This is a genomic window from Sphaerisporangium perillae, assembly GCF_023276435.1.
Classification (GTDB): Bacteria; Actinomycetota; Actinomycetes; order Streptosporangiales; family Streptosporangiaceae; genus Sphaerisporangium; species Sphaerisporangium perillae.
Window position 1 is genome coordinate 57672 of sequence record NZ_JALLPO010000019.1, and the last position, 56429, is coordinate 114100.

General features: G+C 71.4%; 53 protein-coding genes and 1 tRNA gene (1 of these 54 only partly in view). 25 read left to right on the forward strand and 29 right to left on the reverse strand.

What is annotated here, in order from left to right; all coding sequences use genetic code 11:
• The first annotated feature begins 7 nt into the window (after window positions 1–7).
• The 4 genes from MYF83_RS19655 to MYF83_RS19670 are packed head-to-tail and all read left to right on the forward strand — an operon-like array spanning window position 8 to window position 4554.
• On the forward strand, window positions 8–1219 hold the full coding sequence (locus tag MYF83_RS19655; protein ID WP_248961929.1) for a glycosyltransferase family 4 protein: 1212 nt from the start codon (window positions 8–10) through the stop codon (window positions 1217–1219).
• 28 nt (window positions 1220–1247) lie between these two features.
• Complete coding sequence (locus MYF83_RS19660) at window positions 1248–2792, forward strand: lipopolysaccharide biosynthesis protein (protein WP_248961930.1); 1545 nt, start codon at window positions 1248–1250, stop codon at window positions 2790–2792.
• A complete protein-coding gene (locus tag MYF83_RS19665; protein ID WP_248961931.1) occupies window positions 2789–3460 on the forward strand; it encodes an acetyltransferase in 672 nt (223 codons plus the stop codon). The genes MYF83_RS19660 and MYF83_RS19665 overlap by 4 nt, the downstream gene beginning before the upstream one ends.
• Entirely contained in the window at window positions 3457–4554 is a 1098-nt protein-coding gene (locus MYF83_RS19670; RefSeq protein WP_248961932.1) for a DegT/DnrJ/EryC1/StrS family aminotransferase, read from the forward strand. The genes MYF83_RS19665 and MYF83_RS19670 overlap by 4 nt, the downstream gene beginning before the upstream one ends.
• Window positions 4555–4660: 106 nt before the next feature.
• On the opposite strand, the gene MYF83_RS19675 is transcribed toward MYF83_RS19670, so the two are convergent.
• Entirely contained in the window at window positions 4661–5257 is a 597-nt protein-coding gene (locus tag MYF83_RS19675; RefSeq protein ID WP_308201473.1) for a sigma factor-like helix-turn-helix DNA-binding protein, read from the reverse strand.
• Between the two features lie 9 nt (window positions 5258–5266).
• Here MYF83_RS19675 and MYF83_RS19680 point away from each other — a divergent pair, with 9 nt between their 5' ends.
• Entirely contained in the window at window positions 5267–5422 is a 156-nt protein-coding gene (locus MYF83_RS19680) for a hypothetical protein (protein WP_248961933.1), read from the forward strand.
• A gap of 104 nt (window positions 5423–5526) precedes the next feature.
• On the opposite strand, the gene katG is transcribed toward MYF83_RS19680, so the two are convergent.
• The 4 genes from katG to MYF83_RS19700 all read right to left on the reverse strand — a co-directional run bounded on the left by katG (window position 5527) and on the right by MYF83_RS19700 (window position 9408).
• Window positions 5527–7758 carry a catalase/peroxidase HPI gene (katG, locus tag MYF83_RS19685; protein ID WP_248961934.1) on the reverse strand — a complete coding sequence of 744 codons (2232 nt, stop codon included), beginning with the start codon at window positions 7756–7758 and terminating at the stop codon, window positions 5527–5529.
• Window positions 7759–7789: 31 nt separating this feature from the next.
• Window positions 7790–8227, reverse strand: coding sequence for a Fur family transcriptional regulator (locus tag MYF83_RS19690; RefSeq protein WP_248961935.1), 438 nt, complete (start codon window positions 8225–8227; stop codon window positions 7790–7792).
• A 152-nt stretch (window positions 8228–8379) separates the two neighbouring features.
• The gene (locus tag MYF83_RS19695; RefSeq protein WP_248961936.1) at window positions 8380–8652 is read right to left on the reverse strand and encodes a DUF6295 family protein; all 273 of its coding nucleotides are present in this window, start codon (window positions 8650–8652) and stop codon (window positions 8380–8382) included.
• A 12-nt stretch (window positions 8653–8664) separates the two neighbouring features.
• Window positions 8665–9408, reverse strand: a complete 744-nt coding sequence (locus MYF83_RS19700) for a dienelactone hydrolase family protein (RefSeq protein WP_248961937.1) — start codon at window positions 9406–9408, stop codon at window positions 8665–8667.
• Window positions 9409–9609: 201 nt separating this feature from the next.
• On the opposite strand from MYF83_RS19700, the gene MYF83_RS19705 reads away from it, so the two are divergent.
• Window positions 9610–10425, forward strand: a complete 816-nt coding sequence (locus MYF83_RS19705) for a class I SAM-dependent methyltransferase (protein ID WP_248961938.1) — start codon at window positions 9610–9612, stop codon at window positions 10423–10425.
• 217 nt (window positions 10426–10642) lie between these two features.
• Here the strand turns inward: MYF83_RS19705 and MYF83_RS43835 are convergent, their stop codons facing one another.
• Window positions 10643–12001, reverse strand: coding sequence for an O-antigen ligase family protein (locus MYF83_RS43835; RefSeq protein ID WP_248961939.1), 1359 nt, complete (start codon window positions 11999–12001; stop codon window positions 10643–10645).
• Window positions 11998–13155: a YveK family protein gene (locus tag MYF83_RS19715; protein WP_248961940.1), complete on the reverse strand. Its 1158-nt coding sequence runs from the start codon at window positions 13153–13155 to the stop codon at window positions 11998–12000. The genes MYF83_RS43835 and MYF83_RS19715 overlap by 4 nt, the downstream gene beginning before the upstream one ends.
• 174 nt (window positions 13156–13329) lie before the next feature.
• On the opposite strand from MYF83_RS19715, the gene MYF83_RS19720 reads away from it, so the two are divergent.
• Together MYF83_RS19720 and MYF83_RS19725 are read left to right on the forward strand one after the other, a co-directional pair.
• Window positions 13330–14013 (forward strand): hypothetical protein, encoded by a 684-nt coding sequence (locus tag MYF83_RS19720; RefSeq protein WP_248961941.1) that lies wholly within the window; start codon window positions 13330–13332, stop codon window positions 14011–14013.
• 78 nt (window positions 14014–14091) lie between these two features.
• Window positions 14092–15012 (forward strand): right-handed parallel beta-helix repeat-containing protein, encoded by a 921-nt coding sequence (locus MYF83_RS19725; protein WP_248961942.1) that lies wholly within the window; start codon window positions 14092–14094, stop codon window positions 15010–15012.
• 45 nt (window positions 15013–15057) lie between these two features.
• On the opposite strand, the gene MYF83_RS19730 is transcribed toward MYF83_RS19725, so the two are convergent.
• Entirely contained in the window at window positions 15058–16071 is a 1014-nt protein-coding gene (locus tag MYF83_RS19730; protein WP_248961943.1) for a TolB family protein, read from the reverse strand.
• Entirely contained in the window at window positions 16068–16664 is a 597-nt protein-coding gene (locus MYF83_RS19735; protein WP_248961944.1) for an acyltransferase, read from the reverse strand. Before MYF83_RS19735 ends, MYF83_RS19730 begins: the two co-directional genes overlap by 4 nt.
• A gap of 35 nt (window positions 16665–16699) precedes the next feature.
• Between MYF83_RS19735 and MYF83_RS19740 the strand changes: the two genes are divergently transcribed.
• A complete protein-coding gene (locus tag MYF83_RS19740; RefSeq protein ID WP_248961945.1) occupies window positions 16700–17542 on the forward strand; it encodes a glycosyltransferase in 843 nt (280 codons plus the stop codon).
• 103 nt (window positions 17543–17645) lie between these two features.
• On the opposite strand, the gene MYF83_RS19745 is transcribed toward MYF83_RS19740, so the two are convergent.
• The 8 genes from MYF83_RS19745 to MYF83_RS19780 all read right to left on the reverse strand — a co-directional run bounded on the left by MYF83_RS19745 (window position 17646) and on the right by MYF83_RS19780 (window position 26454).
• Window positions 17646–18404 (reverse strand): WecB/TagA/CpsF family glycosyltransferase, encoded by a 759-nt coding sequence (locus tag MYF83_RS19745; protein WP_248961946.1) that lies wholly within the window; start codon window positions 18402–18404, stop codon window positions 17646–17648.
• Complete coding sequence (locus tag MYF83_RS19750) at window positions 18401–19582, reverse strand: hypothetical protein (protein WP_248961947.1); 1182 nt, start codon at window positions 19580–19582, stop codon at window positions 18401–18403. The genes MYF83_RS19745 and MYF83_RS19750 overlap by 4 nt, the downstream gene beginning before the upstream one ends.
• A gap of 97 nt (window positions 19583–19679) precedes the next feature.
• The gene (locus MYF83_RS19755) at window positions 19680–20624 is read right to left on the reverse strand and encodes a glycosyltransferase family 2 protein (RefSeq protein WP_248961948.1); all 945 of its coding nucleotides are present in this window, start codon (window positions 20622–20624) and stop codon (window positions 19680–19682) included.
• Complete coding sequence (locus tag MYF83_RS19760; protein ID WP_248961949.1) at window positions 20621–22096, reverse strand: MFS transporter; 1476 nt, start codon at window positions 22094–22096, stop codon at window positions 20621–20623. The genes MYF83_RS19755 and MYF83_RS19760 overlap by 4 nt, the downstream gene beginning before the upstream one ends.
• Entirely contained in the window at window positions 22096–22968 is an 873-nt protein-coding gene (rfbD, locus tag MYF83_RS19765; protein ID WP_248961950.1) for a dTDP-4-dehydrorhamnose reductase, read from the reverse strand. The genes MYF83_RS19760 and rfbD overlap by 1 nt, the downstream gene beginning before the upstream one ends.
• Window positions 22965–23927 (reverse strand): dTDP-glucose 4,6-dehydratase, encoded by a 963-nt coding sequence (gene rfbB, locus MYF83_RS19770; RefSeq protein ID WP_248961951.1) that lies wholly within the window; start codon window positions 23925–23927, stop codon window positions 22965–22967. Before rfbB ends, rfbD begins: the two co-directional genes overlap by 4 nt.
• The gene (locus MYF83_RS19775; RefSeq protein WP_248961952.1) at window positions 23924–24991 is read right to left on the reverse strand and encodes a glucose-1-phosphate thymidylyltransferase; all 1068 of its coding nucleotides are present in this window, start codon (window positions 24989–24991) and stop codon (window positions 23924–23926) included. The genes rfbB and MYF83_RS19775 overlap by 4 nt, the downstream gene beginning before the upstream one ends.
• Window positions 24991–26454 (reverse strand): sugar transferase, encoded by a 1464-nt coding sequence (locus tag MYF83_RS19780; RefSeq protein WP_248961953.1) that lies wholly within the window; start codon window positions 26452–26454, stop codon window positions 24991–24993. The genes MYF83_RS19775 and MYF83_RS19780 overlap by 1 nt, the downstream gene beginning before the upstream one ends.
• A 259-nt stretch (window positions 26455–26713) precedes the next feature.
• On the opposite strand from MYF83_RS19780, the gene MYF83_RS19785 reads away from it, so the two are divergent.
• Window positions 26714–27469 (forward strand): crotonase/enoyl-CoA hydratase family protein, encoded by a 756-nt coding sequence (locus tag MYF83_RS19785; RefSeq protein WP_248961954.1) that lies wholly within the window; start codon window positions 26714–26716, stop codon window positions 27467–27469.
• Window positions 27470–27476: 7 nt separating this feature from the next.
• On the opposite strand, the gene MYF83_RS19790 is transcribed toward MYF83_RS19785, so the two are convergent.
• The 3 genes from MYF83_RS19790 to MYF83_RS19800 are packed head-to-tail and all read right to left on the reverse strand — an operon-like array spanning window position 27477 to window position 29417.
• Window positions 27477–27827: a hypothetical protein gene (locus MYF83_RS19790; RefSeq protein WP_248961955.1), complete on the reverse strand. Its 351-nt coding sequence runs from the start codon at window positions 27825–27827 to the stop codon at window positions 27477–27479.
• Window positions 27828–27873: 46 nt separating this feature from the next.
• Window positions 27874–28491 carry a GntR family transcriptional regulator gene (locus MYF83_RS19795; protein WP_248961956.1) on the reverse strand — a complete coding sequence of 206 codons (618 nt, stop codon included), beginning with the start codon at window positions 28489–28491 and terminating at the stop codon, window positions 27874–27876.
• Window positions 28488–29417: a DMT family transporter gene (locus tag MYF83_RS19800; RefSeq protein WP_248961957.1), complete on the reverse strand. Its 930-nt coding sequence runs from the start codon at window positions 29415–29417 to the stop codon at window positions 28488–28490. Before MYF83_RS19800 ends, MYF83_RS19795 begins: the two co-directional genes overlap by 4 nt.
• A gap of 198 nt (window positions 29418–29615) precedes the next feature.
• Between MYF83_RS19800 and MYF83_RS19805 the strand changes: the two genes are divergently transcribed.
• The gene (locus MYF83_RS19805) at window positions 29616–31850 is read left to right on the forward strand and encodes a sensor histidine kinase (RefSeq protein WP_248961958.1); all 2235 of its coding nucleotides are present in this window, start codon (window positions 29616–29618) and stop codon (window positions 31848–31850) included.
• A complete protein-coding gene (locus MYF83_RS19810) occupies window positions 31847–32215 on the forward strand; it encodes a DUF742 domain-containing protein (protein ID WP_248961959.1) in 369 nt (122 codons plus the stop codon). Before MYF83_RS19805 ends, MYF83_RS19810 begins: the two co-directional genes overlap by 4 nt.
• Window positions 32216–32306: 91 nt before the next feature.
• On the opposite strand, the gene MYF83_RS19815 is transcribed toward MYF83_RS19810, so the two are convergent.
• The gene (locus MYF83_RS19815; RefSeq protein WP_248961960.1) at window positions 32307–33167 is read right to left on the reverse strand and encodes a chitosanase; all 861 of its coding nucleotides are present in this window, start codon (window positions 33165–33167) and stop codon (window positions 32307–32309) included.
• A 334-nt stretch (window positions 33168–33501) separates the two neighbouring features.
• On the opposite strand from MYF83_RS19815, the gene MYF83_RS19820 reads away from it, so the two are divergent.
• The 3 genes from MYF83_RS19820 to MYF83_RS19830 are packed head-to-tail and all read left to right on the forward strand — an operon-like array spanning window position 33502 to window position 34350.
• On the forward strand, window positions 33502–33699 hold the full coding sequence (locus MYF83_RS19820; protein ID WP_248961961.1) for a DUF5999 family protein: 198 nt from the start codon (window positions 33502–33504) through the stop codon (window positions 33697–33699).
• Window positions 33696–34187: an ATP-binding protein gene (locus tag MYF83_RS19825; protein WP_248961962.1), complete on the forward strand. Its 492-nt coding sequence runs from the start codon at window positions 33696–33698 to the stop codon at window positions 34185–34187. Before MYF83_RS19820 ends, MYF83_RS19825 begins: the two co-directional genes overlap by 4 nt.
• Window positions 34180–34350 carry a hypothetical protein gene (locus tag MYF83_RS19830; RefSeq protein ID WP_248961963.1) on the forward strand — a complete coding sequence of 57 codons (171 nt, stop codon included), beginning with the start codon at window positions 34180–34182 and terminating at the stop codon, window positions 34348–34350. Before MYF83_RS19825 ends, MYF83_RS19830 begins: the two co-directional genes overlap by 8 nt.
• 50 nt (window positions 34351–34400) lie before the next feature.
• Here MYF83_RS19830 and MYF83_RS19835 read toward each other — a convergent pair whose 3' ends face one another.
• On the reverse strand, window positions 34401–36815 hold the full coding sequence (locus MYF83_RS19835; protein WP_248961964.1) for an ATP-binding protein: 2415 nt from the start codon (window positions 36813–36815) through the stop codon (window positions 34401–34403).
• Window positions 36816–37558: 743 nt separating this feature from the next.
• Here MYF83_RS19835 and MYF83_RS19840 point away from each other — a divergent pair.
• Window positions 37559–38941, forward strand: a complete 1383-nt coding sequence (locus MYF83_RS19840) for an aspartate aminotransferase family protein (RefSeq protein ID WP_248961965.1) — start codon at window positions 37559–37561, stop codon at window positions 38939–38941.
• A gap of 44 nt (window positions 38942–38985) precedes the next feature.
• Window positions 38986–43065, forward strand: coding sequence for a Pls/PosA family non-ribosomal peptide synthetase (locus tag MYF83_RS19845; protein ID WP_248961966.1), 4080 nt, complete (start codon window positions 38986–38988; stop codon window positions 43063–43065).
• A gap of 114 nt (window positions 43066–43179) precedes the next feature.
• On the opposite strand, the gene MYF83_RS19850 is transcribed toward MYF83_RS19845, so the two are convergent.
• A complete protein-coding gene (locus MYF83_RS19850; RefSeq protein ID WP_248961967.1) occupies window positions 43180–44721 on the reverse strand; it encodes an alpha/beta hydrolase family protein in 1542 nt (513 codons plus the stop codon).
• 79 nt (window positions 44722–44800) lie between these two features.
• On the opposite strand from MYF83_RS19850, the gene MYF83_RS19855 reads away from it, so the two are divergent.
• Window positions 44801–45364: an ArsR/SmtB family transcription factor gene (locus MYF83_RS19855; RefSeq protein ID WP_248961968.1), complete on the forward strand. Its 564-nt coding sequence runs from the start codon at window positions 44801–44803 to the stop codon at window positions 45362–45364.
• A gap of 126 nt (window positions 45365–45490) precedes the next feature.
• Here MYF83_RS19855 and MYF83_RS19860 read toward each other — a convergent pair whose 3' ends face one another.
• Window positions 45491–46075 (reverse strand): TetR/AcrR family transcriptional regulator, encoded by a 585-nt coding sequence (locus tag MYF83_RS19860; RefSeq protein WP_248961969.1) that lies wholly within the window; start codon window positions 46073–46075, stop codon window positions 45491–45493.
• Between the two features lie 193 nt (window positions 46076–46268).
• On the opposite strand from MYF83_RS19860, the gene MYF83_RS19865 reads away from it, so the two are divergent.
• Complete coding sequence (locus tag MYF83_RS19865) at window positions 46269–47213, forward strand: SDR family NAD(P)-dependent oxidoreductase (RefSeq protein WP_248961970.1); 945 nt, start codon at window positions 46269–46271, stop codon at window positions 47211–47213.
• Window positions 47214–47421: 208 nt separating this feature from the next.
• On the opposite strand, the gene MYF83_RS19870 is transcribed toward MYF83_RS19865, so the two are convergent.
• Window positions 47422–48006: a Rossmann-fold NAD(P)-binding domain-containing protein gene (locus MYF83_RS19870; protein WP_248961971.1), complete on the reverse strand. Its 585-nt coding sequence runs from the start codon at window positions 48004–48006 to the stop codon at window positions 47422–47424.
• Window positions 48007–48044: 38 nt separating this feature from the next.
• Here MYF83_RS19870 and MYF83_RS19875 point away from each other — a divergent pair.
• Window positions 48045–48137: transfer RNA gene (locus MYF83_RS19875), tRNA-OTHER, on the forward strand.
• Window positions 48115–48612: a hypothetical protein gene (locus MYF83_RS19880; protein WP_248961972.1), complete on the forward strand. Its 498-nt coding sequence runs from the start codon at window positions 48115–48117 to the stop codon at window positions 48610–48612. The genes MYF83_RS19875 and MYF83_RS19880 overlap by 23 nt, the downstream gene beginning before the upstream one ends.
• Before the next feature lie 111 nt (window positions 48613–48723).
• Here MYF83_RS19880 and MYF83_RS19885 read toward each other — a convergent pair whose 3' ends face one another.
• Entirely contained in the window at window positions 48724–51801 is a 3078-nt protein-coding gene (locus MYF83_RS19885; RefSeq protein WP_248961973.1) for an AfsR/SARP family transcriptional regulator, read from the reverse strand.
• Between the two features lie 10 nt (window positions 51802–51811).
• On the opposite strand from MYF83_RS19885, the gene MYF83_RS19890 reads away from it, so the two are divergent.
• Both MYF83_RS19890 and MYF83_RS19895 read left to right on the forward strand, forming a co-directional pair.
• The gene (locus MYF83_RS19890; RefSeq protein ID WP_248961974.1) at window positions 51812–52015 is read left to right on the forward strand and encodes a hypothetical protein; all 204 of its coding nucleotides are present in this window, start codon (window positions 51812–51814) and stop codon (window positions 52013–52015) included.
• Window positions 52016–52035: 20 nt separating this feature from the next.
• Entirely contained in the window at window positions 52036–52413 is a 378-nt protein-coding gene (locus MYF83_RS19895; protein WP_248961975.1) for an NADPH-dependent FMN reductase, read from the forward strand.
• A 126-nt stretch (window positions 52414–52539) separates the two neighbouring features.
• Here the strand turns inward: MYF83_RS19895 and MYF83_RS19900 are convergent, their stop codons facing one another.
• Window positions 52540–53004, reverse strand: a complete 465-nt coding sequence (locus MYF83_RS19900; RefSeq protein WP_248961976.1) for a MarR family winged helix-turn-helix transcriptional regulator — start codon at window positions 53002–53004, stop codon at window positions 52540–52542.
• 285 nt (window positions 53005–53289) lie between these two features.
• Between MYF83_RS19900 and MYF83_RS19905 the strand changes: the two genes are divergently transcribed.
• Window positions 53290–54240, forward strand: coding sequence for an NADP-dependent oxidoreductase (locus tag MYF83_RS19905; RefSeq protein WP_248961977.1), 951 nt, complete (start codon window positions 53290–53292; stop codon window positions 54238–54240).
• Here MYF83_RS19905 and MYF83_RS19910 read toward each other — a convergent pair.
• Together MYF83_RS19910 and MYF83_RS19915 are read right to left on the reverse strand one after the other, a co-directional pair.
• Window positions 54227–55261, reverse strand: coding sequence for a P1 family peptidase (locus tag MYF83_RS19910; protein ID WP_248961978.1), 1035 nt, complete (start codon window positions 55259–55261; stop codon window positions 54227–54229). The genes MYF83_RS19905 and MYF83_RS19910 overlap by 14 nt on opposite strands.
• Window positions 55262–55411: 150 nt before the next feature.
• On the reverse strand, window positions 55412–55963 hold the full coding sequence (locus tag MYF83_RS19915) for a hypothetical protein (protein ID WP_248961979.1): 552 nt from the start codon (window positions 55961–55963) through the stop codon (window positions 55412–55414).
• 372 nt (window positions 55964–56335) lie between these two features.
• On the opposite strand from MYF83_RS19915, the gene MYF83_RS19920 reads away from it, so the two are divergent.
• A protein-coding gene (locus MYF83_RS19920) for a metallophosphoesterase (protein WP_248961980.1) crosses the window boundary here: on the forward strand, window positions 56336–56429 show its start. The gene runs 893 nt beyond the window's last position; the window shows 94 of its 987 coding nt (coding positions 1–94); its start codon is at window positions 56336–56338; its stop codon lies beyond the right edge, outside the window.

Sequence of the window (56429 nt, forward strand, 5' to 3'; positions counted from 1 at the left end):
TCTGACCGTGCGCATCCTGGTGTACCCGCACGCCATGGAGGTCGGCGGCAGCCAGCTCAACGCCGTCGAGCTCGCCGCCGCCGTCCAGCGGCTCGGCCACGAGGTCGGCGTCATCGGCGAGCCCGGCCCGCTGGTCGGCCACGTCACCGGCGCGGGCCTCGAACACCTGCCGCTGGACCCCGGGCGGCGCAGGCCCTCCCCTGCCACGGTGCGCATGCTGCGCGACCTGGCCATCCGGCGCGGCATCGACGTGATCCACGGGTACGAGTGGCCGCCGGGCGTGGAGGCCTTCTACGCGAGCCTGCGCGGCCCGGCCGCCGCCGTCTGCACGATCATGTCGATGTCGGTGGCGCCGTTCCTGCCGTCCTCGCTGCCCCTGGTCGTCGGCACCCGCGAGATCCAGGAGCAGGCCGCTGCCGGACGCCGTCACGTGCACCTCATCGAACCCCCGGTCGACGTGGCCGCGAACGCCCCAGGGCAGCCGGTGGAGGACTTCCGCCGCGAGTACGACCTGCCGGACGGGCCGTTCGACGTCGTCGTAGTCGGACGGCTGGTGGCCGAGCTGAAGCTCGAAGGGCTGCTCACCGCGATCGACGTCATCGGCCGCCTCGCCGGCGACCTGGACGTCCGGCTCATCGTGGTCGGCGACGGGCCCGCCAGGACCGAGGTGGAGGAGCGCGCCGCCGCCGCCAACGCGGCCGCCGGACGCCGCGTGGTCGTGGTGACCGGCCAGCTCCTGGACCCGCGGCCCGCGTACGCGGCGGCGACCGTCTGCCTCGGCATGGGCGGCTCCGCGCTTCGCTCGCTGGCCTTCGCCAAGCCGCTGATCGTGCAGGGCGAGCTGGGCTTCTTCGAGCTGCTGACCCCCGACACCGAGAAGACGTTCCTCAGTCAGGGCTGGTACGGCCTCGGCCAGGGACGGCACGAGGGCGCGGCACGCCTTTCGGCCCTGCTGCGCAGGCTGTACGCCGGGCCCGGCCTCCGGCGCGAGCTGGGCGAGTACGGCAGGCGGCTGGTCGTGGAACGCTTCAGCCTGGAGCGGGCCGCGCGGGTCCAGATGGAGATCTACGAGCAGGCCGTCACCGAACGTCCCGCCCGGCTCGACGCCCTCGGCACCGCGGCCGGCGTGCTGAACTACAAGCTGCGCCGCCGCTACGACCGCCTCCGCGGCACCCATGCCCGCGACGACTTCAACGCCGTGGCAAGGAACCCGAAATGATCCTCACTGAGCATCCCGGGAGTCGCGCGTGAGCGGCGCTGATGGCTCCTCGCTGGGGAGCAAGGCGGGTAAGGCGCTGGGGTGGAGTTTTCTGAGTACGCTGGCCGCGCGGTTCGGCACGTTGGCCATCGGCATCACGCTCGCCCGCGTCCTCGGGCCCACCGAGTTCGGCACCTTCGCGGTCGCGCTCGTCGCGCTGCTGGCCATGCTGAGCATCAACGAGCTGGGCGTCAGCCTCGCCATCGTCCGGTGGCCTGACGACCCGCGCACGATCGTGCCGACCGTGGCGACGATGTCCGCCGGGTTCAGCGTGCTGGTGTGCGGCGGTTTCGTCCTCCTGGCGCCGGCGTTCGCCGAGGCGATGGGGAACCCTGCCGCGACCGGGCCGGTACGGGTGCTGGCGCTCAGCGTCGTGACCAACGGCCTGGTGTCCACCTCCGCCGCCCTGATGCAGCGCGAGTTCATGCAGGGACGCAAGATGATCGCCGACCAGGTGGACAACTGGCTCGGCGCGCTGATCTCCCTCACGCTCGCCCTCCTCGGCTGGGGGGCGATGAGCCTGGCCGTCGGCCGGGTCTGCGGCTCGCTCGCCGGCGGCGTTCTGCTGATGACCTTCGCGCCTCAGCGGCTGCGGTTCGGCTTCGACCCGGAGGTGGCACGCAGGCTGATCAGGTTCGGCCTGCCGCTCGCCGGGGCGTCCCTGCTGGTCTTCGCCGTGGGCTACGCCGACCAGATCGTCGTCGGGCACGTGCTCGGCTCCACCGCCCTGGGCTTCTACGTCCTCGCGGTGAACCTGTCGGGCTGGCCGGTGGCGGTGTTCTCCCAGCCGGTGCGCGCGGTGGCGCCCGCGGCCTTCGCGCGACTCCAGCACGACCGTCCGACGCTCAACCGCTCGTTCGTCACCGTCGCGGCGCTGCTCGTCGGGCTGACGCTGCCCATCTGCCTGCTGCTCAGCGGCGCGGCACCCTCGATCATCCGGTTCGTGTACGGGGACCAGTGGGAGACCGCGGCCATCGCGCTCGCCGGGCTGGGCGTGCTCGCCGGGCTGCGGATCTTCTTCGAGCTCGTCTACGACTACCTCGTCGTCCTCGAACGCTCGCGCGCGGTGCTCGCCGTCCAAGGCCTCTGGCTGGTCGTCCTGGTCCCCGCGATGTGGATCGGCGTCCAGCAGGACGGCCTGCGCGGGGCCGCGATCGCGCTCGTCGCCGTGGCCGGCGTCGTGGTCCTGCCCGCCTACCTGTGGATGCTGGGCCGCTCCGGCGTCCGCCTTCTCGACCTGGCGCGCGACCTGTGGCCGGCCGTGCTCGCCGCCCTCGCCGTCGGCGCCTTCGCCGTGCTGGCGCAGCGGAACATCACCCCCGATCTCGGCGTCCTCGCGGCGGCCGGTACGGTCGCGGTGCTGGTCGTGGGCCTGTACGGCTACCGCAGGCGCCGCGTGCTCGGCGAGCTGAGGCGGACGCCGGCGGGGCCACCGGTCCCCGTACCGGCCGGACAGCCGGACCCGGCACGGCACACCGGCGAGACGTCCACCGGTTCACCGGTCATGGGCCGGGACATCGAGGAGCACGCGTGACCCAACTACTGATCATCGGAGCGGGCGGATTCGCCCGGGAGACCGCGCAACTCGTCCACGCGATCAACGACGTCTCCCCCACCTGGGACCTGCTCGGCCACCTGGACGACGACCCCGCCAAGCACGGCACGCTCGTGGACGGCGTCCCGGTGCTCGGCGGGTCCGGCGAGGCGGTGGAACGCGAGGAGGCCCAGGTCGTGGTCTGCACGGGCAGCCCCCGCGACTACGGCAGCCGGGCGCGGATCGTCGCCCGCCTCGGCCTGCCGTCCGAGCGGTACGCGACGCTGGTCCATCCGAGCGCGAGCGTGTCCCGGTCGTCCTCGATCGGCCCGGGATCGGTCGTGCTGGCCCAGGTGGCGCTGACCGCCGCCGTCACCGTGGGGGCGCACGTGAGCGTGATGCCGCACGTGACGCTCACCCACGACGACGTGATCGGCGACTTCGCCACGCTGGCGGCCGGAGCGCGGCTCGCCGGAGGCGTCCACGTCGAGCCGGGAGCCTACGTCGGCTCCGGCGCCCTGGTCCGCGAGACCCTCACGATCGGCTCCTCCGCCCTCGTCGGCATGGGGTCGGTCGTCACCCGCGACATCCCTCCCCGCGAGGTCTGGGCCGGAGTGCCCGCCCGTTTCATCCGTCCGAGCACCGTTGATGTTGGAGCACTGACTTGATCCCGTTCGTCGATTTGCGCGCCGCCCACGCCGAGGTGGCCGAGGAAGTGCTCCAGGGTTTCGACCGGGTACTTCAGAACACCTCGTTCGTGCAGGGCCCGGACGTCGCGGCGTTCGAGGAGGAGTTCGCGGCCTTCTCCGGCGTGCCGCACTGCGTGGGCGTGGGCAACGGCACCGACGCCATCGAGCTGGCCCTCCGCGCGTGCGGCCTGCCGCCCGGCGCCGGGGCCGTACTACCCGCCAACACCTTCGTCGCCACGGCCGAGGCCGTCGTCCGGGCCGGACTTCGGCCCATCCTGGCCGACTGCGACGACGACCACCTGCTCCTGGACCCGGAGTCCGCGGCCACCGCCACGGGGCCGGACACGGCGGCGATCCTCCCGGTCCACCTGTACGGCCAGCAGGCGCCGATGGCCGCCGTCCACGAGCTGGCCGCGCGGCGCGGCCTTGCCGTGGTCGAGGACGGCGCGCAGTCCCAGGGCTCCGAGCAAGCAGGACGCCCGCCGGTCGGCCTGGCCGCGACGAGCTTCTACCCTGGCAAGAACCTCGGCGCGTACGGCGAGGCCGGAGCGGTGCTGGCCTCCTCTCCCGGGCCGGCCCGCGCGATCCGGCTGCTGACCAGCCACGGCAGCGAGGTGAAGTACCGGCACGAGACGCTCGGCTTCAACTCGCGCCTGGACACCCTGCAGGCGGTCGTGCTGCGGGCCAAGCTCAAGCGCCTGGCCCGCTGGAACGAGCTGCGCCGCGCGGCGGCCGACCGGTACGAGACGCTCCTGTCCGGCGTCGACGGCGTGCGGCTGCCGCGCACCGCGCCCGGCAACGTGCACGTCTGGCACCTGTACGTCATCCGGGTGCCCGAGCGCGACAAGGTGCTGGCCGGGCTCCAGGAGGCCGGAGTGCAGGCGCAGATCCACTACCCGGTCCCGGTGCACCTCCAGCCGGCGTTCCGCCACCTCGGCCACGGCCCCGGCGACTTCCCCGTCGCCGAGAAGGCCGCCGGCGAGATCCTGTCCCTCCCGATGCACCCCCACCTCACTCCCGCCCAGCAGGAAGAGGTCGCGGAGACCCTCGCCAAGGTCCTGGGACAACTCTGACCCGATGCCGGATGGGACCCCTGGTCCCATCCGGCCGGCTTGCCAGGCCCGCCGCGGCCGGTCGCCCCGGCATCACCTGATCAACATGCCCCTGCGCGAAGTCGTGTCAGGCGTCGAGAACGGCGAGATCGAGCCGGCGCAGACGATCCGGGTCGGCGATGATGTCGATTTCGGTGATCTTGTCATCGGTGATCGTGAAGCCGAGTACCAGGAACAGCTTTCCGCGGGGAGCCATCACGAGTCCGACCGCCCCGTTCACCAGCGCCGGCTGGGAGAACCGGACCCGCTCGGAGGCGGCGGACGCGCCCTTGGCCACGGCGTGGACGCCGCGGAGCACGATGGGTGCAGGGGTGGGGCCGGCCGCCCGGTCGGCTCGGAGCACCACGTCCGGATCGAGCACGGCGACCAGCGCGTCGAAGTCCCCGCCACGGGAGGCGGCCAGGAAGGCCTCGACGACTCGACGCTGGCGGGTCAGATCGGCGTCGGGCACCGAGGCGCCCCCTCTGACCCGGCGGCGGGCGCGGCTCGCGAGTTGCCGCGCCGCCGCCGGGGACCGATCGATCATCACCGCGATCTCCTCGAACGGCACGGCGAACATGTCGTGCAGCACGAACGCGAGCCGCTCGGCCGGCGACAGCGCCTCCAGTACCACCAGCAGCGCCAGCCCGACCGAGGCGGCTACCTGCGGGCAAGTCGCAAGCACCGGCTGATCATGTCGGTCAGGACCCCCGGCAAGGCCGCCGCCGCATACCGGGCCGGCGCCAACCTCGCCCCCGAACGGGCCGTCGGCCACCGAACCTGGGAGGACTTCCTGGCGGAGACGGTGAACCAGTGCCCGTCAGGCGGCGTTCCCCCCGTTGTAGCGTGACGCGCCGCGACGTCGCGCTGGAGGCGGACGATATCGAGATCCTTCGGACCGAGGACGTCCAGGCCGGCCGGCGCCGGCCGGCCTGGACGTCATGATCCTCGTGATCAGACGAGGTCGAACCGGTCGAGGTTCATCACCTTGTCCCACGTCGCGACGAAGTCCTTCACGAACTTCTCCTTCGCGTCATCGCTCGCGTAGACCTCCGCGAGCGCGCGCAGCTCGGAGTTCGACCCGAAGACGAGGTCGGCCCGGCTGCCGGTCCACTTGACCTCGCCCGTGGCGGCGTCGCGACCCTCGAACGTGTTCGCGTCCTCGGACGTCGCCTTCCACGTCGTGCCCAGGTCGAGCAGGTTGACGAAGAAGTCGTTGGTCAGAGACCCGGGGGTCGTGGTGAAGGCGCCGAGCGGCGACTGCTGGTAGTTCGCGCCCAGGACGCGGAGGCCACCGACGAGGACCGTCATCTCGGGGGCGCTCAGGGTCAGCAGGTTCGCCCGGTCGATCAGCAGGTACTCGGCCGGCAGCCGGTTGCCCTTCCCGAGGTAGTTGCGGAACCCGTCGGCGGTCGGCTCGAGCGCGGCGAACGACTCCACGTCGGTCTGCCCCTGCGACGCGTCCACGCGGCCCGGCGTGAAGGGGACCTCGACGTCGACGCCGGCGTCCTTGGCTGCGCGCTCGACGGCCGCGCCACCGGCGAGCACGATCAGGTCGGCGAGCGAGACCTGCTTGCCGCCGGTCTGGGCGGCGTTGAAGGCCTGCTGGATCCCCTCCAGGGTGCGCAGCACCGTCGCCAGCTGGTCGGGGTCGTTGACCTCCCACCCGCTCTGCGGCTCGAGGCGGACGCGCGCACCGTTGGCGCCGCCGCGCTTGTCGCTGCCGCGGAAGGACGAGGCCGACGCCCAGGCGGCGGACACGAGCTGGGACACCGACAGGCCCGAGGCGAGGACCTGGCCCTTGAGGGAGGCGACGTCCTCAGCGTCGATGAGCTCGTGCGTCACCGCGGGCAGGGGGTCCTGCCACAGCAGCGTCTCGGCCGGGACCTCCGGGCCGAGGTAGCGCACGACCGGGCCCATGTCGCGGTGGGTCAGCTTGAACCACGCCCGGGCGAAGGCGTCCGCGAACTCGTCGGGGTTCTGGTGGAAGCGCCGCGAGATCTGCTCGTAGACCGGGTCCACCCGGAGCGCGAGGTCGCTCGTCAGCATCGTCGGGGCGTGGCTCTTCGACGGGTCGTGGGCGTCGGGGACGGTGCCCGCCCCGGCGCCGTCCTTCGGCTTCCACTGGTACGCGCCGGCGGGGCTCTTGCTGAGCTCCCACTCGTAGCCGAACAGGATCTCGAAGAAGCTGTTGTCCCACGTCACCGGGGTGTTCGTCCACGCACCCTCGAGACCGCTGGTGATCGTGTCGCCGCCCTTGCCGGTGCCGAAGGTGTTCCTCCAGCCGAGGCCCTGCTCCTCGATCGAGGCGGCCTCGGGGTCGGCGCCGACGTGGTCGGCCGGGCCCGCGCCGTGGGTCTTGCCGAAGGTGTGACCGCCAGCGATCAGGGCGACCGTCTCCTCGTCGTTCATCGCCATCCGGCGGAAGGTCTCACGGATGTCGCGGGCCGAGGCGAGCGGGTCCGGGTTGCCGTTCGGGCCCTCCGGGTTGACGTAGATGAGGCCCATCTGGACCGCGGCGAGGGGGTTCTCGAGCTCCCGGTCGCCGGTGTAGCGCTGGTCGTCGAGCCAGGTGGACTCGGGACCCCAGTAGACGTCCTCGTCGGGCTCCCAGACGTCCGCACGACCGCCGGCGTAGCCGAAGGTCTTGAAGCCCATCGACTCCAGGGCGACGTTGCCGGTGAGGATCATCAGGTCGGCCCACGAGAGCTTCTTGCCGTACTTCTTCTTGACCGGCCACAGCAGGCGGCGAGCCTTGTCGAGGTTCCCGTTGTCCGGCCAGCTGTTGAGGGGGGCGAAGCGCTGCTGGCCTGCCCCGGCGCCGCCGCGGCCGTCGCTGATCCGGTAGGTGCCCGCGCTGTGCCACGCCATCCGGATCATGAACGGGCCGTAGTTGCCGTAGTCGGCCGGCCACCAGTCCTGCGAGGTCGTGAGCACCTCCGCGATGTCCCGCTTCACGGCCGCGAGGTCGAGGGTGTTGAACGCCTCGGCGTAGTCGAACTCCTCGCCGAGGGGGTTGGCCACGGCGGGGTTCTTGGCGAGGATCTTCAGGTTGAGCCGCTCCGACCACCACTGGCGGTTTCCGCCGCCCTGAGTCGGGTGCGGGGCGCGCTCGTGCGCGACCGGGCAGCCACCTCCGCCCTCCGTCTTCGCGTCTGTGACGATTGCATCATGGTTCTCGGACATGGAAGCCTTCCGGACTAGGGAATAACGGTGCTCAGGAACTGCGGGCGGTGGAACAGCCGGGGCACTGGCCCCAGTAGATGACCTCGGCCTCGTCGATCGAGAAGCCGTGGTCGTCGGACGCGGTCAGGCAGGGCGCCTCGCCGACCGCGCAGTCGATGTCGGTGACAAGACCGCACGACCGGCACACGATGTGGTGGTGGTTGTCCCCGACGCGTCCCTCGAACCGGGCCGCGCTGCCGGCCGGTTCGATGCGGCGTACGAGTCCCGCCGCGGTGAGCGCGTGGAGGGCCTCGTACACGGCTTGAAGGGAGATATGGCCTACGCGATCGCGCACCCCGGAGGCGATCGCCTCGACGCCGAGGTGGTCACCGTGCCGGACGGTCTCGAGCAGTGCGACGCGGGCGGCCGTCACCCGCAGGCCTGCCCCGCGCAGCTCCTCGGCGGTGGTCGGAGTCCTGGGTGCGGTCATAGCGCCAAACCTACCGTCATAAACACGAACCGTACAAGATAACGAATAGTCCAAGTCTAGTGCCGCGCCAGGCGACGTCGTGGCGTGACGCGCCGTCGCTGGCCGACCCGGAAGGCAACGAGTTCTGCCTCCAGGAGTCCTGAGAGGCGGGGTCAGCGGCGGGCGGAGGCGAGGCCGGGTGGGGCGGCGGCGAGGGCCTTCTGGATGGCCTCGATCAGGGCGAGCGCCGACTCCTCGGTGAGCTCGACCGCCACCCGCGCGGACGGGCCCTCGGCCGGGTTGGTGAAGTCGATGTTCACCGTGTGCTCGTGGCAGGCATGGTAGGGGTGGTCGACGTAGACGGCGCCATTGCTGAGGGTGAACCAGCCCGAGCCTCCCTTGCCCGCGCCGTCGAGTTCGATCTTCTCGGTGAGGTAGGTGCACATGGGGGTCTCCTGTCAGGCGCCGAGGTGGCGGCCGTAGAAATCGAAGATCTTCTTCCAGCCGTCCACCGCGGCGGCCGGACGGTAGGCGGGACGGTCCACGGAGAAGAACGCGTGCCCGGCACCCGGGTAGGTGTGGAACTCGTGCTCCTTGCCCAGCTTCTCCAGCTCGGCGGAGAGCGTGGCGACCTCGTCCGGCGCGGGGAAGGAGTCCTCCTCGCCGAACAGCCCCAGCAGCGGGCAGGACAGGTCGCCGGCCTTGGAGATCAGCGGTGTGGCCTTGAGCGGGAATTCCGCGGGCGGTTCCTTCGTCACGAAGGCGCCGTAGCAGTCCACCGCCGCGTCGAGCGGGAGCGAGCAGGCGACCAGGAACGCCTGCCGGCCGCCCGAGCAGTACCCGATCACGCCGATCTTGCCGTTGGCGTGGTCGAGGGAGTTGAGATACGCCGCCGCCCCCGCGACGTCGCCTACGAGCTGCTCGTCGGGCACCCCGCCCGCCGCCCGCGCGGCTGCGGCCTGGTCGTCCGGGCTGACGCCGGCGCCCTGGCGCGAGTAGAGGTTCGGGCAGACCGCCGCGTACCCGTGCGCCGCGAATTTGCGGACGATCTCCTTGGTGGCGTTGTCGTATCCCGGCAGGTGGTGGATCACCACCACGCCGCCGCGCGGGGTGTCGCCGAGCGGCCGGGCGAGGTACGCCTCCAGCTCGGCCTGCTCGTGCCCGCTGAGCGTGACCGTACCGGCCCATATCGCGTCGTTCATGCCTATGCCTCCTCATGATTCACGGGACCCGGTTCTCCGTCCGCGCCAGCGCTTGCCCGCGAAAGATCCCGTACGCCGGGAAATAGTACTTACTTCAACTTTCGACCCGGGCCAGCGCCTTTCCACACGCCTGCCCCCACCGTCGACGGCGACGGCTCAGGGCTCACCTGGGAGCGGGGATCCCAGGTCTACATTGGAGGAGTGGGCACCGAGAAGGTCCACCTCACCGGGGACAAGGAGACCCTCCTCGCCACCTTGTACGGACGCGCCGTGCACAGCCGCACGGAGGACCCGGTTCTCCGGGACCCCCTCGCCGAGCGGGCCGTCGAGCGCATCGACTACGACTTCTCCAAACTCAAGATGCGCGCCACCGACGCACTGAGCGTTGCCATCCGCGCGAAGACCTTCGACAACCTCACCGCCGCCCATCTCGCCCGCGATCCGGACACGACGGTCATCCACCTGGCCTGCGGCCTCGACACCCGCGTCTACCGCCTCGACCCGCCCGGGACCGTCCGATGGTTCGACGTCGACTACCCCGACATCATCAACCTCCGCGAACGCCTCTTCCCACCTCGGCCCGGCTACACGATGATCGGCCTGCCGGCCACGGATCCCAGATGGCCGGAATGGGTGCCGCCCGATCGTCCGGTGCTGGTCGTGGCCGAGGGCCTGACGATGTACCTCACCACCGAGGAGGTCCACGCCCTCCTGCGCCGGATCACCGACCGGTTTCCCTCCGGCGAGATCATGTTCGACGCGCTCAGCAGCCTGGCCGTCAAGCTCAGCCGCTTCCAGCCCGCCATCAGGGCCACCGGCGCCACCCTCCGTTGGGGCCTAGACGACCCCGCCGAACCGACCGCCGACAACCCCCGCCTCCATCTGGCCGACGAGCTGTTCTTCTCCGACGTTCCCGAGGTCGAACGCTTCCCGGCCGGCTACCGCGCCGCCCTGGCGGTGATGAACCGCTTCTACTTCCTCCGCAAGGTCGGCCGCATCCTCCACTACCGGTTCTGAGGCCCGGCTCAGGAGACTGATGGCCGAGCCGAGCCGAGCGAGCCGGGCGGCGTACCCGGAGACGTCATGGGTCAGGCCCGCCGTACTCAGGTTGAGTACTCCCACCGCTCGTCGTACACCGCCGGCGACAGGTCGAGGTCCACCCGGGTACCCTCGGGCCCGGGGCAATGAGGCGCCCGACTGACTCCTCTTGCCCTACCGGTCGCGGCGAGTCAGCTCAGGCGTCCGGCACGTACATCTCGCGGGGTGCCTGGGTCTGGAGGCGCCAGAGGGCGCCGCAGCAGCCGAGGATGAGGAACATCACGTTCGTGATCATCGGGAAGCTGAACGCGTCGAAGGTGCCGAAGCCGAAGATGGCGACCGCGGTGGAGGCCGCGAAGCACTGGGCGAGGTGGCGGGTCTCCTCGTCGATCGCGGCGCGCCTGGCCCGCCGGGCCAGCGTCCACCCGGCCAGCAGGAAGACGATCAGCGCGAGCAGGCCGACGAGGCCGGTCTCAAGGGCCGACATGAGGTACTGGTTGTCGATGACGCGGTAGATGCGCGGAAGGTAGGTGGCGAAGCCCTGCCCGAAGAACGGGCGTTGCGTCACCGCCTCGACCACCGCGTCGTAGTCGCCGGTGCGCGTGGTGGAGTTCTCATCCGACCCGATGACGGAGACGAGGTTCAGCACGGTGCCGATGAGGCCGGGGATGACCAGGCGCATCACGATCGCGGCGGCGCCGAAGATGAGCGTCGCCCGCAGCCGCCACTCCGGCGGCCAGGTGGGCAGCAGCACGAGCATGACGACGAACAGGCCGAGGATCGCCGAGCGGGAGACGCTCATCGGCAGCGCGCCGGCGATGAGCACCACCATCAGCCACCGCTTGCGGCGCTGCTCGGGAATGCGGCAGTAGATCGCTCCATGCAGAGCGAGCGGCAGCACGGCGGCCAGGACGACGCCGAGCTCGATGGGGTGGGTGGCGGTGCCGGCCGGGCGGAAGAAGCCCTCGCGCTCGAACAGCACGGCCGAGCCCTTCTCGACGAGGCCGGGGAGGGCGAGGTACTGGGTGACCTCGATGCCGGTGAAGAACTGGATCATCGCGATGAACGCGGGGAACGACGCTCCCATCACGATGCGGTGCCGCAGCGTCTCCAGCCGGTCCATGCTGTTGATGCCGTCCGCGGTGACCAGGGCGATGCCCGCCCAGCCCGCGACCAGCACGAGGCCGAGGTCGGCGGCGTTCACCTCGTCCGCCGACAGCGGGCGGGTGGTGGCCGCGACGTAGCTCGCCAGCACGGCCAGGGCGAAGAAGACGATGACGGGGCGCACCGGCTGCGGACCGCGGATCGGGGTCCAGCGCGGCGACAGCGTGGACAGCAGGTACCAGACCAGCAGCAGCACGGCGACCATCGACGAGGGCGAGCCCGCGCCGCCGAGTGGGCCGACCACGTAGCGGGCCGGCATCACGAACAGGATGATCAGGAAGAACGTGATGATCGTCACCGGGTCGACGCGGGCCTTTGACGGCTTGGCCCGGCGTTCCGGCGGCAGACCGGCGGAGTGGTGGACGGGAGCGGCCTGCGACGTGCTGGTCACCGACCCGGCCTGGTCGGGTCGAACACGACGTACGGCTCATCGTCGGCGTCGCCCGGCGAGGAGCGCGCGTGGGAGCCATGCCGCGCGCCCGGCCCGGACGACGAGCCGCCGTCCGACCGGGACGCCTGGCCCGAGCGTGATCCGTTGCCGGACGTGCCGCCCGCCCCGGAGGCCGAACCCGAGGGCGGGGCGCCACGCGGACGGTCCTTGTCGTCGGACCACACGTACAGGTCGTCCTGCTCCTTGATCACCGGCATCGGGGCGGTGTAGCCCTCCTCAAGGGCCTCCTGCTCCGCCCAGGGGTCACGGGGCTCGGCGGGCGGTGCCTGCCTGCCCGGGGACGGTGTGGAGGTGATCCGGCGGTCGTAGACCCGCGGCTCGGGAGGCTCGATGGGCCTCGGGGTCCGGGCAGGGGGCCTGGTGCGCGGCATGCCGCCGTTGGCGGGACGCGTCGCCGGCCCGCCGGTGGATCGGGGGACGCGCTGCGGGTGCGAGGGCGCCAGCGGGGGCTGGCCCACCCTCGTGGTTCCCTGGTCGGGCTGGGCGAGCCGCCGCCGCTTCTGCGCCAGCGACTCCAGGAACAGCGGCACGCCGATCGTCACCAGCATGCCGCCCGCGAAGATGATCACAAGGAGCCGGATCTTCTTCTCCGGGGTCAGCTCGGCCTTGTCGCTGGAGGTGACCAGCTCGGCCCGGATGGTGGCGTCCGGCAGGATCGCGGACTTCTGCTGCATCTCGGTCAGCCGTTCCTGGCTGAGCGTGGCGAGCGTCTCCATCGTGGCCTGGGCGATCTTGGGATCGGGGCCCGTGGCGCTGATGTCGAGCAGCGGCCCGCGGGAGTCCTGGGCGAGCCCCACGGTGAACTCGGCCGTCTTGCCCTCGTCCTTGAGCGTCTGCAGGGTGCGCTCGTCGCTCATGCCGCGGGAGATGACCTCGGCGGTGATGGTGAGCGAGGCGTCGAACGCCAGCCAGGGGTTGCCTCCGACGGGCTGGGAGCCCTTCCTGGACGACAGGAAGACGACGGTGGCCTTCGACTCGTACTGCCAGGGGATGGCTATCAGCGCTCCGACCGTCGCGACGATGGTCACCGCGAGCAACGCGACGGTCACCGGCCATCGCCGCAGCAGTGCCCGCAGCGAATCAAGCAGGTCCATAATGTCCCTTCACCCCCGCCCGGCCGGCCATCTCTGCCATTCCCACCCCGCCGAGCCGCCGAGATAGGACGCGCGAGACCCTCGGCGCGTTGTCACGCCTTCAAGTGTTTCCTCTGCGTGCTTTCTTTACCAGGCCCGGCCCAAAACTCCGTACTCCTGTGCCACGATGTGACCGTGCGAAGGCGAGTGGTTGTGCGGTGCTGCTGCCTGGCGCTGATCTTCCTGGTCGCCGCCTCCGCGGTGGCCTGGGTCAGATACAGGTCACCTCTTTACCAGAGTTCTCTCACGATCGCGTTCATCACCAAGACCAACCACTTCCAGGGTGAGGTCTACGACCACTTCACCGACAACCACATCTACATGGCCCTGGCCACGGCCCGGTTCTTCGACAACCCGAGCACGCAGGAGCGCCTCCGCGCCATGGGGGGAACCGCCGCCTTCCATTACAAGGTGGCCCATTGGGGCAACGAGGAGCTCCCGGTATACGGCCAGCCGTACGCCACCTTGCAGACCCTGTCGGATGACCCCAAGGAGTCGATCGACACGCTCAACCTGGCACTCCAGCTCCTCACCCAGAAGCTGCAGCGCCTGCAGACCTCGGCGGGCGCCAGCGGGCGGGTGATGATCAAGTGGGAGCCCATCGGCTCGATCATCGGGCCCGATCGGCAGTCGCTCCAGCGGGGCCGCGCCACGGCCGGCATCGCGCTCATCACGATCCTGTCCTCGGTCGTCGCCATGACCGCGACCCGCGACCGGAGCGGCGGCCAGGGGCCCCGGCCCATCCCGCCGCGTGAGGCGACCGCGACACGCCCGGTACGCCGGCGACCGCCTCGCGTCGGGGCGAGCACGAACATATAGATCTGATCGGGAACAGCCGACCACGCTCCGGGCGATCCCGCTGTGGAGCGTTCCGCAGACCTACGACCTGGAGTTTCGGTGCCCTTTTCGCTGCCGCGCCGGTTCACCCTGCTCACCGTCCTGCTCGTGCTCGGCGGCGCGGCCGCCACGGGCTGCGGCAGCGGCGCGGCCGACGACGGGCGCGACCTGACCCCGGGGCAGACGCGCCAGCCGGAGGCCCGCCCCTCCCCCACCAGTGACGGCTTTCCCTCCGCGGCGACCACTGGGCTGCGTCCTGGCGTCGCGCTCAAGAAGGTCGGCGAGGTGACCGTGCTGAAGCCGGGCGCCGTGGTCGAGAACCTCGAGGTGCACGGGAAGCTCAACATCAAGGCCGACAACGTGACGGTGCGCAACGTGCGGGTGATCGGCGAGGGCGACTGGTCGATCATCCAGGCGGAGGGCGCGTCCGGCGCGGTGATCGAGAACTGCGAGATCTCCGGTGACGGGGTGGTCAAGGCCCAGTGGGGCGTCCTGAACCAGGGCGGGGACATCACGGTCCGGCGGGCGAACATCCACACCGTGTCGAACTCCGTCGGCACCGACCACGGGCTGATCGAGGACTCCTACATGCACGACTTCAAGGAGTACCCCGGCGACCACGTGACCGGGCCGCAGATCAACGGATCGCCGCAGAAGGGCCTGTCCCTGACGATCCGCCACAACACGATCCTCAACCAGATCTCGCAGACCTCGGCCATCTCGATCTATCAGGACTTCAGCAGGGCCCACGACGTGCTCATCGAACGTAACCTTCTGGGCGGCGGGGGCTACACGCTCTACGGCGGGCAGGGGAAGTTCGGCACACCGACCGACATTCGCGTCATCGGGAACGTCTTCACCCGGCGCCTGTTCCCCAAGGGCGGCTTCTGGGGGCCGGTGACCTACTTCGACGCCAAGGGCAAGGGCAACCGCTTCGAGGGCAACGTCTGGGAGGGCACCGGCGAACCGGTCAGCGGCTGACACGGACCTCGGCCGTGACGCTCGCACATTCGGCACGGCCGCGTGTCAGGTCGCGGCGGGTGAGTAGGCGTCTTTGAGCAGGAGTGCGGGACGCCCTGACCCGTCGGCGGGCACCGTCCACACGTCCGAGCTGTCGCCCCGCAGCCTGCTGTACATGACGGTGCGGTCGTCCAGCCAGGCCGCCTGGTCGTCCACGTTCGCGGGCTCGGCGAGCGCCGTCTCGCGGCCGGAGCGCAGGTCGAGGGCGTACAGCCGCCAGGGGTCGTTGGCGCCGCCCGTGCGCTTCTTGTAGACCACGCGGGTGCCGTCCGGGGAGAGGGAGGGACATTCGGCGTTCTCGCGGAGCACCCGCATCTTGCGCGCGGCGAAGTCGCCCTGCACCAGATAGGTCCTGCCCTGGCTCGACACTGTGGCGTAGAAGCGGTTGTCGTCGGCCGCGAACGTGACACCCCAATAGTTCAGATCGGTCGCCTTGTAGACGTGCCCGTCCTTGACCAGCGCGAAATCCTCCAGGCTCTTGACGAGCGTGCCGGTACGGGTGTCCAGGATGCCGGCCCGGGTGGAGAAGCCGACGCTCAGGTAGGAGTCGCCCGACACGAAGAACGTCCAGGTCGCCATGCGCCCGCTCGCGGAGACCCGCGCTCTGCTGGGCAGGCCGGCCAGGGCCACCTTGCGCACCTCGTGCAGGTCGCGGTCGAGCACGATGGCCTCGGCCGGGGTCACCAGGGTGGCGTTGACGTGCAGGCACAGCCCCGTCCCCGCCGCGGCGTAGAAGCGCTTGCAGCGAAGCCCCGTGGAGCGCGGCCGGCCCTCCCCGCCCGGCTCCACGGCGAGGACCTCGCCGCTGTCCTGCGCGGGGCCCGCGCGCACCACGAGCAACTCGCCCTCCCCGAGGGCCGTCTCGCGCGGCACGGGACCCGCGCTCGACGCGGCCCGCGGGCTCCCCGCCGGCTCCGAGCGGGCGTTCAGCACGTAGATCGTGCCGACGCCGCCGAACAGCAGGACCGCCACCACCAGGATGGCGACCCGCGCCCGCGCCGGCAGGGCCGAGACGTTCACGCGGGCCCGCTCAGCAGGCCGTCGTGCTCCTCGTACAGCTCGCCGGTCTCCGGGCAGCGCCAGCGGCCGGGAGACTCCTCGCGCAGCGTGACCCCCGCGCGGCCGACCCAGCCGGTGCGGCGGGCCGGGGTGCCCGCCACCAGGGCGAAGTCGGGGACGTCCCTGGTCACCACGGCCCCGGCGGCGACCAGCGCGTGCCTGCCGATCGTGCGCCCGGCCAGGATCACGGCCCGCGCCCCGACGGAGGCGCCCGCCCGGACGACCACACCCTCGGCGGTCCAGTCGCCGTCGCGCTTCAGCACGCCCTCGACGTCGGTCGACCGCGGGTAGACGTCGTTGGTGAGAACGGCGGCCGGGCCGATGAAGACGCCGTCCTCCAGGACCGCCGGCTCGTACACGAGCGAGTAGTTCTGCAGCTTGACCCGGTCGCCGACGCGGACGCCCGGCCCGACGTACGCGCCTCGCCCGAGGATGCACCCCTCGCCCAGCGCGGCCTGCTCGCGCACCTGGGCCAGATGCCAGATCACGGTCCCCGCGCCGATCTTGGCGCTGGGATCGACGTCGGCGGTGGGCGCTATTCGCGGTTCGGTCATCAAAGGCTCCCATTGGGGGTGGATACTTCGGAACTATGCCAAGCGCGAGCGTCATCATCCCGGCTCACAACGAAGCCCGGGTCATCGGCCGGCTCCTGTCTCGTCTGCTGGCCGACGCGGCACCGGAGGAGTTCGACGTGGTCGTCGTGGCCAACGGCTGCGACGACGACACCGCCGCCGTGGCGGAGACGTTCGGCGTCCGCGTGGTCGAGACGCCGGTGCCGTCCAAGCGGGAGGCGCTGCGCCTCGGCGACGAGGCCGCGAGGAGCCATCCCCGGGTATACGTGGACGCCGACATCGAAGTGGGCACCGCTGACGTCCGCGCCCTGCGTGACGCCCTCCTGGAGCGCTCCACGGGGACGCTCGCCGCCGCGCCGGAGCGGGCGCTGGTGCTGAACGACCGGCCGTGGCCGGTGCGCGCCTACTACGCCGTGTGGAGCCGCCTGCCCGCCGTGCGGGAGGGGCTGTTCGGCAGGGGCGTGATCGCGGTGTCGGAGGAGGGGAACCGCCGCCTGATGGACCTGCCGCCGGTCATGGGCGACGACCTCGCCGCCTCGCTCGCGTTCGAGCCCGGCGAGCGGCGCGTGGTGCGGGACGCGCACGCGGTGATCCACCCGCCGCGCACGCTGGGCGACCTGCTGAGGCGCAGGGTGCGCGCCGTCACCGTGGTGGCGGAGATCGAGCAGGGCCCCATGGCCGGCCAGGAGGCCCGCACGGGCCTTCGCGACCTGCTGGCCATCGCCGGCCGCGCGCCGTGGCTGCTGCCGCATCTCGGGGTCTTCCTCGCGATCACGCTGGTCGCCCGGGCACGGGCGCGCCGCGCCGTACGGGCGAAGGACTACACGACCTGGCTGCGGGACGAGAGCAGCAGGACCTGACCCCCTGGCCCTCGCTGCGGCGCACCTCGCTCGCCCTGGCCTCGCGGCCGGACACTCCCCAGGGCCCGGCCGCGCGGCGGCGCACCTCGCGAGGCCGGAACTCTCAGGCCCTGCCGCGGCCCTGGACGTACTCCTTCACCACCATCCAGGCGAACCGGGTGTTGGTCGACAGGTAACGCGGTCCCAGCCGCAGCGGCTCCTGCAGGAACCTGTAGAGCCACTCCACGCCGAGCCGCTGCCACAGGACGGGGGCCCGGCGCACCTTCCCGGCCAGGACGTCGAAGGACCCGCCGACACCGTGGATCACCCCTGCCCGGATCTCGTCGGCGAACCGGGCGAGGAAGATCTCCTTCTTCGGGGATGTCATGCCGAGGAACAGCAGGTCCGGCTTGGCCTCCCCGATGCGCGCGGCCACCTCGGGGGCCTCGTCGTCGGTGAAGTACCCGTCGCGCGACCCCGCGATCTCAAGGCCAGGATGGCGGCGGCGCACCTCGGCGACCACCCGCTCCAGCACCTCCGGCCGGGCTCCGAGGAAGTACGCGCGGTAGGACCGCCTCGAGCCCTCGGCCATCAGCGAGGTGAACAGGTCGATGCCGGCGACCCGCTCGGGCAGCGGATGCCCGAGGAACCGGGAGGCCCACACGACGGCCTGGCCGTCGGCCACGACCACGTCGCAGGAGGTCACCGAGTCGCGCAGCAGCGCGTCGTGGCCCATGTGGACGGCCTTGGCGGCGTTCACGACCCCGATGGTCAGGTTCTCGCGGTTCTCGACGGCCTCCACGCACCGGGCGACGGTCTGCTCCATCGTCAGGGCGTCCAGGGTCACTCCGAGGATCGTCCTGCGCGGCGCCGCGGCGCTCACCCCTGCTTCCCCGGCGTGTCGCGCGGCAGCGAGAACAGCCACGCGTACAGCAGCCATCCCAGCTCGTAGGGACGGCACTCGCGGTCGACGGCGAGCGGCGGATAGATACGGTCGAGCACGCCGATGCGCGAGCCCTGGTTGATCGCGGTCGCCACGGCCCGCACGCCTCGCACGATCTTCTTCGGGTCGTCCCGCGCGGCCTTGCGCCAAGTCAGGTCGAGCTCCTCGATGATCAGCTCGTCGTCGACCTCGGGACGGGACGTCATCCAGTGCAGGCCGAGCGCGATCTCCTTCATATAAGAGGTGCCACCGGCGTCCGCGAGGTCGAGCAGCGCCATCGGGGCCATCGAGAGCTGGTGGACGCTGTAGACCGGGTAGCCCTCGACGACCCCGCCGGTGCGGGCGTCGTAGTGCCACCACCACTGGCCCTCGGGGCCCTGGGCGGCGCAGATGCCCGCGGCGATCTGCTCGGCGGCCTTGAGCGCGTCGCCGTCGCCGGTGTGGGCGTGCAGGCGCGCGAGGGCCTGGAGCGGGTACACCTGGTCGGCGAAGCATCCGACGTGCGCGCGGTACCAGGAGGCGGGGCCGAGGACGTGCCGGTAGAGCCGGTCGGCGCCGAGGCCGGTGAGCAGCCTCTCGCGTGCCCGCTCCAGCCGCCCGCCGAGCCCGGCGCCGTCGCCCGTCAGCCGGTGGGCGGCGACCAGTGCGGCGAGCGCCCATGACGCCTCCACCGTGTGGACGGGGTCGCCCGCGCCCAGCGCGCCTTCCAGCTCGGCGAGCCGGAGCAGGCCCGTCTCGAGCTCGGGATGCCCGGTCTCGGCGGCCGCCCACGCGATGAGGGCCGCGTCGCCGAGGTTGCTGACGCCGGGCAGGCCCTTGAGCAGATTCCCCACCAGGTCGAGCACGGTGTCGCCCGCGAGGGCCGCCCGTTGCGCGTCCTCGGGCAGGGTGGCCGCGCCGAGGGCGACGATGGCGCTGTAGCGGACGCTGCGCCCCTCGGGTACGGCCGTCCAGCGTCCGTCGTCGCCGCGCCTGCCTCGCCTGGTGAAGACGAACACGCCGTCGACGTAACCGGGAGGAAGCCCGCGGACCGACAGGTCGACCATGCGGTCGGCGAGTTCGGCGGCGGGCGCGTCGATCGCGGCGAGCGCGCCGAGGCGGCCCTCATGGCGAGTCATCACTCACCCCACATCTCTGACTCGAAGTTACGACTGATGACGACCGCCGGCACCGATCGACGATCGATGACGGCCGACGACGTACTGATGACCACCTTCATGGTCTACGGGCATCCCAGCCTCCGCGCCACTGGGCGCGGATGGCCCACAGCTCGGCCCAGTCGCCGCGCTCGGCGGTGGGACGTCCCTGCCGCCGGGCGTCCGGCGGGGCCACGCGGCGGCTCAGCGCGGCCCGCAGCCAGACCCCGAACAGCAGCATGGCGGCGCCCACGGCCCGAAGGCCGCGCGGGAGGTGCCGGCGGACGACGGTGGCCTTGCCGGTGAACAGGAGCACCAGCTTGTTCAGGCTGGAGGACGACATGCCGCCCGGATGCACGAACACGGCCCGGTCGGTCACCATGGGCCGGTAGCCGGCGGCCCGGGCCCGCAGGCACAGGTCGGCGTCCTCCCCGTACATGAAGATGCGGGTGTCGAAACCGCCCACGTCGTCCCAGAGCTCGCGGGTGACCAGCATCAGCGCCCCGGTGACGATCGGCACCCGCCGCTCGCCGGTCCACAGTGTCGGGGACTCGGGGTCGAACAGGGCGTGGCCGGGGAAGACCGTGGACAGCCCCGTGGCGAAGCAGAACACCGACCATGGCGTTGGGCGCCCCCACCACGACCGGGGGTCGTTGTCGCCGGTCTCGGTGACGCAGCGGCCGCCGACGATGCCCGCCTTCGGGTGGCGCCCGGCGCAGTCGAGCAGGTTCGCCAGCGTGTCGGGCTGCACTTCGGCGTCCGGGTTGACGAAGACCAGATGGCGGCCCTGCGCCACCTCCGCTCCGGCCACGCAACCCTCGGCGAACCCGCCGTTCACTTCCCGGGCGAGGACCGTCGCCCACGGCGCGGCGGCCCTGGCCACGGCCACGGTGTCGTCGGGGGAATTGTTGTCCACGACGATCACCTCGGCGTCGACGGCCTTGACCGCGCGCTCCACCGCCGCGAGGCAGCGGGCGATGTACCCGCCGCTGCGGTAGGTCACGATGATCACAGAGAGGTTCATCCACGCGCCTTCCTGAGCAGGGGAACGGCGACGGCCAGGGCGGCGCCCAGCCCCGCCGTCATCGCCGCCACCGCGGCCTGCGGTCCCGTGGCCGTCCACAGCACGCCGAAGGCCCACGAGGCGGCCATCGCGCCGAGGGCCTGGCCGGTCTGCACGACGGCCAGGCCGGTGGCCCGCCGGTGCTCCGGCAGCAGGGGGCCGGCCAGCGCGCTGACCACGCCGTCGGTGGCCGCGTAGGACAGCCCGCGCAGGACGAGCGCCGCGACCAGGATCTCAGGGGCGGGGGGAAGTAGCAGCAGTACGTAGCAGGCCAGCAGGGCGAGGTACCCGCCGAGCACGACGGTGGAGCGGCCGATCCGGTCGGCGAGCCGCCCGAACGGCACCGCCGCGAGGAGGTAGGCGGCCGAGACCCCGACCGGCAGCAGCGGCAGCCATCCGGCGTCGATGTCGAGCCTGCGCTGGAGCATCAGGTACAGGAAGGAGTCACTGATGGTCATGAGCGACAGGGGCAGCATGGCGAGCAGCACCCGTCGGAACGGCCGCTCGCGCAGCAGGTCCAGCGCCCCGCGCAGCGACACGGCCCGCCCTCGCCGGGCTCCCGCGGCCGCCTCGGCACGCGGCGCCGAAGGGCCTTCCGCGACCGCTTCCACGGAGCCTGCCGCACTCGCCGCCGCGACCGCGTCCGTACGGGCTCGCGCCGGGGCGCCCGGCTCGTGGACGAAGAGGACCATGATCAGCACGCCGACCACGGCCACGCAGCCGCTGACCACGAAGACCGCGTCGTACCCGGAGGCGGCTCCCACGGCGGCCACCACGCCGAAGGCCGCGAGCGGCCCCATGAGCGCGCCGGCGGTATCCATCGCGCGGTGCAGCCCGAACGCGCGTCCCTGCGCCTCCGGCGGGGCGCTCAACGAGATCAACGCGTCCCGGGGCGCCGTGCGCAGGCCCTTGCCCGCGCGGTCGAGGCCGATGACCAGGCCGATCAGCGGCACGGACCGGCCGGCGAGCAGGTAGCCGAGCTTGCAGACGGCCGACAGGGCGTACCCGGCGCCCGCCACCAGCTTGCGGCGCCGGAAGCGGTCGGCCACGTGCCCGCCGGCCAGCCGCAGCACGGCGGTCGCCCCGGTGTAGACGCCGTCGAGGAAGCCGAACTGCAGGGGGCTCAGCGCGAGCTGGTAGATCAGGTAGAGCGGCAGGACGGCCGTCACCATCTCCGAGGAGATGTCGGTGAACAGGCTGACCATGCCGAGCGCGACGACGTTGCCCGCGAGGACGCGCCCCGGGCCACCGGCTCCGTCCGGGCGGCCCGTCCCCGTGCCGCGCGGCCCGCCCGAGCCCGGGCCGGCGGTGCCCGGGGAGTCCGGCCCGCCGTCGACGTCCTCGCCCCCGGGCGGCGGCTCGCCCGCGCGGTCCGTCCCGCCCGGCGACACCCGCTTCTGGGCGTCGGCCCTGCGCGTCTCCGACAGGTACATCAGGCCCGGCCTCCGACCAGGGACGGCCACGCCGCGTGCAGGGCCTCGCGCCAGTCGCGGATCGGCGGCACGCCGGCGGCGGCCCAGCGGCCGTGGCCGAGGACGCTGTAGGCGGGCCGGGCGGCCGGGCGGGGGAAGGCCGAACCGTCGACCGGTCGCACCCTGCCGGGATCGGCCCCGAGCAGCGTGAAGACCTCCCGGGCCAGCTCGTACCAGGTCGCCTGGCCCGAGCTCGTGCCGTGGTAGACCCCGGGCGGGGCGTCGCCGCGCGCCAGCAGCAGGAGCTGCGCGGCCAGGTCGGCGGTCCAGGTCGGCTGGCCGTGCTGGTCGTCGACCACGTCGACGGTCTCCCGCACGCGCTCCAGCGCGATCATCGTCTGGACGAAGTTGCGCCCGCCCGCGCCGTACAGCCATGCGCTGCGCACGACGTACCCGTCCTTCGGGAGCAGCTCCAGCACGGCCCGCTCGCCGGCCAGCTTGCTGCGGCCGTAGGCGTTGACCGGCCGGGCCGGGGCGTCCTCGGCGTACGGGGCGCGCGCCGTCCCGTCGAAGACGTAGTCGGTGGACAGGTGCAGCAGGCGGGCGCCGACCTCGGCGCAGGCGAGGGCGAGCCCGCGCACGCCGTTGCCGTTCACCGCCAGCGCGTCGATCTCGCGCGTCTCGGCGTCGTCCACGGCGGTCCAGGCGGCGCAGTTGACCACGACGTCGGGCTTCTCCTGCCGCAGCACCTCGCGCACGCCGTCGGGGTAGCGCAGGTCGAGACCGTCGCGGCCGTAGGCGAGGACGTCGGGCGATGCCGGGTCGCGCGCGGCCTCGGCCAGCAGGGCGGTGCCGAGCATGCCGGACGCGCCCGTGACGAGCAGCCGGTTCACCGATCGCCCGGCTTCCACCAGGAGGGGTTGTCGGCGTACCACTGGACGGTGGCGGCCAGGCCCTCGTCGAACCCGGTCCGGGGGGAGTACCCCATGCCACGCAGCTTGGCGTCGTCCAGGGAGTAGCGGCGGTCGTGGCCCTTGCGGTCGGGCACGCGCTCGACCATGTCCCAGCCCGCGCCGAGCTCCTGGAGGATCCGCCGGGTGAGCTCCAGGTTGGCCAGCTCGGCCGTGCCGGCGATGTGGTAGACCTCGCCCGGCTCTCCCCGCTCGGCGACGAGCTGGATGCCCCGGCAGTGGTCGTCGACGTGGACCCAGTCGCGCACGTTGCCGCCGTCCCCGTAGAGCGGGATCTTGCGCCCTTGGAGGATGTTGGTGACGAAGAGCGGGACGACCTTCTCCGGGAACTGGTACGGCCCGTAGTTGTTGCCGCAGCGGGTGATCGACACGGGCAGCCCGTGCGTGACGGCGTAGGCGCGGGCGATCAGGTCGCCGCCCGCCTTGGCCGCGGAGTACGGCGAGCGGGGCAGCAGCGGGGCGTCCTCGGCCCAGGAGCCCTCCTCGATCGACCCGTACACCTCGTCGGTGGACACCTGGACGACCTTGGGCACTCCGGCGTCCAGGCAGGCCTGCATCACCGTCTGGGTGCCGAGCACGTTGGTCCGCACGAACGCGGCCGGGCCGTCAATGGACCGGTCGACGTGCGACTCGGCGGCGAAGTTGACGACCAGGTCATGGCCGGGGACGACCTCGGCGAGCAGCGCGGCGTCGCAGATGTCGCCGCGCACGAAGGTGTACTCGCCCTCCACGGGTGTGAGGTTGGCGAGGTTCCCCGCGTACGTCAGCAGGTCGAGCACGGTGACCTGCGCCCCGGCGAGCGACGGGTAGCCGCCGGACACCAGCGTGCGGACATAGTGCGACCCGATGAAACCGGCGCCGCCGGTTACCAGAACCCTCATGAGCTGATCTGCACCTTGCTGTGATCTCCGAGCACCAGCCGATGGGCTCTGGGCGAGTTGGGAGCGGGCGTGACCTCGACGTCGCGCCCGATCAGGGACGCCTCGATCCGGCGCACCCCATGAATGGACGCGCGCCGCAGCAGGATCGAGTACTCGATCTCGCTGTCCACAACCTGACAGTTCTCCGCCACGGAGGTGAACGGCCCGATGTAGGAGTCGCGGACCACGGCCCCGGCCCCGATGATCACCGGGCCGACGATGCGCGAGCGGGCGACCTGCGCCCCGGCCTCGACCACCACCCGGCCGATGATCTCGCTCTCGCCGTCGACCGCGCCGTCCAGCCGCTGGTCGAGGTCCTCCAGCAGGAGCCGGTTGACCTCCAGCATGTCGGCGACGTTGCCGGTGTCCTTCCAGTACCCGGAGATCACCGAGGAGGCGACCTGGCTGCCGGCGTCGATGAGCCACTGGATCGCGTCGGTGATCTCCAGCTCGCCGCGCCAGGAGGGCTTGAGCGCGGCGACGCCCTCGTGGACCGCCGGGGTGAACAGGTAGACCCCGACCAGCGCGAGGTCGCTCTTGGGCTGCTGGGGTTTCTCCTCCAGCCCGATCACCCGCCCGGCGGCGTCCAGCTCGGCCACTCCGAACTGCCGGGGGTCGGCCACGCGGGTCAGCATGATCTGGGCCGCGGGGCGGTCGTCCTGGAACCGCCGCACCAGCGGCTCGATGCCGCCGACGATGAAGTTGTCGCCGAGGTACATGACGAAGTCGTCGTCGCCCAGGTAGTCGCGGGCGATCAGCACGGCGTGGGCCAGCCCGAGCGGGGCCTCCTGCCGCAGGTAGGTGACCTCAAGGCCGAACGCCGAGCCGTCGCCGACGGCGGCCTCGATCTCGTTCTGGGTGTCGCCGACCACCATGCCGACCTCACGGATGCCGGCCGCCGCGATGGCCTCCAGCCCGTAGAACAGCACCGGCTTGTTGGCCACGGGCACCAGTTGCTTGGCGGAGGTGTGGGTGATCGGCCGGAGGCGGGTGCCGGACCCGCCGGCGAGGACGAGCGCCTTCACTAGTAGGCCCCTCCGCCACGGGTGACCGCGGACCAGGTCTTCCACAGGATCTGCAGGTCGAGGATCAGCGACCAGTTCTCGACGTACCGCAGGTCCAGCCGGACCGATTCCTCCCATGACAGGTCGGATCGGCCGCTGACCTGCCAGAGCCCGGTCATGCCCGGCTTGACGACGAGCCGCCGCCGCACGTCGGTGCCGTACTGCGCGACCTCGTCGGGGAGCGGCGGGCGCGGCCCGACCAGCGACATCTCGCCGCGGAGCACGTTGAGGAGCTGCGGCAGCTCGTCCAGCGAGTATCGGCGCAGGAAACCGCCGACCCGCGTGATCCTTGGATCGTTCCTCATTTTGAACAACACGCCGTCAAACTCGTTGTCATCGAGCAGCTCCCGCTTGAGCTTCTCGGCGTCCTGGACCATCGTGCGGAACTTGAAGACCTGGAACTCGCGCCCGTCGCGGCCCACCCGGGTCTGCTTGAACAGCGCCGGCCCCGTGCTCGTGGCGCGTACGAGGAACGCGATCACCAGCATGGGCACCGCCAGCACGGTCAGCACCGCCGTCGCCACCAGCCGGTCGAACAGGCTCTTGACGATCTGGCGCGTGCCGTCGAACTCGGGGTGCTCGACGTGCAGCAGCGGCATTCCGGCCACCGGCCGGATGCTGGTGCGCGGACCGGCGACGTCCATCAGCGCCGGCGCGACGAACAGCTCGGTGCCCTTGGTCTCGATGCTCCAGGCCAGGCGGCGCAGCGCGGCGCCGTCGAGCTCAGGGCAGGCCAGCACGGCCACCGCGTCGGCCGAGACCTTGTCGGCCACGTTGGCGACGTCGGCGAAGTCGCCGTAGACGGGGATGCCGTCGACGTCGAGCCCGTTGCCGGGGTACTGCCCGGGCGGCAGGCAGGCCGCGACGACCCGCATGCCGTGGTACGGCTGGCGCCGGAACTGCATGACCAGGTCGAGCACGGCGGTGCGGTGGCCGACGGCCACGACCCGCCGGAGGTACTCGCCCTCGGCGCGGCGCCGGTGCAGCCGCTTGCGCATGCGGTAGCGGAACACCAACATGAGCGTCGTCGCCAGCGGCAGCATCGCCATGACGTAGCTTCGGGCGATCATCGTCTGGGTGGCGTAGGCGCCGATCGCCACGGCGGCCGTGAGCCCCACCCCGCCCTCGAAGACCGCGCGGAACTCCTCGCTGCCCTCGCCGTGGCTCTTCTCGCGGTACACCCCGGCGAGCGCCATGGCACCGGGCCAGACGAGCGCGAGGCCGAAACCGAATAGCAGCTCCGACCACGGGATGAAGGCCCCGAGCCAGAGCCGGAATCCCATGACCACCTCGCAGGCGATCAAGGCGCATGCCAGATCACCTGCCAGAAGAGCCCGCATATAGGAGCGCGTCCAAATGCTGGACGCATTCAGCGGGCCAACGTCGAGCAACGCGGCATCGCGCTCCTCAAGCCCCACCCTCATGCCCACCCCTACCCTGCTCCCTGCCAGACCGCGGCTCCCTGCCGGACCGTGCAGATACCAGACGGCTGTTGCGCCCCTTTGGTTGACACGTGACGCAAACATCACGAGCGCGGGTACCCGTTCACATACTAAAGATCGTTTTTACCGAGTGAAATAGGCGGGCAATGGCCACAATAGGCCTGAATCTGGCGACCGACGATCCTTGACGGAACGGTCCAAAGCCGTGTAGGTACGCCAAGGCGCCGCTAGATTCGCCCCCATGTCTGGCATTCATGTGGAGCGATCCGGCCTGGTCACCACCGTCGTCCTGTCCCGTCCCGAGGTCCGCAACGCGGTGGACGGGCCCTGCGCCGCCGCGCTCGCGGACGCCTTCCGGGAGTTCGAGGCCTCCGAGGCATCGGTCGCGGTGCTTTGGGGCGAGGGCGGCACCTTCTGTTCCGGCGCCGATCTGCACGCCATCGGCACCGAGCGGGGTAACAAGGTCGAGGAGGCCGGAGACGGCCCGATGGGCCCGACCCGCATGCGCCTGTCCAAGCCCGTGATCGCCGCCGTCGAGGGGTACGCGGTGGCCGGCGGGCTGGAACTGGCGATCTGGTGCGACCTGCGGGTCGCCGCCGAGGACGCGACGTTCGGGGTGTTCTGCCGCCGCTGGGGAGTCCCGCTCATCGACGGCGGCACCGTACGGCTGCCACGGCTCGTGGGCGCGGGCCGGGCGATGGACATGATCCTCACCGGGCGGCCCGTGGGAGCCCCCGAGGCGCTGAGCATCGGCCTGGTCGACCGGGTCGTGCCACCGGGGACGGCGCGGGCGCACGCGGAGGAACTGGCCCGCCGGATCGCGGACCTGCCCCAGGAGTGCATGCGGCAGGATCGCCTCTCGGCGCTGGAACAGGAAGGCCTCTCGGAGGAGGACGCCCTGCGCAACGAGTACCGTCACGGCGTGGTCTCGCTGGGGGGCGGGGCGACCGAGGGCGTCGATCGATTCCGGTCGGGAGCGGGCCGGCACGGCGACTGATCGCGGGTCAGTCGTATTCGAGGTCCGGCAACGGGGACGGCGGGTCGGGGCTGCGCCACACGACCACGTAGCTGGCGGCGGCGGAGGTGAACGCCTCGCTCAGCCGGTCGAGGTCGAAGTCGGGTAAGTAGCGCAGCCTCGCCAGGAAGGTCGCGTCGGTCGCCGAGCGCGGCACCACGCATCCCTGCCCGTCGCGGTCGAGCAGGATGATCAGGATGTCGGATTCCGTGACGCCGCCGACACGGACCTCGACGACGTCCTCCCACGCGAGGGCTTCGACACTGCCATCCGCGTAGTGGCGGGTGACGCCCTCTTCGGTGACGTAGACATAGGTATCCGGCACTGAATTGCCGTGCATGGGCGCGATTCTGACGACTTACGAGCACTCCATGCAAGGGAAGTCGCTAATCAGCGCCCCACGTGTGATCAAGATGGGCGGCCACGGCCCGTCGAACGGCCTCGGCCGGTCCCCCGGCGATGGCGTCGAGCAACTCCCGATGCTCGGCGACCAGCCTCTCCCTGTCCGGGTAGACCGTGCGGAGCCGTGCGAGGCCGAGCCGGGTCTCGGCGGCCAGCACGCCGTAGAGACGTTCCAGCCGGGGACTGCCCACGGCGAGGATCAGCTCCTCGTGCAGGGTCATGTGCTCGGCGACGACGTCGGCCCACGGCGCGTCCGCCGGGAGCGCCGCCATCCGGGCCAGCGCCCCGTCCGCGGCGGCCACCCGCCTGCCCGCCACGCTGACGGCCATGAGGGCTTCCAGCGGCCGCCGGACGTACATGAGATCGTCCAGGTCGGCGCTGGTCACCTCCGGCACGTACGCGCTGCGGTTGCGCTCGCGCCGCAGCAGGCCCTCGTGGACCAGCAGCGCCAGGGCCTCGCGGACGGTGGGACGCGCGACGCCGTACAGGGCGGAGAGCTCCTGCTCGGGCAGTGCGGTGCCGGGGGGGATCTCGCCGGAGAGCACGCGCCGGCGCAGGGCCGCCGCGAGCGCGTCCACCGTGGAGACCGGGCGCAGTTTCACGCCGACGATTGTGCCCTCTCACGCTCGGGGGAGGGCAAGGGCGCGCGTTCGGGGAGGGCGACGAGGACCAGGCCGGCACCGAGCATGGCGAGCCCCGCCCACGAGACGGCGGTGAGCCGTTCGTGCAGGACGGCGACGCCGAGCAACGCCGCCACGGCGGGTTCGGCGAGCGCCAGGGTGGCCGCTCTCGCCACCGGCGTCGAGCGCAGGCCCCTGCCATAGAGGAAATAGGAGAGAGCGGTCGTGGCGCAGCCCAGATAGAGAGCGGTGAGCAGCCCTCGCGGCTCTCCCAGCCATGTGGTGCCCCGCCACAGCAGGATCGGCAGCATGATGGCCGCCGCGCCGCCGAACAGGACGCCCATGACCGCGCCGGACGGCGCCCCGGCGCTGATCGACCGGGCGGCGGTCACCGCGTAGAAGCCGTAGAGCAGCCCGCCCAGCAGGGCCAGCAGCACCCCGGCCGGGTCGACTCCGACGGCCTGGCCTCCGGAGACCAGGGCGGCGCAGCCGGCGACGGCGGCGGCGGTCGCGACCGTCCAGCGCCGGCCGGGGCGCCTGCGGTCGTGCAGCCAGGAGAGCAGCCCGGTGAACGCCGGCCCGCTGCCGATCGCGACGACCGTCCCGACGGCGACCCCGGTGCGCCCGACGGCCGCGAAGTAGCAGAGCTGGTAGGCGGCGACGGCGGCCGCGGCGGCGGCCAGCGGCAGCACGCGTCCACCCGAGAGCAGTCGCCAGGCGGCGGGCCCGGCGGCCACCGCGAGGATGACGCCTCCGATGACCAGGCGGGCGGCGGCGAGCGCGATGGGGTCGTGTGCCCTGGTCAGGGCGAGGGTGCCGGCCGTTCCCGCGGTGCCCCACAGGACCGCGGCGGCCACAACGGCGGCGGTCCCTGCGGTGCTGGTGGCGGCGGATTTCTCTGCGTGCATGGCGCATATTGTCTGACAACCAGACAGAGATTACTAGATAGGTACATCTCCTACTCCGAATAGGATCGTTACTAAAGGGCCCTACCTCCACGTGACCCCCATTGGTACTGTTTCGCCACCAATAACCCGCGTGTAACGATGCGGTTTCCCCTGCGAGGTCACATGGGCGGGCGTAAGAGGTCCATCAGGTTCAAGATCTTGACGCTGGTACTGGTACCACTGGTGTCCCTTTTGGCGATTTGGGCCTATTCGGCGACGATCACCATCCAGAGTGGCCTGGACCTCCTCCGGAACCGCACCATTCACGACACCTTGATCGTTCCCATCGCTGACGTGTCGACACAGATCCAGAACGAGCGCTACCAATCGCTCGTGTACCTCGCCACCACCTCCACCGACCGTGCCGAGCTGGACGCGCAGCGCGTCAAGACCGACCAGGCGCGCGCGGCCCTGGAGAAGGCCATCATCGACAGCGCCTCCGAGCAGGACTCCAGCCCGGCGCTGTACCAGCGGGTGACCGAGCTGGTCACCACCACGCACCGGCTCGCCGACATCCGGGCTCGGGTGGACTCCCGGAGCTTCACCCGGCTGCTCACCCTGGACGCCTACCGGCTGATCTCCGACGCCGTGGGCCGGGTCTTCGACAGCCTCAACCTGGCCGGAGACCTGGAGCTCGGATCGCCCAGCCGTGCCATCACGCTGATCAACCACAGCCGCGCCCTCATGAGCGAGCAGGCCGCCCTGCTCGCCGGCGCCATCGGCGCCGGCTCGATGACCGGCGAGGAGCGCACCGCCTTCACCACGCTGGTGACCAAGCGCAGGCTCCTGTACGACATGGGGTTCCAGCTTCTCGACCCCGATCTGCGCCAGCCCTACCTGATCATGCAGAACTCCCCCACGTACACGAAGTTCGCCTCCGTCGAGGACCAGGTCACCCAGGACGTGCGGCCCGGCATGCCGCTGCCTGGAGCCTCGGTGAACTGGGGATCCAACACCCAGGCCCTCACCCAGTCCTTCGACCGGCAGAACGCGATCGTCACGCAGAAGATCGTCGAGCGGGTCGTCCCTCTGGCCAGCGAGATCCAGTGGCGGGTCACCATCATCCTCGGGCTCGGGCTCGTCGCGGTGGTCGTCTCCCTGTACGTGTCCATCCGCTTCGGCCGGCGCGTCACCGCCGAACTGGTCCAGCTGCAGCGCGCCGCCCTCCAGCTCGCCCACCAGCGCCTGCCCCTCGTGGTCCAGCGGCTGCGGCAGGGTGAGGAGATCGACGTGGCCGCCGAGAGCCCGCCCATCGCCGCCGGCACCACCGACGAGATCAACAGCGTCAGCGAGGCGTTCGGCTCCGTGCAGACCACCGCGATCGAGGCCGCCGTCGGGCAGGCCGAGATCCGCAAGGGCGTCGGCAAGGTGTTCCTCAACCTCGCCCGCCGCAACCAGTCGCTGCTGCACCGGCAGCTGTCCATGCTGGACGCCATGGAGCGCAGGGTCACCGAGCCCGAGCTGCTCGACGAACTGTTCGGCATCGACCACCTCACCACCCGCATGAGACGGCACGCCGAAGGTCTGATCATTCTCTCCGGCGCCGTCCCCGGGCGCGGGTGGCGCAACCCGGTCCCCCTCTACGACGTCGTCCGCGCCGCCGTCGAGGAGGTCGAGGACTACCTGCGGGTGCACATCACCATGCCGGAGAACATGGCGCTGTCCGGCGCCTCGGCCACCGACGTGATCCACCTGCTCGCCGAGCTGGTGGAGAACGCCACGATCTTCTCGCCCCCGCAGACGCACGTGGAGGTCCGCGGCGATCTCGTCGCCAGGGGCTTCGTCATCGAGGTAGAGGACAGGGGACTCGGCCTGAGCCCCCTCGAGTTGGAACAGATCAATCAGAGGCTGGCCGACCCGCCCGAGTTCGACCTCGCCGACAGCGACCGGCTCGGCCTGTTCGTCGTCGGCCGCCTCGCGGCGCGGCGCAACATCCGCGTCTCGCTGCGGCCATCCCCGTACGGCGGCATCACGGCGATCGTGCTCCTGCCCGAGGGCCTGATCACACCGGCCGATCCCTCCCCGGAGCGGTACTCCGTGGAGCAGATCACCGTCGGCGAGGCGGGGATCGGCACCGGCCGGGGCCTCACCGCGGCGGGAAGCGGGAGCGGCGCCTCCAACGGCACCTTCCGGGCTAACGGCGATGGCAGCGAGGAACCGAGGACCCGCCGCCGTTCGGCCGGTCTCCCGAACCGGGTGCGCCAGGCGAACCTCGCGCCCCAGCTCCGCGAGGCCGGCACGCCTCCCGGGGGCGCCGGGCGGGAGCCGAAGCATCTGGGCGACTCGCTGGAGGATCCTACGGACGCACAACCGCTCCAGCCTTCGCCCGACATGTTCTCCTCGTTCCGGGCAGGCTGGGAACGCGCGAACGAGGGTGAGGGGAACATGTCATGAGCGAGGGTGAACGCTGGCTGGACCAGGATGCCGGACCCCTCATCCGCCCCTATACCGTCACGCGCGGGCGGACCCGGCCATCGGGACCGGCGTTCGACATGGTCGCGATCGTCAGGGCCGTCCCGGGCGCCAGGTTGCACGGAAGGCTCAGCCCCGAGCACCTGCGCGTCCTGCGCATGTGCGGGCAGCCGATGTCCGTGGTGGACCTGGCCTCCGAGAGCAATCTGTCGCTCGGTGTCGTCCGGGTCCTCCTGGGCGACCTGCGCGACCAGAAGCTCGTCACCGTCCGGCCTCCCGCGACGGTGTCCCAGCTACCGGAGGAGCGCCTCCTGCGCGAGGTGATCCAGGGCCTGCAGGCCCTGTGACACCGCACCTCCCCGACACGCCGGCGGGCCCCACCGAGATCGGAGGGGCCCGCCCCGTTCAGCAGGGCGACCGGCCGTCACGGCCCGCCGGCTACTTCTTGATGGTGTAGCTGTCGCCGTACACCTTCCAGGTCAGCGGCGGGTCGAGGTCGAGGTTGCCCGCCTTGAGGAAGACCCGCTGCGCGGTGTCCACCCTGCTGGTGTCGCTGTGGGCCTCCTCCTTCTTCATGGCGGCCTTGCGGGCGTCGAGGAACGCGTTGAGGTAGGCCGTCTCGTCGCCGCCCTGGGCGGGGGTCTTCGCCTTCTTCATGGCCGTCTTGCGGATGCCGCCGAAGCTGACGCTGTCCTCGCCGGGACCGTGCATGACGATGGCGTCGTAGTAGATGAACTGGCCGAGGGCGCGCAGGCCGTCCTTCTTGGCCTGCTGCACCGAGGGGTTGAAGTAGACCCGGTCGCGCTCGGAGTTCTGCGCCTCCTGGAAGACGGTGTCCTTGGCCGCGGTCTTCCAGTCCTTGGTGAAGTTGGGGTCGAGGCCCTTGTGGGAGTCGGTGCCGTTGACCTTGCGCAGCGCCGGGAGGTACTTCGCCAGGACGTTGCCGGGCTTGCGCTCGGTGTACAGCTCGACGAGATCGAGCATGTCGCCGGTGCCCGAGCAGAATCCGATGATCCCGGCGGTGTAGCCACGGCCGTCGTCGATGTCTTCGATGTACTTGTACTGGGCCTTCCAGTCGAGCGTGGAGTTCTCCGCGCTCGACACCAGCTGCATGGCGATGTCCTTCTTGTGGGGGTCGGTCAAGTCGACCGAGGCCGCCGCCGACGCCCGGGCCAAGGACGCCGAGGCCGCCGCGTGGGCCGTGCCCGCGCCGGCGGCGAGGGCCGGCGCCATCGCCATGGCCAGCGCGGGGATGAGAAGGACCGCTCTTCTGGAGGGTTTGGCCGGGGGGATCCGCACGGTCTCTCCGTTCCGAGATGGTTAGGAAAGTTTGCTAACGAATAGAAGCATTACGGCGTAGGCGTGTCAACGACTTCCGGCAGGACGCGTCCAGGAGGGCGGGCGGAGGCAAAGGGGGCCCAGGAAGGCCAAGGGAGATCGCCAGGGGCCGGTTCGCGCCCCATGGTCACTTCAGGCACCGGCGAAAGTAAAGAATGAGTACCCGTTTGGGGTGAATGGGTATCAATAGGGGTAGTTGTCCCGTTACTAGGTATGCGCCCATTGGGCCATGCTCGACGTGTCGGTAAAGAACACGACCCGGCAAAGAGATCAACATCGGATTCAGGTGCCAGCCATGTGTCAACACGAACCGCAGTGCCCGCCGGCGAACGCTGTCGATCACGAAGCGGCATGCCTCGTGGCCTTCCACCCGGAGCAGGGATGGGGATTGCTGTGCAACGGCGTCGTGATCTTTGACGACACCGGCGAGCTGCTCCCCGACGGGCGCAGCGTCCCTCCCGTCCACCGCTTCGCCTACGGATGTGCGGCATGACCACCATGTACAGATCGAGCAATTCTCACCGGTACGCGCGCGCGGCCGTCCAGCTCTGGCCTGCCGGGCAGCACGGCAGGCGGGCATCGTGGGTGCTGGTCCCGGAGCCGACCACCGTGCCCAAGACCCGTGCGCGGGTCCGCGGCCGGCTCGCCGACTGGGGTGTCCAGGAGCAGGCGGACGTCGTCGAGCTGCTCGTCAGCGAGGTGGTCACGAACGCCATGCGCCACTCGTGGGGCGCCGTGATGACGCTCTCGATGGACGACGACAGGGTGTGCTGCGAGGTGCAGGACACCAACCCCGCGATGCCGATGGTGCGCGAGGTGCACGAAGGCGACGAGGGCGGTCGCGGCATGTACCTCATGGAAGCGCTTTCCACCTCCTGGGGCAGCCACGCCCTTTCCACCGGGAAGGTGGTCTGGTTCGAGGTGGCCTGTGAGCCCGCGACCGGAGCGGCCGGGTCCAAGGACGGTCGAGGCGATGAGTGAGGCATCTCGGTACGACGACGGCAGGACAGGGCCGGTCGCGGACCCGGCCGAGCGCCGCCCGTATCAGGCCAGGCGAGTCCACAAGCGAAAGCCCCGGCGCCGCGACACCGGGGAAGTCCAGGACCTGCGCACCCCCTCCGGGCGCACCACACTGCCGTACTGACGGGCCCACGGGCCTCGCCGCCGTACTGACGGCTCCCCGCGGGCCCGCGCTCAGCCGCCCGTCGCCGCCCCCGGCCCGGTGTTCCCGGCCCCTCGGCTCCTCGTCCCGGCGCCCGGGTCGTCCTGGCGCCGCTCCGCCGCCCGGCGGTCCTGCTCGGCCACCCACACCGCGATCTGCGCGCGCGAGTGGAAGCCGAGCTTGCTCAGGATGTGCTCGATGTGGCCCTCGGCCGTGCGCTGGGCGATGACCAGGCTCGTGGCGATCGCCTTGTTGCTCAGCCCCTCGGCGACGAGCCGGGCGATCTCCGTCTCCCTCCGGGTCAGTGGAGAGGGCGTGGCCGCGGCGCCGGGAGACGGGACCGCCGGCGCGCTCTCCTCCATGGCGTAGGCGAGCGCCTCCTCCAGGGACAGCCTCGCGCCCTGCTCCAGCGCCGACCTGTAGGCGGGCTCGCCGAGAGCCTGGTGGACGAGCGCTTCACACTCATCGTGATAGGTCATCAGATGACCGAACTGCGACAGCGGCGCCCCGACCCTTCGCCACAGCGCGCGCAGGGCGCCGAGCAGCCTGGCGGCGCGCTCGTGGTGCCCCTGACCGGCGGAGATCCAGGCCAGCACCTCCAGGTTGATCCCCATGCCGAGCCGGTCGTCCAACGACTTGTTGAACCGCAGGCTCTCCTTCTCCATCTCGATGGCGCGCCCGGTGTCCCCCTGGCGCCACCTCTCGACGCCGAGGGCCATCGTGGCGTAGGCCCGGTGCCAGCCCTCGCCGCGGCCGTCGCAGATCCGCAGCGCCTCCTCTCCGGCGGCGAGCGCCCGCCCGGCGTCGCCCACGTGGCTGTAGGCGAGGCAGAGCCTGGTCTGCGCCAGCACCTCACCGATCTGGTCCCCCGAGGAGCGGTGCCCGGCCAGGGCCTCCTCGAAGAGCTTGATCGCCGCGTCGGTCTCGCCGTGGTAGATGGCTGCCATACCCGAGTAGAGGGCGACGTAGGCGAGCACACCGCACAGCCCGAGCCGCTCCCCCAGCGCCTGCGCCTCCTCCAGCATCGACGCGCCTGCCGCGATCTCGCCCATCATGATCGCCAGCCAGCTCGCGGCGCACAGCGCCCGGGCGCGCGACTCACAGGGCTCGGTGACCTCGGCGAGGCCCTGGTCCAGCCAGCGGCGCCCCTCCGCGATCCGGTGGCAGGTCTTCCAGTGGTAGAGCAGGTCGGTGGCCGTCCGCAGCCCTTCTTCCGCCTTTCCCTGCTCGAAGCACGACTGCAGGGCGGCGCGCAGGTTGGCGTGGTCCAGGCACAGGCGTTCCATCCACTGCCGCTGCGCGCCGGTGAGGAGCTCGGCGCGGGCCTGGGACGCCAGATCGCGGAAGTACTCCCGATGCCGCGCCCGCAGCGCCTCCTGCCGCCCGGACTCGGCCAGCCGGTCCCTGCCGTACTCGCGGACGGTCTCCAGCAGCCGGAAGCGCACTCCCGCGGGATGCTCCTCGCGGGCCAGCACGGACTGCTCCACGAGCCCGGAGATGAGCTCGACAACGTCCTCGCGGGCGATGCCGTCACCGGAGCAGACCGCCTCCGCCGCCTCCAGGTCCAGGCCGCCGCAGAACACCGAGGCGCGGGCCCACATCAGCCGTTCCTGCTCGGTGCACAGCTCGTAGCTCCAGTCGACCAGCGCGCGTAGCGTCTGCTGCCGCGGGGCGACCGCACGCGAACCGGCGGTGAGCATTCTGAACCGGTCCTTCAGCCGGTCGAGCAGTTGCTGTACCGACAGCGCCCGCAGCCGCACCGCCGCCAGCTCGATCGCCAGCGGGATCCCGTCCAGCCACCGGCAGATCTGTTCCACGGCGTCGCGGTTGGCCTCGGTGACCGTGAATCCTGGCAGCACCGCGTCGGCCCGCTCGATGAACAGGCGCACGGCGTCCACCTGCGCCAGGGCGTCCGCCGACAGGCCAGCGGCGCGGGAGTCGGGGACGGGCAGCGGGAGCACGACCTGAGTCCGCTCCCCGTGGATGCGCAGCGGCTGCCTGCTCGTGGCGATGATCCGCAGATCGTGCGCGGAGGCCAGGAGCTCCTCCACCATGAGGGCGCAGTCGTGGAGCAGGTGCTCGCAGTTGTCCAGGACGAGCAGGGCCTTCTTGTCGGACAGGTAGTCGGTGATCGGCTCCATGGGGGGCCGGGAGGGGTTCTCCTCCAGTTCGAACGCCTCGATCAAGGTGGGGGCGAGGAGGGCGGGTTCGTCGAGCGAGGCCAGTTCGACGAACCACACGCCGTCGGCGAACGCCCGCTGTACCTCCGTGGCCACCCGGGAGGCCAGCCGGGTCTTGCCCACCCCGCCGAAGCCGGTGAGGGTGACCAGCCTGGACTTGCACAGCAGTGTCTTGACCTCGGCCATCTCCTGCCGGCGTCCGACGAAGCTCGTCACGTCGGCGGGCAGTCCGCGTGCCGGCCGCCGCTTCGCGACGTTCGTTCCCATTCCTCTCACCACAGTCCAGAGCGGCTGAAGGCTTCAGAAACCACGTGTTAGCTCACAAATCTCTATAAACTTACCTATACCCGACAGATCATGGACGTGCACCGATCCCAGCGCACCGATCCCGTCAGATCACCGCAAAGCCTTGATGTGCACCGGCGGGACGCCCCGGTTCGAGCGGCGACGCGCCGCGGGAGGAACCGCTCCGGGAGCCGCGCCGCGGCCTCACCGCCACCCTGGAGAAGGGGACCGGCGGCCCGGCGGAGGAAGGGGCGGACCGCGGCCGATCTTACCCGCATTTTGCCTTTCCGGCGGTGCGCGCGACGCCCATCCCGGTAGCAGGCGATAGCGGCTTTTCCGGGTGATTACCCTATTCGCTGACTGCCCCGATAAACGCCCTCCTCCACTCATCGAAACGTCATCGACCGGCGCGTCCTCGCGATTAGTCGGCGTGCCGGGAAGGAGCGCGTCCGACGCCCCCGGTCCGCGTCGCCACCGGCTGTCGAGCTTAGTGTGATGTGAGGGGCCTTGAGGTGTTTGTGCAGGTAGTACCGGTGGAATCGTAACCGTGTACCGGAGGCCATGATTCGCGAGCGACATCGCGGACGGCCTCTTCGACTGCCGATCCCGGACGATGTCCATCAGATATACGAAGCCGGCCGGAAAAGGTGAGAAAGGGAGATCGAGCACGTCGGCACAGCCTTGAAAGGAACCAGCACGTCGGCAGCCCTTGAGAGGAGAGCCCGATGAGTCTGGCCGATCCCAGCGCCAAATCTGACATATTCGCACACCCCTTTGTGGAGAGTGACCTTCCTGGTCCGCTTTCGGCGGAACTGCTCGACCGGCAGGCCCTCCGGGAGTCGAACGCGCGCACCTACCCGCGCCGTCTCCCCATCGCCATCGCCGAGGCCTCCGGCAGCTTCCTGCGCGACCCGGACGGCAACATCTTCATCGACTTCCTGACCGGCGCGGGCGTGCTGTCACTCGGGCACAACCACCCCGAACTGGTGCGGGCCGTCACGGCGCAACTGAACCGGCTCACCCATGGCCTCGACTTCCCGACGCCCGCCAAGGACGCCTTCACCGAGGCACAACTGTCCATGCTCCCGGCGGGGTTGCGCGACCGGATGAAAGTCCATTTCTGCGGGCCCACGGGAGGTGACGCCGTCGACGCCGCGATCAAACTGTGCAAGATCGCCACAGGACGCGGGGACGTCGTGGCCTTCCAGGGCGGCTTTCACGGCAGCGGCCACGCGGCGATGGCCCTCAGCGGCCTTGTGCGGCAGAAGCAGCCGGTGGTCAACGGCGTACCGGGGGTCCACTTCTTCCCTTACTCCTATTGCGCGCGCTGCCCGCTCGGCCTGGTGCCGAGCACGTGCGACACCAACTGCGCGGGCCAGCTCGAGCGGGCACTGCGCGACGGGAACGGCGGCGTCCCGCTGCCGGCCGCGGTCATCCTGGAGATGGTGCAGGGCGAGGGAGGCGTCATCCCCGCGCGCCGCGCGTTCGTGCGGCGGGTGCGCGAACTCACCCGCGAGCTTGACATCCCTCTGATCGTGGACGAGGTGCAGACCGGCTGCGGGCGCACGGGCACGTGGTTCGCCTTCGAACGCTATGGCATCGAACCCGACGTGATCGTCGCGTCCAAGGCCCTGAGCGGCATCGGCCTGCCCGTCGCGATCATCCTCTACGACCGGCGGCTGGACGTGTGGGCGCCCGGCGCGCACATCGGGACATTCCGCGGCAACCAGCTCGCCTTCGCCGCCGGAGCGGAGGCCGTGCGGATCATCCGGCGTGACGACGTGCTCGGCAACGTCCACCGGCGCGGCGAGCAGATCGCCGAGCGGCTGGCGCCCCTGTCGGGCAACCCCTGGGTGCGGGAGGTGCGCGGCGTCGGCCTGATGTGGGGCGTGGAGCTCGCCGATCCCCGCGATGGCGGCCCGGCCACCGAGCCGGCGTACCGCGTCCAGGGCGCCGCGCTGCGGCGGGGGCTGGTCATCGAGGTCGGCGGGCGTGCCGACTGCGTCGTGCGGATCCTGCCGCCGCTGAACGTGACCGCCGACGTCGTCGAGACCGCGTGCTCCATCCTCGTCGAGGCCATCAACGCGTGCTGCCCGGTGGCGGCCTGAGGTTCGCGACGCCACGGGGACCCGCGGGGGTTGATGGAGGCAGCATGACCAGACAGGCCGATGTCCAGGATGTCCAGCGCGCCGATCCGCGGCCGGGAAAGGCCCCGGCCGGACACGTGCTGATCGGCGCGAGCGGTACCTACCCTGCCCGGCGGCGGGACGGGGAGCGGCTACACCACTTGTTCGAGGAGCGATGCGACCGGCTGCGGTCCGCCGGCCGGCAAGGCCGGACGGCCGTGGACGCGGGCGAGGTCACGCTGACCTACGACCAGCTGGACGCGCGGGCCAACCAGCTCGCCCGCTACCTGGTGAAGCGGGGAGCGCGGCCCGGCGAGAGGATCGCGCTGGTCTTCGACCGGGCCGTGTACTCCTACATCGGCATGCTCGCCGTGCTGAAGATCAACGCGGCGTACGTGCCGCTGGACGCCGGCTTCCCCGCGGACCGGCTCGCCTACATCGTGCGGGACGCCGGCGTGCGGATGGTGCTCTCCCTGTCCCACCTGCGCGACCGCATCGAGCACGTCGACGCCGCCATCCTGTGCGTCGACGAGGTGGAGGCCCTCGTCGCCGCCGAGGACGACCGGCGCCTCACCGTCACCGAGCGCGGGGAGCCGGTCGACGAGCTGTGCTACATCGTCTACACCTCCGGCTCCACCGGCCGGCCCAAGGGGGTGGCGATCGAGCACGCCGGCATCTGCAACTTCGTCCGGGTCGCCGTCGACGCCTACCAGTTGACGCCAGACGACCGCGTCTACCAGGGCATGACCATCGCCTTCGACTTCTCGGTCGAGGAGATCTGGGTGCCCCTGCTGGCCGGGGCGACGCTCGTCCCACGGCCGCCGGGGGTCACGCTGCTCGGCCACGACCTCGCGGAGTTCCTGCTGGCCCGCCGCGTCACCGCGCTGTGCTGCGTCCCGACCCTGCTGGCGACCCTGGAGGAGGACCTCCCGGACCTGCGGTTCCTCCTGGTCTCCGGCGAGGCCTGCCCCGCGGACCTCGTGCGCCGCTGGCACCGGCCCGGCCGCAGGTTCCTCAACGTGTACGGCCCGACCGAGGCCACGGTCACCGCCACCTGGGCGGTGCTGCGTCCCGGCGGGCCGGTGACCCTCGGCGTCCCGCTGCCCACCTACGCGGTGGTCATCCTCGATTCCGCCGAGGCACGGGCGCTGCCGCCCGGGGAACTGGGCGAGATCGGCATCGCCGGCATCGGGCTGGCCCGCGGGTACGTCAACCGCGACGATCTGACCGAGCGGGCGTTCATCCCCGACTTCCTCGGCATCCCGGACAATCCCTCCGGCCGGATCTACCGGACCGGGGACCTCGGACGGGTCAACGGCGACGGCGAGATCGAGTACCACGGCCGCATCGACACCCAGGTGCAGATCCACGGCTACCGGGTGGAGCTGGCGGAGATCGAGTCGGTGCTGCTGCAGGTCCCGGGCATCACCCAGGCCGTCGTGGACACCTACGAGCCCGAGCCCGGCGTGGTCGAGCTGGTCGCCTACTACAGCGCCCGCGAGGACGCCCCGGAGATCGACCAGGAGCGGATCTACCGGGAGCTGCGCGGGCGGCTGCCCGGCTACATGATCCCGGCCTACCTCGAGCCGCTGCCCCGCATCCCGATGCTCCTGAGCAACAAGGCCGACCGGAAGAACCTGCCGCCGCCCAAGGGTCCCCGGGGCCTGTCCACGGCGCACACCTACGTGCCGCCGTCGACCGCCGCCGAGAGCGTCCTCGCCGACGTGCTGGCCGGCGTCGTCGGCGTCGAACAGGTCTCCGTGGACAGCCACTTCTTCGACGAGCTGGGCGCGAGCTCGCTGCTGATGACCCGCTTCTGCGCCCGGGTGCGGGAACGGGCGGACCTGCCGCCGGTGTCCATCAAGGACGTCTACCTGCACCCCACCGTGCGGAGCCTCGCCTCGGCCCTGGCGGAGGCGGCGCCCGCGCCCGAGCCGCAGGCCCCGAAGGTGCGGGCGGCACGGGCGAGCACGGCCGAGTACGTCCTGTGCGCGGTGCTGCAACTGTTGCTGTTCCTCGGGTACTCCTGCCTCGGCGCGGTCCTGCTGACCGGCTGCTACCACTGGGTGGCCGGCGCGACCGGCCCGGCCGAGATCTACGGGCGGTCCGTGGCGTGCGGCGCGGCGATCTTCGCGACGCTCTGCGCCGTGCCCATCGTGGCCAAGTGGGCGCTCGTGGGCCGCTGGAGACCGGGGGAGATCCGGGTCTGGAGCCTTGCCTACGTGCGGTTCTGGGCCGTCAAGACGCTGGTGCGGAGCTGCCCGCTCGTGCTGTTCATCGGCTCCCCGCTCTATGTGCTCTACCTGCGCGCGCTCGGGGCCAGGATCGGCCCTGGCGTCCTGATCCTGTCCAAGCACGTCCCGGTCTGCACCGACCTGCTGACCATCGGGGCGGGCACGGTCATCCGCAAGGACGCGTTCTTCACCTGCTACCGCGCCCGGGCCGGCGTGATCGAAACCGGGCCGGTCACCGTGGGCGAGGGCGCGTTCGTCGGCGAGCAGACGGTGATCGACATCGGTGCCGCCCTCGGCGACCGGGCCCAGCTCGGCCACTCCTCCTCCCTCCAGTCGTCCCAAAGGGTGCCGGACGGCGAGCGCTGGCACGGCTCGCCGGCCCAGCCGGCCACCACCGACTACCTGACGCTCGAACCGGCCCGCTGCGGCACCTGGCGCAGAGCCCGGTTCGGCGCCCTGCAACTGCTGACCACCCTGCTCGTGTACATCCCGCTGGGCATCGGCGGCCTCTACTGGCTGACCACGACGATCCCGGCCCTCGCCGGCCTCGCGGACCCGGCCGGTTCCAGGGACCTGACGGCCTGGCCGCCCTACCGCGACGCGCTGGTCGCCTCGCTGGCGCTCTACTTCGGCGCGCTCGCGGCCGGGCTCGCCTTCGTGGCGACCGTGCCGCGCCTGCTGCACCTCGCCCTCAAACCGGACAGGGTCCATCCCCTCTACGGCTTCCACTACTGGGCGCAACGCGCGATCGCCCGGACCACCAACGCGCAGGTCTTCACGCACCTCTTCGGGGACAGCTCCTGGATCGTGCACTACCTGCGCTGCCTGGGATACGACCTGTCGAAGATCGAGCAGACCGGCTCCAACTTCGGCCTGCAGCACAAACACGAATCGCCGTACCTGGCCACGATCGGCAGCGGCACGATGGTGTCGGACGGGCTGTCGATCGTGAACGCGGACTTCTCCAGCGGCTCGTTCCGCGTGTCCCGCGCGTCGATCGGGGCGCGCACCTTCGTCGGCAACGACATCGCCTACCCCGCCCAGAGCCGGGCCGGGAACAACTGCCTCCTCGCGACCAAGGTCATGATCCCCCTCGACGGGGAGCCACGACATGACATCGGACTGCTGGGCTCGCCCTGCTTCGAGATCCCGCGCTCGGTCCAGCGCGACAGCCGGTTCGACCACCTGAAGACCGGCGAGGAGTTCCGTCGCCGCCTGGCGGCCAAGAACCGGCACAACACCGTGACCATCGCGCTGCACCTGTTCACCCGGTGGCTGCACCTCTTCGGCGTCATGCTGCTCGCCATCGTCGCCGCCGGCCTGTACGACACGTTCGGGCCGCCGGTCATCGCCGCCGACATCGTCTGCACCCTGCTGTTCACCATCGTGTACTTCCTGGTGGTCGAGCGCCTGGCCACGGGCTTCCAGGCGCTGCGGCCGCGCTTCTGCTCGATCTACCAGACTTACTACTGGTGGCACGAGCGCATGTGGAAGCTCACCAACCCGCTCTACCTCGACCTGCTCAACGGCACGCCGTACAAGAACGCGGCCTGGCGGCTGGCCGGGGTGCGGCTCGGGCGCAGGGTGTTCGACGACGGCTGCCACATACCGGAACGGACCCTGGTCACCATCGGCGACGACTGCACGCTGGCGCAGAAGAGCCTGATCCAGGCCCACTCGCTGGAGGACGGGACGTTCAAGTCCGACCACATCACGATCGGCTCCGGCTGCACCGTCGGGACCAACGCCCTGGTCCACTACGGGGTCCGCATGGGCGACGGCGCGCTCCTGGACCCCGACTCCTTCCTGATGAAGGGCGAGGAGGTCGCCCCGCACGCCCACTGGCGCGGCAACCCGGCCATCCAGATCTAAGGCCCCCGCCCGCCCTCGGCATCGGCGGTCGCGGCCATCGCGTCCGTCTCGGCATCGGCGGTCGCGGCCATCGCGTCCGTCTCGCCGTCGCGGCCCGTCTCGCCGTCGCGGCCGTCAGGGGAGCAGGAGGCCCCAGTACAGCGCCCATGGGATGAACACCGTCCCACCGGCGAGCAGCAGGCCGAGCCGCACCCTCTCGCCCTGTGGCACCGAACCGCGCGTACGCCACCAGGCCCGCGCGGTGAGGACCGTGGCGGCCGCGCACGCGACCGCGAGGGCCTGCAGCGCCAGCCAGATCAGCGGGCGCCCGGCCAGCACGGGCCCGGGAGCGGCCAGCTTGCCGCCGGTCATCACCAGGTAGAACAGGTAGGAGAACGACCCGAGCACCGTCACGAACCCGGCTGCGCCGAGCACCCGCGCGGCCTTGGCGACCGGAGGCCGCCCGCGCCCGCGAAGGCGCCGCACCAGCGCGACCATCGGGTACGCCGCGAACGCGACCACGAACAGCACCAGGGCCGCGAGCTGCGCCGGCGCCGACTCCCACCACGCCGGCGGGGGCACCGGCACGGTCCGCGAAGCCTGTTCGGGGGTGGGCCCCGAGCTCCCGGCCATGGGCGGCTTCCCCGCGGTGACGTCGCGGACCCAGGAGCCGACCAGATCGGCGTACCCCGGGGCCAGTTCGGGCAGCCGGGTCACACCGCCGTCCGGGCTCTGGTGGGCGGCGTGGTCGGCGCCGGGGAAGAAGCGGAAGGTGTAGTGCGTGTTGCCGCCTTTCTCCAGGGCCTTGGCGAAGATCGGCGGGGTCTCCCTGGGCGGGGTCAGCAGGTCGTGGGTGCCCCAGATGGCGAGCACCGGCCGGTGGACGGCCGCGATGGTCGGCTCGGGATCGTAGTACGGCTCGGGGAACATGCCGCCGTCGGCGATCGTCCGGTACAGGTTGAGCTCGGCCCTGTCGACCAGCGAGCCCGACACCCCAGCCTTGCGCAGCCCGGCCGCCACGGCCCAGGTCTGCTGCCGGAGCGGCGGCAGGCCGTTGGCGCCCACGAGCACGATGAAGGCGACGTCCGCCGAGCGGGCCGCCGCGATGGGCGCCACCCATCCGCCCTCGCTCAACCCCCAGATGCCGACCTTCGCCGGGTCGATGCCCGGCTGGGCGCGCAGCGCGGCCACGGCGCCGAGCGCGTCCTCGGCCAGAACGGTGTAGGAGCGCTGGAAGAGCGAGTAGCCCTCGGACCGCTTGTCGTAGATCAGCACGGACATGCCCCTGCGGGCGAACTCGACCGCCTCGACCATGAGCTTCGCACGCGGCGTGCCCGTGCCGGCGCCGTGGATCAGGACGATGCCCGGGCGAGCCGGCTTCGCGCCGGCCGGCGACAGGACCGTTCCGTGCATGGCGAGGCCGCCGCTTCCCTGGAAGCTCACCTCCGCCGCGGTCAGATCGGCGGGCACGGCGACCGGCCCCGGCGCGACGGCGGTCGAGGTCGCGGCGGGGGTGGTCGCCGCACGGGTCGTCACGCTTCCGGTCGTGATCGTACGGGCCGCCGCTGTCACGATCGTGGTCGCACCGCCGGCGGGGGCGGGCGCGGCGGCGGCCGCCGTCCCTGGGGTGGTGAGCAGGCAGGCGGCGACGGCCACCGCCGGGAGGATTCGTCTCATATTGCCGAAGGTACTCTGCAGAGAAACCTCGGCAAGCATTTGTCTGCAGATATCCTTCTGCATGAGTAGGCTGTTCATCATGAAGGATGAGCGGCCGTTCACGGTCGAGGACCCGGCGAGGCTCAAGGCGCTGGCCCACCCCATGCGGCGGCTCATGCTCCGCCACCTCAACCGGCACGGCCCCGCGACCTCCACGACGCTCGGCGAGCTGCTCGGCGCCAAGACGGGCACGACCAGCTACCACCTGCGCCAGCTCGAGAAGTACGGCTTCATCGAGGAGATCCCCGAGCGCTCCACCGGCCGGGAGCGCTGGTGGCGCAGAGTCGAGGCGGCGAGGGACATCCGCCTGCCCACGCCCGGTCAGCTACCCCCGGAGGACCGTCCCGTGCTCGCCGAGTACCACCGGATGGGCATGGAGGAGGACCGCGAGCTGTTCGAGCGGTTTCCCGAGGCCTATGACCGCGATCCCGAGTGGGTCAAGGGGTCACGGGGCTTCGGGCGGATGACCAAGGCGGAGTTCGACGCGTTCTTCGAGGCCTACATCGCACTGCTGATGAAGTACAGCCACCCGGCGGAGGACGCTCCGCCGGACGCGCGCCCCCTGCACATCCGGCTGTTCGCCCTCCCTGCCGACGAGGCCTGAGCGCCGCACCCGAGCTAGAGCCGTCCACCGACCCCGGGCAGGACCGTCCGACGACCGCGAGCAGGAGCCGTCCGTCGACCCCGGGTGAGAGCGGTCCGCCGCCCTGAGCGAGCGCCGGTCGCCGGGTCAGCGCGGGGCGGCGGCGCCGTAGCGCAGGCCGTCCACCAGCAGGTCGAGCAGGCGGTGGGCCTGGTCGCGCTGCTCGGGCTCGCCTGCGGCGAGGGACACGCCGCTCAAGCTCGCCAGCACGTCACCCGGGTCGATGTCAGTTCGCACGGCCCCGGCCTCGCCGCCGGCGCGCAGCAGCGTCGCGATGGCTTCGAGCAGCAGGGCGCGGCTCTCCGCGAAGGGGTTGCCGCCGGAGGCGATGACCGCGCGCAGCGCGCCGGCCATGCCGCGCTTGGTCGTCATGTACTCGACGAAGTGGTCCATCCAGATGCGCAGCGCCTCGTCCGGCGGCGTGTCCCGCAGGAGCCCGGTCACGGCGTCGCACAGCCTGGCCAGCTCGTTGCGGTAGGCGGCCTCGATCAGCGCCTCCCGCGTGGGGAAGTGGCGGTAGAGCGTGCCGATGCCGACACCCGCGTCCTTGGCGATCGCTTCGAGCGTCACGTCGGGCCCGTCGTGGGAGAACGCCCGCACCGCGGCGTCGAGCAGCCGGTCGCGGTTTCGCCGCGCGTCGGCGCGGAGCGGTCGGGGGCCGGTGGCCGGCACAGATCATCCTCCTCGGTCCGTCCGGAACCTCTTCTCGAGGTCCACCCGGAACCTCTCCTCGACTGTCCCACTACTATGACCTGCGATTTGCTAACCGGAGGTTGCTCCGATTAAAGTCGAGCTTATTCGGAGGTTCCTCCGTTTGGAGCCTACCGCGTGAGCCTTCCATCCGCATCGCCGAGCGAGGCACATCATGACTGCCACCACACCCATCACCACGCCGTTCACCGCCCGGTCCACCGCCGCCGAAGTCGTGGACGGCATCGACCTCACCGGCCGGCGCGCCATCGTGACCGGCGGCGCGTCCGGCATCGGCATCGAGACCGCCCGCGCGCTCGCCGGCGCGGGCGCCGAGGTCACCCTGGCGGTCCGCGACCTGGACGCGGGAAAGCGCACCGCCGAGGACATCACCGCCACCACCGGCGGCCGGCAGGTGCTCGTCGCGCCGCTCGACCTCGCCGACCGCGCCTCGGTCGCCTCCTTCGTGGCCGCCTGGGACGGGCCGCTGCACATCCTGGTCAACAACGCCGGCGTGATGGCGGCCCCCGAGACGCGCACGCCGGAAGGCTGGGAGCTGCAGTTCGCCACCAACCACCTCGGCCACTTCGCCCTCGCCACCGGGCTGCACCCCGCGCTCGCGGCGGCCGGCGGGGCGCGCGTCGTGTCCGTCAGCTCCAGCGCGCACCTGCGCTCCCCGGTCGTCTTCGACGACATCCACTTCCGCGAGCGCCCGTACGAGCCCTGGCTCGCGTACGGGCAGTCCAAGACGGCCAACGTCCTGTTCGCGGTCGAGGCGACCAGGCGCTGGGCGGGCGACGGCATCACCGTCAACGCCCTGATGCCCGGCGGGATCCGCACCAACCTGCAAAGGCACATCACCCAGGAGGACCTCGACCGGATGCTCGCCCAGGCGGGCGCGGGCTCGATCACCTTGAAGACCCCCGAGCAGGGCGCCGCCACCTCCGTGCTGGTCGCGACATCGCCCCTGCTCGACGGCATTGGCGGCCGTTACTTCGAGGACTGCGCCGAGGCCGCGCCGAACGAGCCGGGCACCCGCCACGGCGTCGCGACCTACGCCCTGGACCCCGAGGCCGCCACCCTCCTCTGGCAGGTCTCCACCGACACCCTCGCCTCCTGACCGCCCCGGCGGACGACCGCCTCGTGCGGACGACCGCCTCGTTGCGGACGCGAGACCGCACGAGGCCGGGGGATCAGTCCGCCTTGACCTCGAAGAGGTAGGTGGAGGGCCAGGGCTCGCCGCCCTGCCGGGGGTAGGTGCTGGAAGAGATGGAGGGCCGGCCACCCCCGAGCTCTGGTAGCCCTCGTCGGCCGGGCGCCGGTGCCGGTCAGCGGCCGGTGAGGGACGGGTAGTCCTTGAGATCGATGTTGGTGGCGAACATGTCGGTCATCTTCAGCATCAGCTTCAGGAGCAGGCGGTTCTTGAACATCCAGTTGCGCATGCGGATCCTGCCCGGCGTGCCGGGAGCCAGGAAGGGGCCCGCGTTGCCGTTCTTGGCGATCTTGGCATAGCCGCGGAACCCCTCCTCGTACCGCTTGAAGGCGACCTGATGGTCCCCGCCGGCCAGCGCGAGCTCCCCCGCCAGTACGTAGGCCCCCACCAGAGCCAGGCCGGTGCCGAAGCCGCCCAGCGTGTTGCCGTAGGCGGCGTCGCCGAGCAGCGCCACCCGGCCCTCCGCATAGCGGTCGATGCGCACCTGGCTGATCGAGTCGAGATAGACGTCGTCGGCCCGGCGCACCTCCGAAAGGATGGCCGGGGTCCGCCAGCCCATCCCGGCGTAGGCCTCGATGAGTATCTTCTTCATCCCCTCGGTGTCGTATCGGTCGTAGTCGAGTTCCGGCGAGGCGAAGGTGAAGAAGGCGGCCGCCTTCGGGCCACCGGCGGCGACCATCCTGCCGGGCTCGTTGTACATCGACGGGACGCTCCCGGCGATCTCGGGAACATCGACGAGGGCGTAGTAGTGGCCGAGGAAGCGGACGTAGTCGGACTCCGGGCCGAAGGCCAGCCGGCGGACGTTCGAATGGATCCCGTCCGCGCCCACCACCAGGTCGAACGTGCGCGGGGCACCGCGCTCGAACGTGACGTGCACGCCGCTCGCGGTCTGGGTGAGCGAGGTGATGGAGTCGCCGAAGACGTACCGGCATCCGGCGGCGGCGGTCTTCTCGTACAGCAGCCTGGCCAGGTCACCGCGCGTGATCTCGATCTCGCCGCCGGTGAACTCGCCGGGGAGCACCGCGAGCCTGCGGCCGTCCGCGCCGACGATCTCCTGGTCGGTGCCGCCGGTCTGCAGCCGCAGCACCTCGCCGAGGATGCCCATGCGCTCCAGCACGGTGCGGTGGATCGCGCCCTTGAAGTCGACGGCCTGCCCGCCCGGGCGCGGGGCGGGAGCCTTCTCGACGACGGTCACGTCGAAGCCGTAGCGGTCGAGCCAGTAGGCGAGAGCGGGGCCGCCGATGCTGGCGCCGGAGATGAGGACGTTGGTGTTCTTCATGTCCATGAGCCTCGCCGGGAGCGCTGACAGGCCAGGGACAGCCGGCTGACAGTCGGCGCAGAGCTGTCAGCGCCTCCTGCGGCACGGCAGGACCGCCGCGGCCACCGGTCCAGGAGGCCGCCGCCACCGCCCTCCGGCTCAGGCGAGGACGGTCAGCGCCTGCTCCCGGCTGAGCGCGGCGCCTCTGGCGAACTCCGCGGCGAAGGCCTCCGGTCCGATGAGAGCCGTGCTGCCCGCGGCGATCCTCGCGACGTCAGGGTCGCCGGTGACGGCCATGCCGCGTAGCGCCACCGCCACGCCGAGCAGGAACGCGGCCCGCTCCCCGTTCCCTTCGAGCAGGGCCAGCCCGGCACCGCTCTCGGTGACGTCGGCGAGCTCCATCACCGACGCCGACGACGTGCGCGCCACGCGGAGCGCCTCGCCGTGGCGGCGCCCGGCCTCAGCCAGGTCGCCTCCGGCCTCGGCCAGCCGGGCCAGCGCGGTCAGCACGAGCGGTCTGATGCCCTCGGTGGCGAAGACGCCGGCCCCGATGGCGTCCAGCGCGGCCAGGTAGTGGTCGCGCGCCTCGGCGTGATCGCCGGACAGGCGGGCGAGCTCACCCAGCCCCAGCTCGACCAGCGAGGACCGGCGCGACGTGCTCGTCCTGCGTGCCAGCTCGGCGGCGCGGGACAGGTCGGCACCCGCCGCGCGCGAGTCGCCCTCGCGTATGAGAGCGCCGCCCCTGCGGCAGAGCACGTCCACCAGGTCGTCCACGGTGCCGAGCTGCTCGTGCAGTTCGACGGCCTCTCCCCACAGCCGCCTGGCCCGCCGCCACTCGCCGCGCCAACTGGAGATCAGTGCCAGCCACTCCAGCCCTTGCGCCATGCCCCAGCGCTCGCCCATGGAGCGGAAGCCGGACAGGCTCGACTCGAGCCCGCGCTCCGCGTCGGCCACCCTGCCGTCCAGCAGATACACCAGGGACTCCCCCAGCATGCTGACGGCCCGGCTCCACGGGTCGGAGCCGAGCAGCCGCCCCCGTTTGAGGGTGACCTCCGGATCCGACGGCCCCGCGGTCATCCCCCACAGGACGTTCAGGAACGGGTACCGCAGCTCCCGGTCCAGCGAGCGCATGATCTCCTCGGCCCGCGCCCACTGCTCGGGCAGCACCGCGGGCACGGCCTGCAGCACGCACAGGACGTACTCCTCCTCCAGCCCCGCCGGCGGCTCGGCGCCCAGCCGTTCGAGCAGCCGGAGCACCGGCGAGGTGACCTCGCCGTGCCGCCCGCTCAGCCACCAGTACGCCGCCGTCGCCGCGATCAGCCGTAGCGCCCGGTCCGGATCGGCCTGGACGGCGTGGCGCAACGCGGCCTGCAGGTTGCTGTGCTCGGCGGAGACCCGGGCCAGCCATTCGAGCTGCTCGGCCCGGCGCAACCACGGGTCGGCGCGCTGCGCCAGCTCCAGGAAGCAGGCGGCGTGCTCGTCGCGCACCTGCTCCTGCTCACCCGCTTCGGCCAGCCGCTCCACGCAGAACAGCCGGATCGTGTCCAGCATCCGGTACCGGCCGCTGTTCGCCTCGATGAACGATTTGTCCACCAGGTCGGCCAGCACCTCCCCGGCTCCGCAGATCCGCTCGACCGCCTCCAGGGAGGCGCTTCCCGCGAACACCGAGAACCGCCGGGCCAGCGCCTGCTCCTCGGGGCTGAGCAGGCTCCAGCTCCAGTCCACCACGGCGCGCAGCGTCTGGTGCCGGGCCGCCGCGGTGCGGTCACCGCGGGACAGCAGCGTGAACCGGCCGTGCTCCTCCAGGCGCGTGGCGATCTCCTGCGCGGTGAACGTCCGCAGCCGGGCCGCCGCCAGCTCGATGGCCAGCGGCAGGCCGTCCAGCGTCGCGCAGATCTCGGCGAACTCCGGCAGCATCGTCAGGCCGGGGCGCACGGCGGCGGCCCGCTCGGCGAACAGCCGCACCGCCGGGTAGGCGAGCGCGTCATCGGCGTCGGTGCCCGGCGGGGGCACGGCCAGCGGCGACAGCGGGACGAGCATCTCGCCGGTGAGCCCGAGCGGCTCGCGGCTGGTGCACAGGACGACCACCCGCGGGCAGGCGTCGAGCAGCCGGCGGGCGAGCGCCGCCGCCGGGCCGATCACGTGCTCGCAGTTGTCCAGGACGAGCAGCAGCTCCTGGTCGGCCAGGGCGGCCACCAGCCGGTCGGTGGGGTCGGCCCGATCGGACACCAGTGGCTGCAGCCCCGTCTCGCGCAGGCCGAGCGAGCCGAGCACCACCGCCGGGATCTGGCCACCGTCGTCGAGCGGCGACAGATCGACGAAGCAGGCGTCTCCTCCACGGCGACGGGCCGCCTCGATCGCCAGCCGGGTCTTCCCGGTGCCTCCGGGGCCGGTCAGCGTGACGAGCCTGGAGTCGCGCAGCTCCTCGATCCGGCGCAGTTCGGCCGCACGGCCCACGAAGCTGGTGAGCTGCGCGGGCAGCCGCTGCCGCACCACCGGCGCCCGGGCCTCGTCGCCCCGCAGGATCGCCAGGTGCAGGGCCGTCAGCTCGGGCGATGGGTCGGCGCCGAGCTCGTCGGCCAGCAGCCGCCTGCCCTCCTCGTAGACGGTCAGCGCCGCGGCCTGCTGCCCGGCGGCGCGCAGGGCCCGCATGAGCTGACCGCGCAGCCGCTCGCGCATCGGGTTCGCGGCCACCAGGTGCCGCAGTTCGGCGATGGAGGTGCCTTCGGGAAGGGCCAGTTCGGCTTCGACGAGGTCTTCCCGCGCCGCTAGCCGTATCTCTTCCAGCCGGGCCGCCTGCGCGGGCACGAAGGGCACGTCGGCCAGGTCGGCCAGTACGGGCCCGCGCCACAGCGCCAGCGCGTCCTTGAGCACGCCGGCGGCGCGCTCGTACCGGCCCACGGCGAGCAGCGCGCGCCCGTCGCGGGCGAGCCGCTCGAACCGCGACGCGTCGACGTCCTCGGGGTCGGCCGCGAGCCGGTACCCGGCCCCGTGGAACTCGATCAGATCGGGCGGCAGGTTGCGGCGGAGCCGGGACACGTGCGCCTGGATCGCGTTGGCCGCGCCGGCCGGAGGACGCTCGCCGTACTGCCCGTCGATCAGCCGGTCCACGCTGACGAGCCGGCCGGTGTCGAGCAGGAGCAACGCGAGCAGCGCACGGGGCCGGGGCCCGCCGACGGGGACGAGTTCCCCCTCCTCCGTCCGCACTTCCAGCAGGCCCAGGATTCCGAATCGCACGGGACCGATTGTGTCCCATGCGCCCTGCTTCGCGAGGATCAACGGCTCCCGAGGCCTGGTCACCCGCCCTTACCTGCGCGACCGCCCGCAGGCGGAGCCGCACCTCTTCGACACCGGCCACTTCGCCCTGGAGGACGAACTCCAGCCGATCGCTCCCCTGATCGCCTCGTTCCTGACCAGCACCAGCGCCGCCGGCGGCCACCAGGCCGCGTGAAGCCCACCGGAGACGGATAGTTGCTTGACGCCCTCGAGTGGGCGGCCAAGATCGCCTCGTTCGACGGCTTCGTGATGGTGACCCCCGAGTACAACCACTCCACCTCCGGCGCACTGAAGAACGCCATCGACTTCCTGTACGCCGAGTGGAACAACAAGGCCGTCGGGTTCGTCAGCTACGGCTCCGTCGGGGGCACCCGGGCGGTGGAGCACCTGCGCCTGATCGCCGCCGAGCTGCAGATGGCCGACGTACGGGCCCAGGTGGCGCTGTCGCTGTTCACCGACTTCGAGAACTTCAGCGTCTTCAAGCCCGGCGACTTCCAGCGTGAGTCGCTCACCACCGTGCTGAACCAAGTGGTGGCGTGGAGCAAGGCGCTCGCGCCGCTGCGCGCCGCCTGAGCACAGGACCCGGCGCCACCCGCGCCCTTCGGCTTTAGCGCAGGCGCCGCCCGCGCCCGGCGGCACCGGTGTCCGCCGTCGCACCCGCCCGGCGGCACCGGTCTCCGGCGTCGCCCGCGAACGCGCTCAGTCGCCGGCCCCGACCTGCCCCATCGCGCGGGCGAGCCCGGCGAGATCGATGCCTTCGAGATGGTCGAGGACGTGGCGGCGCACGCTCGCCAGATGGGTCGGCCACGCCTGCTCGAGGCGGGCGAGGCCGGCGTCGGTGAGAACGGCGTTCAACCCGCGGGCGTCCTCGTCGCACCTGACCCGTTCGACCAGACCCTGCGCCTCCAGGCGGGTGACGATGCGGGTTATCCCGCTCAGGGAGAGGTTGCAGGCGGACGCGAGTTCGCTCATCCGCATCAGCCGATGCGGAGCCTCGGACAGGTGCATCAGGGTCAGGTACTCGCTGAGCGGCAACCGCTGCTCGCGCACCATGTCAGCGTCGAGCGCGCGGGGCAGGGCGTACATCACCTGCCCCAGCGAACGGATCAGCGCTTCCTCATCGGAGTTCAAGGGCTGCGGGGGCTGTACTGCGTCGGCGGGCATACCCCAAGTTTAGTTGCTTGACGGAGAAAGTATCCTGTCGTCCGCGAGGTCGTTGACCAGGTGCAGGGCCAGGGCGGAGAACTCCGCGACGTACCACGATCCTCTGGCTCGGCGCCGCCTCGCCGGCGGCGGGCGCCATCACCCTCGGCGTCGGCCTTCTCACCGCCTGACGCGAGATGGCGTGAGATGGCGCGAGATGGCGCGAGATGGCGCGGCCGGATCCTTGCGCATCTTGGCTATCGAGCCGCTTTCGCCGGTCGCCCTGCCTTTGACAGGCTTGCCGGTATGCCAAGAACGACGATGCGCGCGATCGGTCAAGACATGCTGGGCGGTCCAGAGGTACTGAAGGAGATCGAGGCGGAGCGGCCGGCACCCGGGCCGACCGAGGTGCTGGTGCGGGTGCACGCGGCCGGGGTCAATCCGACCGACTGGAAGCATCGCGCCACGGGCGGCATGCTGGGGCAGCCGCCGTTCGTCCTCGGATGGGACGTCTCCGGTGTCGTCGACTCCGTCGGGGTAGGGACGACTCTCTACAAACCGGGCGACGAGGTGTTCGGCATGCTCCGCTATCCGTACGGCCACGGCGCGTTCGCCGAGTACGTCGCCGCACCCGCCCGCACGTTCGCCCGCAAGCCCCGGAAGATCGACCATGTGCGGGCCGCCGCGCTCCCGCTGGCCGCGCTGACCGCGTGGCAGGCCCTGGTGGACACCGCGGAGGTGAGGGCCGGGCAGCGGGTGCTGGTCCACGCCGCCGCCGGCGGCGTCGGCCATCTCGCGGTGCAGATCGCCAAGGCCCAGGGCGCTCACGTCATCGGCACGGCCAGCGCCGCCAAGCACGAGTTCCTGCGTGGACTGGGAGCGGACGAGCTCGTCGACTACCGGAGCGTGGACTTCGCCGAGGCGATCGAAGACGTGGATGTGGTGATCGACACGATCGGCGGCGACTACGGACCCCGCTCGCTGCGCACCCTGCGCGAAGGCGGGGTCATCGTCTCGCTCGTCCTGTCCAATACGGCCGCGGATCTGCGCGCCCAGGCCGAGAAGCTGGGCATTCGCGCGGAGGCCATGCTCGTGGAACCCGACCACGCCGCCATGAAGGCGATCGCCGCGCTGGTGGAGGAGGGCCGCCTGCACGCCGAGATCGACACGGTGCTCCCCCTGGAACAGGCGGCCAAAGCGCACGAACTCGGCGAGACGGGCCGCACCACCGGCAAGATCGTCCTCACCGTGCGGTAGTGGGCCTGCTCCGGCGCAGGAACTCGATGAGGTCGGGGATCGGTATCGCGTGCAGGACGTGCCCGTCCACGCCTGTCGTGGTGGTCGCGTTGAACAGCGAGTTCAGCACGGCCTCCTCGACCGCGTCGAGTGCCGCCTCGAACAGCGGGCTCAACGCCGCGTCGGGGGGAGGCGTGCCGCCCGGGCGAACGGAGAAGGCGATGCCGTAGTCCCCGCTTCCATGACTGTAGGAGGCGCCGACCCGCCCCAGCCCGAAGACCGCACGCCGCGCGAGACGGGTGAGCTGCCGGGCGTCGAGAGGCGCGTCGGTCGTGACGACGATCATGCATGATCCGGCGTCCTGGACCGCGGCTTCGCCCGGTCCGAATCGCCCAGGGGGGATCGTGGTGCCGAGAACGCGCAGCGTGCCGCCGAAGTTGGCCTGCACCAGCACGCCGAGGGTGACCGGCTCGCCCGCCAGGTCCAGGACGCGGGAAGAGGTGCCGATGCCCGCCTTGAAGCCCAGCGCGCCGGTGCCCGTACCCGCTCCGACGCATCCCTCGGCCACCGGTCCCGGCGCGGCGTCGTCGATGGCCGCCAGCACCTGTGCCTCGCCGACGGGACGGGCGCGAATGTCGGACAGGTAGCCGTCGTTGCACTCACCGACCACCGGATTGAAGGACCGCACGTCCGCACAGTCGGGTCGTGCCAGCATCCAGCTCACCAACGCGTCCGCCGCGCGGAAAGCGGAAAGCGTCGAGGTGAGCACGATGGGCGCCTCGATCTGCCCGAGCTCGGCCACCTGGGTGGCGCCTATCAGCTTCCCGTAGCCGTTACCGGTGAACAGCCCCGCGGGCAGCGGCGCGTGCGGGCCGATGCCGTCGGGAACGATGGCGGTCACTCCGGTACGGATGTCGGGGTCGCGGAGGATGGTGCAGTGCCCTACTCGTACCCCGGGCACGTCCGTGATGGCATCGTGCTCCCCCGGCTCCCGATCACCGATCATGATCCCCAGGTCACGCGCCCGCCTACCCCGTCGCATCAGGCGCCACCTCCCGTCATCGCGGCCATCCTGCTGCCGCTGACCGGCCGCGGGGCCGCCCTGTCCCGACTGTCCGGCCACGGCGTGCCGGCGCTTGAGGCTCGCGGCGACCTCCACGGCCCCGCTCCCAGGTGACGCCGCCGACAAAGCTCATTGACGCCAGGATTTGGCATATTTACTGCGGTACTTTGTGTCGTCCTCGGTCTCGATGAGCGCCATTGCTTGTCGCTCGATCCGCTCGTCGCCGGTGGCCTTGTGGAGATTTCGCAATCCGACGATGATGTCGTTTCGGATGAGCGTGCAGTTCTTCTCCGGCTCACAGTCGCCGAATCGTGCGACGAGCGCGCCGAGCAATGCCGTTCGCCGGGTCGTCCCGGCGAGTCCGATCTTCCACAGCGACTGCAGGCAGTGTCGCGCCGTCACGAATCGCTTGTCCCCGGTCACTTCGATCAGTGCGCCGAGGTCTCCCAGGATGCGTTCCTCGGGGTCGCTGAGTGCGAGGTTGCATAGGATCTGCGCCGCGATCGCCCGGTTGTGATTGTCCTCGTGGGCGAGGTTGCCGACCACCTCATCCCACACCGCATAAGCCCAGGCAACCGGATCGCCGGTCGCCTTCATCGTCTGTTCATACGCGGCGTTTTGTCGTTCGCGGTCCTTCGACCAGAGGTCACTGAACCCTTCCGGCACCGAACTGCTGGTCACAGGCTCCGACTCCAATAACGTGCGACGGCGACCCAATATGCGGCCGCCCATATCGTAGAGCGTATTCGATATGGGCCATCAAAAGGCCGATGACGCGGTGGGGCCGTCACCCGACGCCGAACCGCCGACTCGATCAAGGCGGCGCCCAAGCCGGCCGCGACCAGCGCGAGCTGCGTCGAGTGCTCGAGGCGGTGTGCGGCAGCTCCTCGCGCGCCCACCTGGAGGAGAACGCCGGCGCCGCGAACCTGCCCCTCAGTCCCGACGATCGCGCCCAGCTGACCCCGACTGGGTGATCGAAGTTGTCGGTGAGGGTTCCCCGCGATGTGGGCTCCCTGTCATCGGACGGCGGCCGGGAGCGGCGATAGATTGTCCATGCGTAAATCCCTGCTCGCGGCCACCGTGATCGCCGCGTCGCTTGCCGGCGGTATCGCCTCGCCCGGCATCGCCGCCGCCGATTCCGGTCACG

Excerpts from the sequence above, each read along its gene's own strand:
- MYF83_RS19680 (WP_248961933.1), top strand. The coding sequence starts at position 5,267 with ATGTCGGTCAGGACCCCCGGCAAGGCCGCCGCCGCATACCGGGCCGGC.
- katG (WP_248961934.1), bottom strand. The coding sequence starts at position 7,758 with ATGTCCGAGAACCATGATGCAATCGTCACAGACGCGAAGACGGAGGGC.
- MYF83_RS19690 (WP_248961935.1), bottom strand. The coding sequence starts at position 8,227 with ATGACCGCACCCAGGACTCCGACCACCGCCGAGGAGCTGCGCGGGGCA.
- MYF83_RS19695 (WP_248961936.1), bottom strand. The coding sequence starts at position 8,652 with ATGTGCACCTACCTCACCGAGAAGATCGAACTCGACGGCGCGGGCAAG.
- MYF83_RS19700 (WP_248961937.1), bottom strand. The coding sequence starts at position 9,408 with ATGAACGACGCGATATGGGCCGGTACGGTCACGCTCAGCGGGCACGAG.
- MYF83_RS19715 (WP_248961940.1), bottom strand. The coding sequence starts at position 13,155 with ATGGACCTGCTTGATTCGCTGCGGGCACTGCTGCGGCGATGGCCGGTG.
- MYF83_RS19735 (WP_248961944.1), bottom strand. The coding sequence starts at position 16,664 with ATGACCGAACCGCGAATAGCGCCCACCGCCGACGTCGATCCCAGCGCC.
- MYF83_RS19740 (WP_248961945.1), top strand. The coding sequence starts at position 16,700 with ATGCCAAGCGCGAGCGTCATCATCCCGGCTCACAACGAAGCCCGGGTC.
- MYF83_RS19750 (WP_248961947.1), bottom strand. The coding sequence starts at position 19,582 with ATGACTCGCCATGAGGGCCGCCTCGGCGCGCTCGCCGCGATCGACGCG.
- MYF83_RS19755 (WP_248961948.1), bottom strand. The coding sequence starts at position 20,624 with ATGAACCTCTCTGTGATCATCGTGACCTACCGCAGCGGCGGGTACATC.
- MYF83_RS19760 (WP_248961949.1), bottom strand. The coding sequence starts at position 22,096 with ATGTACCTGTCGGAGACGCGCAGGGCCGACGCCCAGAAGCGGGTGTCG.
- rfbB (WP_248961951.1), bottom strand. The coding sequence starts at position 23,927 with ATGAGGGTTCTGGTAACCGGCGGCGCCGGTTTCATCGGGTCGCACTAT.
- MYF83_RS19780 (WP_248961953.1), bottom strand. The coding sequence starts at position 26,454 with ATGAGGGTGGGGCTTGAGGAGCGCGATGCCGCGTTGCTCGACGTTGGC.
- MYF83_RS19785 (WP_248961954.1), top strand. The coding sequence starts at position 26,714 with ATGTCTGGCATTCATGTGGAGCGATCCGGCCTGGTCACCACCGTCGTC.
- MYF83_RS19790 (WP_248961955.1), bottom strand. The coding sequence starts at position 27,827 with ATGCACGGCAATTCAGTGCCGGATACCTATGTCTACGTCACCGAAGAG.
- MYF83_RS19800 (WP_248961957.1), bottom strand. The coding sequence starts at position 29,417 with ATGCACGCAGAGAAATCCGCCGCCACCAGCACCGCAGGGACCGCCGCC.
- MYF83_RS19810 (WP_248961959.1), top strand. The coding sequence starts at position 31,847 with ATGAGCGAGGGTGAACGCTGGCTGGACCAGGATGCCGGACCCCTCATC.
- MYF83_RS19820 (WP_248961961.1), top strand. The coding sequence starts at position 33,502 with ATGTGTCAACACGAACCGCAGTGCCCGCCGGCGAACGCTGTCGATCAC.
- MYF83_RS19825 (WP_248961962.1), top strand. The coding sequence starts at position 33,696 with ATGACCACCATGTACAGATCGAGCAATTCTCACCGGTACGCGCGCGCG.
- MYF83_RS19830 (WP_248961963.1), top strand. The coding sequence starts at position 34,180 with ATGAGTGAGGCATCTCGGTACGACGACGGCAGGACAGGGCCGGTCGCG.
- MYF83_RS19835 (WP_248961964.1), bottom strand. The coding sequence starts at position 36,815 with ATGGGAACGAACGTCGCGAAGCGGCGGCCGGCACGCGGACTGCCCGCC.
- MYF83_RS19840 (WP_248961965.1), top strand. The coding sequence starts at position 37,559 with ATGAGTCTGGCCGATCCCAGCGCCAAATCTGACATATTCGCACACCCC.
- MYF83_RS19845 (WP_248961966.1), top strand. The coding sequence starts at position 38,986 with ATGACCAGACAGGCCGATGTCCAGGATGTCCAGCGCGCCGATCCGCGG.
- MYF83_RS19850 (WP_248961967.1), bottom strand. The coding sequence starts at position 44,721 with ATGAGACGAATCCTCCCGGCGGTGGCCGTCGCCGCCTGCCTGCTCACC.
- MYF83_RS19855 (WP_248961968.1), top strand. The coding sequence starts at position 44,801 with ATGAAGGATGAGCGGCCGTTCACGGTCGAGGACCCGGCGAGGCTCAAG.
- MYF83_RS19865 (WP_248961970.1), top strand. The coding sequence starts at position 46,269 with ATGACTGCCACCACACCCATCACCACGCCGTTCACCGCCCGGTCCACC.
- MYF83_RS19870 (WP_248961971.1), bottom strand. The coding sequence starts at position 48,006 with ATGTACAACGAGCCCGGCAGGATGGTCGCCGCCGGTGGCCCGAAGGCG.
- MYF83_RS19880 (WP_248961972.1), top strand. The coding sequence starts at position 48,115 with ATGGATCCCGTCCGCGCCCACCACCAGGTCGAACGTGCGCGGGGCACC.
- MYF83_RS19900 (WP_248961976.1), bottom strand. The coding sequence starts at position 53,004 with ATGCCCGCCGACGCAGTACAGCCCCCGCAGCCCTTGAACTCCGATGAG.
- MYF83_RS19905 (WP_248961977.1), top strand. The coding sequence starts at position 53,290 with ATGCCAAGAACGACGATGCGCGCGATCGGTCAAGACATGCTGGGCGGT.
- MYF83_RS19910 (WP_248961978.1), bottom strand. The coding sequence starts at position 55,261 with ATGCGACGGGGTAGGCGGGCGCGTGACCTGGGGATCATGATCGGTGAT.